At 27.4% G+C, this 57,671-nt stretch carries 50 protein-coding genes and 1 other annotated feature (1 of these 51 running past the window's edge); of the genes, 39 read left to right on the top strand and 11 right to left on the bottom strand.

The annotated features are described in order from the left end of the window. Together metK and hpf are read left to right on the top strand one after the other, a co-directional pair. Nucleotides 1-310 carry the end of a methionine adenosyltransferase gene (gene metK / locus BMW96_RS05130; protein ID WP_092353186.1) on the top strand. 833 nt of this gene lie to the left of the window's left edge, so only the last 310 of its 1,143 coding nucleotides appear in the window; its start codon lies beyond the left edge, outside the window; its stop codon occupies nt 308-310. A gap of 125 nt (nt 311-435) precedes the next feature. Beyond that, entirely contained in the window at nt 436-966 is a 531-nt protein-coding gene (gene hpf / locus BMW96_RS05125; RefSeq protein ID WP_092353184.1) for a ribosome hibernation-promoting factor, HPF/YfiA family, read from the top strand. Nucleotides 967-990: 24 nt separating this feature from the next. Here the strand turns inward: hpf and mnmL are convergent, their stop codons facing one another. Next, nucleotides 991-1,932 (bottom strand): tRNA modification radical SAM protein MnmL/YtqA, encoded by a 942-nt coding sequence (mnmL, locus tag BMW96_RS05120; RefSeq protein WP_092353182.1) that lies wholly within the window; start codon nt 1,930-1,932, stop codon nt 991-993. A 38-nt stretch (nt 1,933-1,970) separates the two neighbouring features. On the opposite strand from mnmL, the gene BMW96_RS05115 reads away from it, so the two are divergent. The 5 genes from BMW96_RS05115 to BMW96_RS14625 all read left to right on the top strand — a co-directional run bounded on the left by BMW96_RS05115 (nt 1,971) and on the right by BMW96_RS14625 (nt 10,757). Then, nucleotides 1,971-3,809 (top strand): ABC transporter ATP-binding protein/permease, encoded by a 1,839-nt coding sequence (locus BMW96_RS05115; RefSeq protein WP_092353180.1) that lies wholly within the window; start codon nt 1,971-1,973, stop codon nt 3,807-3,809. A 1-nt stretch (nt 3,810) separates the two neighbouring features. Beyond that, nucleotides 3,811-5,682 (top strand): ATP-binding cassette domain-containing protein, encoded by a 1,872-nt coding sequence (locus tag BMW96_RS05110; RefSeq protein WP_092353178.1) that lies wholly within the window; start codon nt 3,811-3,813, stop codon nt 5,680-5,682. 55 nt (nt 5,683-5,737) lie between these two features. Next, nucleotides 5,738-5,945: a binding site (T-box leader), on the top strand. 35 nt (nt 5,946-5,980) lie between these two features. After that, on the top strand, nt 5,981-8,377 hold the full coding sequence (gene leuS, locus BMW96_RS05105; RefSeq protein WP_092353176.1) for a leucine--tRNA ligase: 2,397 nt from the start codon (nt 5,981-5,983) through the stop codon (nt 8,375-8,377). 456 nt (nt 8,378-8,833) lie between these two features. Then, on the top strand, nt 8,834-10,393 hold the full coding sequence (locus BMW96_RS05100; RefSeq protein WP_092353174.1) for an AAA family ATPase: 1,560 nt from the start codon (nt 8,834-8,836) through the stop codon (nt 10,391-10,393). 196 nt (nt 10,394-10,589) lie between these two features. Next, on the top strand, nt 10,590-10,757 hold the full coding sequence (locus tag BMW96_RS14625) for a transposase (protein WP_257607918.1): 168 nt from the start codon (nt 10,590-10,592) through the stop codon (nt 10,755-10,757). 324 nt (nt 10,758-11,081) lie between these two features. Here the strand turns inward: BMW96_RS14625 and BMW96_RS05090 are convergent, their stop codons facing one another. Beyond that, complete coding sequence (locus tag BMW96_RS05090; protein WP_092353172.1) at nt 11,082-11,414, bottom strand: helix-turn-helix domain-containing protein; 333 nt, start codon at nt 11,412-11,414, stop codon at nt 11,082-11,084. Nucleotides 11,415-11,699: 285 nt separating this feature from the next. On the opposite strand from BMW96_RS05090, the gene BMW96_RS05085 reads away from it, so the two are divergent. The 18 genes from BMW96_RS05085 (at nt 11,700) to BMW96_RS05000 (ending at nt 36,411) form a co-directional block, all read left to right on the top strand. Then, nucleotides 11,700-12,758 carry an AAA family ATPase gene (locus tag BMW96_RS05085; RefSeq protein WP_092353170.1) on the top strand — a complete coding sequence of 353 codons (1,059 nt, stop codon included), beginning with the start codon at nt 11,700-11,702 and terminating at the stop codon, nt 12,756-12,758. A 4-nt stretch (nt 12,759-12,762) separates the two neighbouring features. Then, complete coding sequence (locus BMW96_RS05080) at nt 12,763-14,001, top strand: CpaF family protein (RefSeq protein ID WP_092353167.1); 1,239 nt, start codon at nt 12,763-12,765, stop codon at nt 13,999-14,001. Between the two features lie 12 nt (nt 14,002-14,013). After that, complete coding sequence (locus tag BMW96_RS05075; RefSeq protein ID WP_092353165.1) at nt 14,014-14,799, top strand: type II secretion system F family protein; 786 nt, start codon at nt 14,014-14,016, stop codon at nt 14,797-14,799. Between the two features lies 1 nt (nt 14,800). Further along, nucleotides 14,801-15,670, top strand: coding sequence for a type II secretion system F family protein (locus tag BMW96_RS05070; RefSeq protein ID WP_092353163.1), 870 nt, complete (start codon nt 14,801-14,803; stop codon nt 15,668-15,670). 17 nt (nt 15,671-15,687) lie between these two features. Next, on the top strand, nt 15,688-15,903 hold the full coding sequence (locus tag BMW96_RS05065) for a Flp1 family type IVb pilin (RefSeq protein WP_092353161.1): 216 nt from the start codon (nt 15,688-15,690) through the stop codon (nt 15,901-15,903). 39 nt (nt 15,904-15,942) lie between these two features. Further along, nucleotides 15,943-16,635, top strand: coding sequence for a TadE/TadG family type IV pilus assembly protein (locus BMW96_RS05060; protein ID WP_092353159.1), 693 nt, complete (start codon nt 15,943-15,945; stop codon nt 16,633-16,635). Nucleotides 16,636-16,651: 16 nt separating this feature from the next. Then, entirely contained in the window at nt 16,652-20,113 is a 3,462-nt protein-coding gene (locus BMW96_RS05055; protein WP_092353157.1) for a DUF5702 domain-containing protein, read from the top strand. 1 nt (nt 20,114) lies between these two features. Beyond that, nucleotides 20,115-20,774: a hypothetical protein gene (locus tag BMW96_RS05050; RefSeq protein ID WP_092353155.1), complete on the top strand. Its 660-nt coding sequence runs from the start codon at nt 20,115-20,117 to the stop codon at nt 20,772-20,774. Between the two features lie 19 nt (nt 20,775-20,793). Further along, complete coding sequence (locus BMW96_RS05045; protein ID WP_092353153.1) at nt 20,794-22,020, top strand: TadE/TadG family type IV pilus assembly protein; 1,227 nt, start codon at nt 20,794-20,796, stop codon at nt 22,018-22,020. Nucleotides 22,021-22,034: 14 nt separating this feature from the next. After that, complete coding sequence (locus tag BMW96_RS05040) at nt 22,035-22,697, top strand: prepilin peptidase (protein WP_157796061.1); 663 nt, start codon at nt 22,035-22,037, stop codon at nt 22,695-22,697. A 10-nt stretch (nt 22,698-22,707) separates the two neighbouring features. Further along, complete coding sequence (locus tag BMW96_RS05035; protein WP_092353149.1) at nt 22,708-24,015, top strand: WG repeat-containing protein; 1,308 nt, start codon at nt 22,708-22,710, stop codon at nt 24,013-24,015. 10 nt (nt 24,016-24,025) lie between these two features. Continuing rightward, nucleotides 24,026-25,381, top strand: coding sequence for a DUF6382 domain-containing protein (locus BMW96_RS05030; RefSeq protein WP_092353147.1), 1,356 nt, complete (start codon nt 24,026-24,028; stop codon nt 25,379-25,381). 12 nt (nt 25,382-25,393) lie between these two features. Continuing rightward, the gene (locus tag BMW96_RS05025; RefSeq protein WP_092353145.1) at nt 25,394-26,038 is read left to right on the top strand and encodes a hypothetical protein; all 645 of its coding nucleotides are present in this window, start codon (nt 25,394-25,396) and stop codon (nt 26,036-26,038) included. A gap of 66 nt (nt 26,039-26,104) precedes the next feature. Continuing rightward, entirely contained in the window at nt 26,105-26,884 is a 780-nt protein-coding gene (locus tag BMW96_RS05020; RefSeq protein WP_092353143.1) for a PP2C family protein-serine/threonine phosphatase, read from the top strand. Nucleotides 26,885-26,886: 2 nt separating this feature from the next. Further along, a complete protein-coding gene (locus tag BMW96_RS05015; RefSeq protein WP_092353141.1) occupies nt 26,887-28,590 on the top strand; it encodes a serine/threonine-protein kinase in 1,704 nt (567 codons plus the stop codon). Next, a complete protein-coding gene (locus tag BMW96_RS05010; protein WP_092353139.1) occupies nt 28,590-28,979 on the top strand; it encodes a hypothetical protein in 390 nt (129 codons plus the stop codon). Before BMW96_RS05015 ends, BMW96_RS05010 begins: the two co-directional genes overlap by 1 nt. Further along, on the top strand, nt 28,979-33,847 hold the full coding sequence (locus BMW96_RS05005; protein ID WP_092353137.1) for an Ig-like domain repeat protein: 4,869 nt from the start codon (nt 28,979-28,981) through the stop codon (nt 33,845-33,847). The genes BMW96_RS05010 and BMW96_RS05005 overlap by 1 nt, the downstream gene beginning before the upstream one ends. A gap of 428 nt (nt 33,848-34,275) precedes the next feature. After that, nucleotides 34,276-36,411 (top strand): right-handed parallel beta-helix repeat-containing protein, encoded by a 2,136-nt coding sequence (locus BMW96_RS05000; protein ID WP_092353135.1) that lies wholly within the window; start codon nt 34,276-34,278, stop codon nt 36,409-36,411. A 442-nt stretch (nt 36,412-36,853) separates the two neighbouring features. Here BMW96_RS05000 and BMW96_RS04995 read toward each other — a convergent pair whose 3' ends face one another. The 8 genes from BMW96_RS04995 to BMW96_RS04960 all read right to left on the bottom strand — a co-directional run bounded on the left by BMW96_RS04995 (nt 36,854) and on the right by BMW96_RS04960 (nt 43,008). Beyond that, nucleotides 36,854-37,645 carry an RnfABCDGE type electron transport complex subunit B gene (locus tag BMW96_RS04995; RefSeq protein ID WP_092353133.1) on the bottom strand — a complete coding sequence of 264 codons (792 nt, stop codon included), beginning with the start codon at nt 37,643-37,645 and terminating at the stop codon, nt 36,854-36,856. A gap of 15 nt (nt 37,646-37,660) precedes the next feature. Continuing rightward, on the bottom strand, nt 37,661-38,233 hold the full coding sequence (locus tag BMW96_RS04990) for an electron transport complex protein RnfA (RefSeq protein WP_092353131.1): 573 nt from the start codon (nt 38,231-38,233) through the stop codon (nt 37,661-37,663). Next, nucleotides 38,234-38,965: an electron transport complex subunit RsxE gene (gene rsxE / locus BMW96_RS04985; protein WP_092353128.1), complete on the bottom strand. Its 732-nt coding sequence runs from the start codon at nt 38,963-38,965 to the stop codon at nt 38,234-38,236. Then, nucleotides 38,958-39,590, bottom strand: a complete 633-nt coding sequence (locus BMW96_RS04980; RefSeq protein ID WP_092353126.1) for an RnfABCDGE type electron transport complex subunit G — start codon at nt 39,588-39,590, stop codon at nt 38,958-38,960. Before BMW96_RS04980 ends, rsxE begins: the two co-directional genes overlap by 8 nt. Before the next feature lie 2 nt (nt 39,591-39,592). Continuing rightward, nucleotides 39,593-40,516 (bottom strand): RnfABCDGE type electron transport complex subunit D, encoded by a 924-nt coding sequence (locus tag BMW96_RS04975; RefSeq protein WP_092353124.1) that lies wholly within the window; start codon nt 40,514-40,516, stop codon nt 39,593-39,595. Further along, nucleotides 40,509-41,840: an electron transport complex subunit RsxC gene (gene rsxC, locus BMW96_RS04970; RefSeq protein ID WP_092353122.1), complete on the bottom strand. Its 1,332-nt coding sequence runs from the start codon at nt 41,838-41,840 to the stop codon at nt 40,509-40,511. The genes BMW96_RS04975 and rsxC overlap by 8 nt, the downstream gene beginning before the upstream one ends. Nucleotides 41,841-41,951: 111 nt before the next feature. After that, nucleotides 41,952-42,536: a rubrerythrin family protein gene (locus tag BMW96_RS04965; RefSeq protein ID WP_092353120.1), complete on the bottom strand. Its 585-nt coding sequence runs from the start codon at nt 42,534-42,536 to the stop codon at nt 41,952-41,954. Between the two features lie 79 nt (nt 42,537-42,615). Next, nucleotides 42,616-43,008 carry a DUF3783 domain-containing protein gene (locus tag BMW96_RS04960; protein WP_092353118.1) on the bottom strand — a complete coding sequence of 131 codons (393 nt, stop codon included), beginning with the start codon at nt 43,006-43,008 and terminating at the stop codon, nt 42,616-42,618. 775 nt (nt 43,009-43,783) lie between these two features. Between BMW96_RS04960 and BMW96_RS04955 the strand changes: the two genes are divergently transcribed. Both BMW96_RS04955 and rpsD read left to right on the top strand, forming a co-directional pair. Continuing rightward, nucleotides 43,784-44,128, top strand: a complete 345-nt coding sequence (locus BMW96_RS04955; protein ID WP_092353116.1) for a hypothetical protein — start codon at nt 43,784-43,786, stop codon at nt 44,126-44,128. 562 nt (nt 44,129-44,690) lie between these two features. Beyond that, nucleotides 44,691-45,296, top strand: a complete 606-nt coding sequence (gene rpsD, locus BMW96_RS04950; RefSeq protein WP_092353114.1) for a 30S ribosomal protein S4 — start codon at nt 44,691-44,693, stop codon at nt 45,294-45,296. Nucleotides 45,297-45,491: 195 nt separating this feature from the next. Here rpsD and BMW96_RS04945 read toward each other — a convergent pair whose 3' ends face one another. Next, entirely contained in the window at nt 45,492-45,800 is a 309-nt protein-coding gene (locus tag BMW96_RS04945; protein ID WP_092353112.1) for a hypothetical protein, read from the bottom strand. Nucleotides 45,801-46,082: 282 nt separating this feature from the next. Here BMW96_RS04945 and pyrF point away from each other — a divergent pair, with 282 nt between their 5' ends. From pyrF to BMW96_RS04885, 12 genes are all read left to right on the top strand, one after another. Further along, complete coding sequence (gene pyrF, locus BMW96_RS04940) at nt 46,083-46,790, top strand: orotidine-5'-phosphate decarboxylase (RefSeq protein ID WP_092353110.1); 708 nt, start codon at nt 46,083-46,085, stop codon at nt 46,788-46,790. Nucleotides 46,791-46,801: 11 nt separating this feature from the next. Beyond that, nucleotides 46,802-47,434 (top strand): orotate phosphoribosyltransferase, encoded by a 633-nt coding sequence (gene pyrE / locus BMW96_RS04935; protein ID WP_092353108.1) that lies wholly within the window; start codon nt 46,802-46,804, stop codon nt 47,432-47,434. A 173-nt stretch (nt 47,435-47,607) separates the two neighbouring features. Continuing rightward, nucleotides 47,608-48,429, top strand: coding sequence for an ABC transporter permease (locus BMW96_RS04930; RefSeq protein WP_092353106.1), 822 nt, complete (start codon nt 47,608-47,610; stop codon nt 48,427-48,429). Nucleotides 48,430-48,438: 9 nt separating this feature from the next. Next, nucleotides 48,439-49,266: an ABC transporter ATP-binding protein gene (locus BMW96_RS04925; RefSeq protein WP_092353104.1), complete on the top strand. Its 828-nt coding sequence runs from the start codon at nt 48,439-48,441 to the stop codon at nt 49,264-49,266. 9 nt (nt 49,267-49,275) lie between these two features. Next, complete coding sequence (tagD, locus tag BMW96_RS04920; RefSeq protein ID WP_092353102.1) at nt 49,276-49,662, top strand: glycerol-3-phosphate cytidylyltransferase; 387 nt, start codon at nt 49,276-49,278, stop codon at nt 49,660-49,662. Continuing rightward, nucleotides 49,663-51,879: a bifunctional glycosyltransferase/CDP-glycerol:glycerophosphate glycerophosphotransferase gene (locus BMW96_RS04915; RefSeq protein WP_092353100.1), complete on the top strand. Its 2,217-nt coding sequence runs from the start codon at nt 49,663-49,665 to the stop codon at nt 51,877-51,879. It begins immediately after the preceding gene. Between the two features lie 38 nt (nt 51,880-51,917). After that, on the top strand, nt 51,918-53,096 hold the full coding sequence (locus BMW96_RS04910) for a CDP-glycerol glycerophosphotransferase family protein (protein WP_092353098.1): 1,179 nt from the start codon (nt 51,918-51,920) through the stop codon (nt 53,094-53,096). Nucleotides 53,097-53,104: 8 nt separating this feature from the next. Continuing rightward, a complete protein-coding gene (locus BMW96_RS04905; protein WP_092353096.1) occupies nt 53,105-54,208 on the top strand; it encodes a CDP-glycerol glycerophosphotransferase family protein in 1,104 nt (367 codons plus the stop codon). An 83-nt stretch (nt 54,209-54,291) separates the two neighbouring features. After that, nucleotides 54,292-54,600: a LysM peptidoglycan-binding domain-containing protein gene (locus tag BMW96_RS04900; protein ID WP_092353094.1), complete on the top strand. Its 309-nt coding sequence runs from the start codon at nt 54,292-54,294 to the stop codon at nt 54,598-54,600. A 63-nt stretch (nt 54,601-54,663) separates the two neighbouring features. Further along, nucleotides 54,664-56,124 (top strand): nicotinate phosphoribosyltransferase, encoded by a 1,461-nt coding sequence (locus tag BMW96_RS04895; protein ID WP_092353092.1) that lies wholly within the window; start codon nt 54,664-54,666, stop codon nt 56,122-56,124. Nucleotides 56,125-56,142: 18 nt separating this feature from the next. Beyond that, nucleotides 56,143-56,523: a hypothetical protein gene (locus tag BMW96_RS04890; RefSeq protein WP_092353090.1), complete on the top strand. Its 381-nt coding sequence runs from the start codon at nt 56,143-56,145 to the stop codon at nt 56,521-56,523. A 10-nt stretch (nt 56,524-56,533) separates the two neighbouring features. After that, nucleotides 56,534-57,364 (top strand): prephenate dehydrogenase, encoded by an 831-nt coding sequence (locus tag BMW96_RS04885; RefSeq protein ID WP_092353087.1) that lies wholly within the window; start codon nt 56,534-56,536, stop codon nt 57,362-57,364. Nucleotides 57,365-57,671: the final 307 nt, after the last annotated feature.

The following is a 57,671-nucleotide window of genomic DNA, read 5'->3' as shown; positions in this document are numbered from 1 at the left end:
TATTGCTAAAAATATTGTTGCTGCTAATTTATGTGATAAAATTGAAATTCAAGTTTCTTATGCAATCGGGGTAAAAGAACCTACGTCAATCTTTATTGAAACTTATGGCACTGAACATGTGGATCGTGATACTATTTTAAAAGCTATTAAAGAAAACTTTGATTTGACTCCAGCAGGAATTATAAAATCACTACAATTACGGCAACCGTTGTATCTAAAAACTGCAGCCCATGGTCATTTTGGACGTGGTGATATTAACTTGCCATGGGAAAAATTAGATAAGGTTGAAATTTTAAAAAAATATTTATAAAAAAAATACTCGATTAATTGAGTGTTTTTTTAATTGTGTTAAAATATTGCAAATTTTATCTATAATTTAAGTATTATTTTATGTATTTATATTGTATAATATTCATATACAAAGGAGGAATTCATATGAAAATCTCAGTAAGAGGAAAAAACATTGAAATCACAGAAGCTATTGAAGCAAAAGTATCAGAAAAGCTGTCTAAATTAGATAAATATTTTATCGTTAGTGACAATGTTGAAGCAAAAGTTTTATGTCGAGTTTATCCTTATGGACAAAAACTTGAAGTTACGATTCCTACTGAATATGTACTTTTAAGAGCCGAAGTAGTTGATGATGATCTATACACTGCAATGGATTTAGTAGTGGACAAATTAGAGGGACAAATTAGAAAGTACAAAACAAGATTAAGTCGTAAATCAAAAGATAATAAACTTGCGTTCAACCTATCTTCAATTGAAGATGTTGAATCTGAAGATGATGTATTAGTAAAAGTGAAGGCTATTACTCCTAAACCAATGGATATGGAAGAAGCAATTATGCAAATGGAGCTAATCGGTCATTCATTCTTCGTATATCGTGATGCTGAAAGTGATTCTATTAGTATTGTTTATCGTCGTAATGACGGTGATTATGGTTTAATTGAAACAGATGAATAATAGTAAAAAGCCCTAAAGGGCTTTTTATTTTGAATTAATATTACAACCTTGATAATAGTTTTTAGCAACCATTAGTTTGTCAATATCATTTAAGATCGTAACCTTTTTAATTGACCACAAGGGAGCAATTAAATCATTTACATTACCATCCCCAGTAAGACGTTCGATAATAATATTATCAGGTAAATAACTTAGCTGTTCAGTTACTAAATCGATATAATCTTCACGAGAAAGCATTTCAAAATCACTGTTTAAATAAAGTTGATATAATTTTGTGTTTTTTATTACATAGAGCATATGAATTTTTAAAGCCTGAATATCTAATTTACCAATTTCTTTAACAGTTTGAAGCATCATTTCTTTTGTTTCGAATGGTAAACCATTAATAATATGTACACAAACATTAATTTTATGTTGACGTAATTTTTTTAAGCCAGTTAAAAATTCTTTATAGGTATGACCACGATTAATTATTTTTCCAGTTTCATCATGAATTGTTTGTAATCCTAACTCAATCCATAAATCACATTTAGAATTAAGTGTAGATAGATACTGCAAAACATCATCTTCTAAACAATCAGGACGTGTAGCAATACTAATTGCAACAACGTCTTTTTTATTTAAAAAAGGTTCAATACAGCTTTTAATCTTTTCTATAGGACCATATGTATTAGTGTTAGCCTGAAAATAGGCAATATATTTACATCCTGGCCACTTGTTTTGAAGAATTTTACTAATATCACAAAATTGCTGCTCAAGTGATTTTTCAACATTTCCAGCAAAATCTCCTGAGCCGCTGTTGCTACAAAAAATGCATCCCCCTATACCTTTACTGCCATCACGATTAGGACATGTAAACCCAGCATTAAGACTAACTTTTGCAACTTTATTATGGTACTTGTTTTTTAAATAATAATTAAAAGTATGATAACGCTTATTATCATTACTATATTTAAATAAATTCATTTTTATCACCGCAAATATTATAACATAAGGAGAAAAATATGGTATTACAACTTTCGCATATTACAAAATTTTATAAATTTGGCAAACATAAACAATTAGTACTTAATGATCTTTCAATAAATTTTCCACGTTTTGGATTAGTAGCAGTTGTAGGTAAAAGTGGTAGTGGAAAATCAACATTACTAAATTTAATTGCAGGGATTGAAAAACCTAGTAATGGTAAAGTGTTGATTGATGGGCGTGAGCTGAATTATTCACAAATAGACAAGTATCAACAAAGTTATATAAGTTATGTTTATCAATTCTATAATTTGATTGAATCTCTAACAGTTTATGAAAACTTGATTTTATTATCAGAAATAAAGGGGAGAACAGTATCTTTAAATTATTTAAAAACAATTACAGAAAGATTAAAGATAACTCCGTTATTGGATTGTTTTCCAAGTGAACTTTCTGGAGGACAGAAACAAAGGGTAGGATTGGCTAGAGCTTTTCTTTGTAATACCCCAATATTATTAGCTGATGAACCAACTGGAGCATTGAATGAATTATTGGCTAGTGAAGTAATGGAATTTTTGAGGTTTTATGCCAAAAAGCATTTAGTTATTGTTATTTCTCACAATTATCAATTAATAACCAAATACTCTAAAATGATTATAGATCTTGATAGTCATCAAAATAATTATAACTTTGATCAAGAAACTAGATATCATAAATATTTATATCAACAAGTAAGTAGTCCACTAATTAAAATAAAATTTTATTTAAAAAGGCAATTATTATATCAAAAAAAGAAAATTGTAATGATGTTTTGTTCTCAGTTATTCACGATTATTGCTTTTGTACTGCTTTTAAGTGGAATTAATGGAGGCTGGAATTATATTAATACATGTTTAAAAAGTAATCCAATTAAAGAAATAATTGAAATTAGTAAAAAGGATTATAATGAAATAAATTTTACTGATAAGCAGATTAATGTTTTGAAAAATGATAGCTTAGTAACTTCTTTAAATTATAAATTGGATTTTAGCTTTGGAATTTTTAAAACTGATCAGGAATTACAATTAGAAAGTTATCAGGTACATGATAGTGATTATATTGAATATTTAAATGGTAAGTTCCCAAGTCAAAATAATCAAATCATGATTAATCAAGAAACTGCTCATAAATATAGTTTAGATATCAATGATAAACTATATTTTATCATTGATGAAAATACTTATTATTTAAGTGTAAGTGCAATTATAAAGGATTATATAAATAATGGAACCAATATTTATTTTAGTGATAAATTTATTGATTTGGATTTAAAAGATAAGATAACAAATAAAAGTATTTTGATTATAAAGAGTAAATATTTTAAACAGTTATCAAAAAAATATGAACATGATTATTTTATAATTAATGTTCATCAAGATTATTTAGATAGTTATCAAACTTTATTTGAGATGGCGTTAATGGTTGTAATTTGTTTTTTGATAATTAGTTTTATTATTTCTTTAATTTTGATTTCTATAATTTTAAAAACAATCTTAATTGAGCGTAAAAGAGATATTTCTTTAATGTTATCAAATGGATTACCTTTAAATAAAGCAAGAAAACTATTTAGCCAAGAAACTAGTTTGATTGGAAGTATAATTGGTTTTTTAGGTTCTGTTTTAGCTGAACTATTATTAAGAATTATAAATATGTTAAATATTAGTGATAAATTATTTAACCTGCCAAATCTTTTTATTTTACCTAAACTTATGATTTCATCATACGATATATATATAATTATGATTTTTGTTTATACAAGTGCATGTTTTGGAGTAGGAGTTTTATCAAGCTTACAAATCAGTAAGATGAATACTAGTATCTTGTTAAAGGAGGATTAAGATGTTAGAGATAAAAAATCTATATAAGCGATATGATGAGTTGATTATTGATAATTTATCAATTATTTTTCCAAGTCATGGTATGGTAGTAATATCAGGTGAGTCAGGATGTGGGAAAACAACTTTATTAAATATCTTGGGTGGTATAGATCAGGATTATGATGGAGAGATATTGTTTGATCACCAAAATATTAAAACAATAAAACATTATTGTCGAAAACATATTGGATTTATTTTTCAAAATTTTAATTTAGTTAATTGGTTAAATGTTAGGCAGAATTATTTTTTGCCTAAGTTTTTTTGTCAAATTATATTTAAGAGGGAAATAGATGATCGTGAAGAAAAATTAGATTTAATTAATGTTTCAAAAAAGAAAGTAAATGTATTATCAGGAGGACAAAAACAACGAATAGCAGCATTGAGAGCGATGATCAAAAATGTTGATATCCTACTTTGTGATGAACCTACAGGTTCATTAGATGAAAATAATGCTAAAATAATTTTTGATATTTTAAAACGGGAAGCTAAGGAACGATTAGTAATTGTGATTACACATGATGAACAATTGGCTAGTCAGTATGGGGATTATATATATTCTTTCCAAAATGGTAAATTAATTGGTAAATATCATAATATAGAGGATAATAATTTTTATTATCGTTTAAAAGAAAAAAAGTCATCTTTAAATCTTTTTAAATTATCTTTGTTGCAATATCGTGCTAATTTTAGAAGAAATACTAAAATTGTTATTGGTCTCATGATGGCACTAATATGTATAATGATAACCTTTACATTAAGTGGTTCATTACAACAGCAAATTCAAAAACAACTTAATAATATTTTTCCTAACCAATTAGTATCGTTACAAAGTATTAGTAGAAAAGGTTTAAATTATAAAGATTTAGTAGAATTAACAAATAATCAGGATATTACATATTTATATGGTGAAATGAGAGATTTTGAATTTATTGGAATTTCTGTACAGAAAGACTATAATATTGATAGAACGATATATATAAGTGATATGACTAAAGAATTAAAGAATAATCAATTGGAAATAGGAAGAAACATTAAAAGTGATTATGAAATCATTTTATCAAAAACAACAGCTGTTCATTTGAAGCAAGATTATAAAAAACTTTTAAATCGGTATGTTTATGGTTATTATTTACAAGGAGATAGTGTCAAAAAAGTAAGATTAAAAGTAGTTGGAATTAGTGGAGAAAATACGATTTTTGATACTATTTATATTAATGAGCTGGCAAATGTAAAACATGTAAGTGAATGTTTTAATATTAATCTTGATCAGATATATTTTTCGATTGGAATGATTAATATTGATAATAAAGTAAATGTAAATAGTTGTTTAAAGAAATTAAAAAAGAAATATTTTAATTTAGAATTTAAAGTTGCAGGAGAAAATATTAGTAATAAAATAAATGATTTTTTATTACAGACTCAACGTATTTTAATTTTATTTTCTTCTTTAGCGGTTGTTGCAGCTTGTTTTTTAATTGGAGAAGTATTATATTTGTCAGCAGTTCAAAAAACAAAAGATATTGGTATATTTAAGTGTTTAGGAGCAAGTAAATTACAACTTAAGTTATTAGTTTTATTTGAAAGCTTTATTTTGATTAATATTGCTTTTTTAGTTTCATATTTGTCTTTTTGTCAATTAATTGGTTTTATTAACCAGTTTATTGAAGAAGGATTACAGTTAGATTTATCTCAATCATTTATCCAGGTAGATAATTATTTATTAGGCTTAATATATTTTGGAGCATTATTTTTTGGGGTTATCAGTAGTTATTTTCCAGCACGTTTTGCAAGTAATTTAGATCCTGTAAAAGCATTAAAGTATCAAAGATATTAAAAAGCTGAATTTTGTTGCATCTAGTTAGTTTTGTGATATAATATTTAGGTATTAAAGAAAATCAATGAATAGGACTAGTAGTAATTTATGTTTTTCATAGAGAGTCAGTGGGTGGTGGAAACTGATGAAACAGATTATGAACTCACCTAGGAGATGCAGTGGTGAATCAAGTAGTCACTGTCGTTAACTGCGTTAAAGTTTTGAGTGCATAGTCTTTTTGACTTTGAACTAAGGTGGTAACGCGATATTAAGTCGTCCTTAGATGGAGGACTTTTTTATTTTAAGGAGGAATTATAAAATGCCGTTTAATCACAAAGAAATCGAGCCGAAATGGCAAAAATATTGGGATGAACATAAGACATTTAAAACAGATTGCTATGATGATAGCAAACCTAAATATTATTGTGTTGATATGTTCCCATATCCATCAGGAAATGGTCTTCATGTTGGGCATCCTGAAGGATATACTGCAACAGATATTGTTTCAAGAATGAAAAGAATGCAAGGATATAATGTTTTACATCCAATGGGGTTTGATTCATTTGGCTTACCAGCAGAACAATTTGCAATCCAAACTGGACATCACCCTGCAGAATTTACGAAAAAAAATATTGAAGTATTTAAGGGACAAATTAAATCATTGGGATTTTCTTATGATTGGGATCGTGAGATTGCGACTAGTGATCCTGAATATTATAAATGGACACAATGGATATTTACTAAGTTATATGATGCTGGATTAGCTTATGTTGATGAAATTCCAGTAAACTGGTGTCCTGAACTTAAGGCAGTTCTTGCAAATGAAGAAGTTATTGATGGTAAAAGTGAACGTGGAGGGTATCCTGTTATTCGTAAACCAATGCGTCAATGGGTTCTAAAAATTACGGAATATGCTGAAAGGTTATTAGAGGATCTTGATGATTTGGATTGGCCTGAAGCAACAAAACAAATGCAACGTAATTGGATTGGAAAATCTATTGGAGCTAATGTTGATTTTAAAATAGATGGAACTGATAAAATATTTACTGTATTTACAACTCGTTGTGATACTTTATTTGGGGCAACTTATTGTGTCATGGCTCCAGAACATCCATATGTAGTAGAAATCACTAGCCCTGAACAAAAAGAAGCAATTGAAGCTTATAAAAAAAGCTGTGCTAGTAAATCTGATTTAGAAAGAACAGAATTAAATAAAGATAAAACTGGAGTTTTTACAGGGGCATATGCTATTAATCCTGTTAATGGAAAGAAAATTCCAATTTGGATTTCAGATTATGTTCTAGCTAGTTATGGAACAGGAGCTATCATGGCAGTACCTGCTCATGATGAAAGAGATTGGGAATTTGCAAAAAAATTTGGAATTGATATTATTCCAGTATTAGAAGGTGGAAATGTTGAAGAGGCTGCTTACATTGAAGATGGTTTACACATTAACTCTGATTGGTTAGATGGTCTTGAAAAACAAGAAGCTATTGATAAAATGATTGTCTGGTTAGAAGAACATAACTGTGGTGGAAAGAAAATTTCTTATAAATTAAGAGATTGGTTATTTTCAAGACAACGTTACTGGGGGGAACCAATTCCTATTGTACATATGGAAGATGGTACAATGAAGACTGTTCCTGTTGAAGAATTACCATTAGAACTTCCTGCAACTAAAAACTTCCAACCACATGATAGTGGTGAATCACCGTTAGCTAATTGTGAAGATTGGTTAGAAGTAGAGATTGATGGTCAAAAAGGACGACGTGAAACTAATACAATGCCACAATGGGCTGGCTCATGCTGGTATTATATTCGTTATATTGATCCACATAATAATGAAGCAATATGTGATTCTAAATTGTTAGAAAAATGGTTACCAGTTGATTTATATGTAGGTGGGGCAGAACATGCAGTATTGCACTTATTATATTCTCGTTTTTGGCATAAAGTATTATATGATGCTGGAGTAGTTAAATGCAAAGAACCATGGCAGCGATTATTCCATCAAGGAATGATTCTTGGTGATAATAATGAAAAAATGTCTAAATCACGTGGAAATGTTGTTAATCCGGATGATATTGTTGCATCACATGGAGCTGATTCACTAAGATTATACGAAATGTTCATGGGACCTTTAGAAGCAGCGCTTCCTTGGTCTACAAATGGATTAGATGGTTCACGTAAATGGCTGGATCGAGTATATCGTTTATTTATTGAACAAGATAAATTAAGTGATGAAAATGATCATAGTCTAGATCGTGTTTATCATCAGACTGTAAAAAAAGTAACTGATGATTTTGAAACATTAGGATTTAATACTGCTATTTCACAAATGATGATCTTTATTAATGAATGTTATAAAGCACCATCTGTATACAAAGAATATGCATTTAATTTTATTAAGATGCTTTCTTGTATTGCACCACATATTTGTGAAGAAATGTGGCAGATGTTAGGTAATGAAAATACTCTTGCATATGAATCATGGCCTACATATGATGAAAATATGCTTGTAAGTGAAACTGTTGAAATGGGTGTCCAGGTAAATGGTAAACTTAGAGCTAAAATTCAGGTAGCTAAAGATGCGGATGATGAAGCGGTTAAAGCTATTGCTTTTGAACAAGAAAATGTTAAAGCTCATATTGATGGTAAAAATATTGTAAAAGTGATAGTTGTTAAAAATAAAATCGTCAATATTGTCGTTAAATAAAATAAGATATGTAGACTTACATAAAGAAAAGTAGAAAAAATATTGAATACATCAATGTTTTTCTGCTTTTTTTGCCACACCATTTATCTTAGTGAAATTCACGTGATTTATAATAAATTATTATATTTTGATGCAAAAAATGGTGTAGTTGCGATTTGCTAAAAAAAGAGATTCGTATGTATGTTTTTAAAGAATGATTTATATTTTGACTTTGGAATGTTTATAAAGATATTCCTTTTTTTCATCTGATGAGAGACCTACTCTCCTCTGCGTACTCTGTAGTATACCGCATCTTTTATCGAATACTACAAAAATAATTGGAGAGAAATCATTTTTAATAAAATATTTGTGTCCGACTAACAAAGGCGGGCGGAAATGAATGTGGTGATAAGCATAAAATAAAGATGATTAATAAACAAAAAAATGGTATAATAATCTAAGGAAAGGATGATATGTATGGCAATTTATTTAAATCCAGCAAACAATGAATATATAGAAACAAAAAATGGACAGATATTTGTAGATAAATCATTATTGATAGATTATACAAATAAAATAATGAAAACACCACAAAAATACATATGTATATCTCGTCCAAGACGCTTTGGAAAGAGTACAGATGCAAATATGCTAGTTGCATATTATTCTAAAGGGTGTGATTCATTAGAATTATTTGATAATTTGAAAATTAGTGAAACTGAGTTATATCAAAAACATTTAAATCAGCATAATGTTATTCATTTAAATATGCAAAGCTTTTTAAGTAAAACAAAAAGTGTTGAAAAGATGATAGAACTATTGATTAGACTACTGGTTCGTGAAATAAAGATGGCATATTTAAATTTAGATTTGTTTGATGAAACAGATTTATCATTAACTTTAGATGATGTATATGTGCAGACAAATCAATCATTTATTTTTATTATTGATGAATGGGATTGTATTTTTAGAGAATACGAGGAAGATAGAAGTGCTCAAGAAAAATATCTGGATTTTCTTAGAGATTTATTAAAGGATAAACCATATGTATCATTATGTTATATGACAGGGATCTTGCCAATTAAAAAGTATGGTACACATAGTGCTTTAAATATGTTTAAAGAAGTATCTATGCTCAATCCTACACCATTAGAAGATTTTATGGGTTTTACAGAAAAAGAAGTTCAAGATTTATGTCAAAAATATAATATGGACTATAATATAATGAAAGAATGGTATGATGGTTATCAAATGACAGAAGAATTATCGGTTTATAATCATCGTTCAGTTGTTTTTTCATTGATTGATAGAAAATATGAAAACTACTGGAGTGTAACAGAAACATATGAAGCTTTACAGATTTATATTGATATGAATTTTGATGGATTAAAAGATGATGTTGTAAAGTTACTGGCAGGAGAATATGTTTATCTTAATGTAAATAAGTTTCAAAATGATATGACTACATTTAAATCAAAGGATGATGTTTTAACATTGCTTATTCATCTTGGATATCTAGGATATAACAGTTTAAATCAGACATGCTATATTCCAAATAAAGAAGTCACAAGTTCATTTACTGCTTCGATTGAAGATTCATCATGGAATGAAACAACAAAAGCATTATTAAATAGTCAGGCATTGTTAGAAGCGACATGGAACAAAGATGAAGAAGCAGTTGCAAAATATATAGAAGAGGCCCATCTTGATACATCAATATTAACATATAATAATGAAAATGCGTTATCATATACCATATCAATTGCATATATGAATGCCAGAAACTATTATACAATTGTAAGAGAAATGCCAAGTGGGAAAGGATTTGCAGATATGGTGTTTATTCCTAAAGGAGATAAACCAGCAATGATTATTGAATTAAAATGGGAACAGGATGTTGAAACCGCCATCAGTCAAATTAAAGAAAAGAAATATCCAAAGGGATTAGAGAATTATAAAGATAATTTATTAATAATAGGAATAGCTTATGATATGCAAACAAAGAAACACACATGTAAGATAGAGGAATTGGTTTAGGATTATAAATCACAGATAACTGGTTAGTTTCCATAACTTACATTAGTTTATGTTAAAACTGGTCCATGTGCGATTTTACAAATCAATAAAAGTATTAATGGGGGCAGTAACGAAATAAAATAAAGGAAAAGGTGAAAACAAAACAGTAAGCAGAAATGCAGTTTTAGACGAGTTTTATGCAGTTGTCGATGAAAACCTGTCCAGTGAGTTTGGAGTAATAAAAGAAGATATGAAATTCACAAGATTCACGAGAAGAGGAATAGAGAACGTGAAAATGGAATTTTTACTGGTGTGTATAGGATATAATTTAAAGAAATATCACAAATACAGACTAAAGAAAGAGAAAAAACAGCCAGTAAATTAGTGAAAATCAATGATAACTCGATGAAATGTCACATTGAAAATAGGGGGGAGCTGACGATACCCTCATTGCGCTCAAAAACAGCCAAAAAGCAGTCAAAATAACATAAAATATTATTAAATATCGTAATAGATGCAATTATAGTTGGTAATTGCTTTTTATTTTGCAGAAAAAAAGCTGAACGAACAACTTTCCTTTTAAAAAGTTATTTCGTTACAGCCTCTTTTTTATATGTGAATTTATTATAACATGAATATTAAAAGAGTAATTCAAACTTTATTAAATTACCCTGCATCTAATTTATTATTATTCATTTTAATATATTATTTAATTTGTTTTGTTAATTAGAAAATCAATCATAACATTTAATAACTCTATGTATTCACTATTTTTTTGTGATAAGACAATAAGATTTTTATTTAGTGTATCTATAAATTGTTGGGGAACTTTTTTAAATTCATGCGATAAAATATCATCAGATGTAATTCCTAAAGCATTAGCAATTTTTATAAGTACTTCTAGACTTAATTTGCTTTGAGCTCTTTCAATTTTACCTAAATAATTGGGGGTAATATCAGCTTTATAGGCTAATTCTTCGATTGTTAGGTTTTGTTTTAGTCGTTCTTTTCTAATATTATTTCCAAGTTTAGTGTAGTCCATTTAATCATCTCCAAATTATATACATAATACCTATAAAATCATAAAATATAAAGTTACTGTATGTCTTGAAAGTGTTTAATAAGTCCTTTGGATAAAATAGTAAAAGGTTAATTTTTAATGTTTATCTATAATATAAATACATAATAATAGTCAAATATATTATATTATTCTCCAAAAAAATAATTTAAAACATAAAAATATAAAAGATGTTTTATATACCATAAGTCCTAAATATTGACAATATGTCCTTTTATTAGTAATATATAGGATATAAGGGGGGATTATGTGAAGATAAAAGTTGCATTATTAGATAATAACGTAGTATATCTCAATAAAATTTCAAATGCTTTAAAAAGTAATTATGGACAAAAATTAGATTTATATATTTTTACTTCTAAAGAAACTTTATTACAGTCAATTAATTTAAGTGATTTACATGTCTTGATTGTTAATAAACTAATGTTTGATTTTCAAGAAATAGCAGATATTAAAATTGCTAAAGGATATTTTAGTGAATCAAAAGAAATAAGTGAAATCAATAATTTTAAAGCTATTAATAAATTTCAAAAAATAAATGATTTTTTAGAGGAAATATTAAATTTGTATGAGGAATGTTTTGAAAGAATAAGTATAAATAAAACAAATTCCAATCAGGCTAAAATAATAAGTTATACATCATTTAGTGGGGGTACAGGAACTTCAACGATTGCTATTAGTGAAGCTATTTCTAAAACTAAAAAGGGATTTAAAGTCTTATATTTGAATTTAGAATATTTTGATAGTACTGATGTTTATTTTAAAAACCATCAAGATACAAGTTTTAGTAATGTCGTATTCTTATTAAAAAAAGATGATATGAATTTAGCTTCAAAACTAGAAAAAAATTTATCTAAAGATGATAATGGAGTGTTTTATTATTCTTCGCCGATTATTTTATTGGATAAATTAGAAATAAATAATATAGATGATATTAATAAATTGATTACTGCGCTTAAACAAATGGAGTTTGATTATATTATTATTGATCGAAATATTGATTTTTCTATAGTTGAAAAAACTATCTTTGATTTAAGCGATAGTTTAAGGTTTGTTGTAGATGGCACTAAAATAGGTAATTATAAGTTTTTAAAATTGATTAATTCATTATCTTTAGTAGACAAAAGAGAAAATAGTAGTATATGTCAAAAAATTGGGATTATTTATAATAAGATGAGTTCGTCTTTTAATAATACTATTCAAAATAAAGAAATACCAGTTCTAGCTATAGTAAATAAATATAATGCATCTGATGATAAGATGTTGATTGATGAAATAGTATCTAAAAATGTTTTAACTAATTTATAGATATATGGATGAAGAATATAAAAATGAAGTAATAGCAAGAACTAAAGATATTTTATTAAAAGAGTATTCACTTAATGAATTTACAGATGATTTATTACAAGAAAAGATTAGTGAGATTATCTTACAAATTACAAAGGGAGTATATATATCAATTAAAGAACAAGTAGATTTGATAAATCGTGTTTATAGTTCAATTAGGGGACTAGATATTTTAGACTCTATTATTAATGATGACAATATTACTGAAATAATGATAAATGGACATGAAAATATTTTTATCGAAAAAAGTGGGAAATTGACAAAGCTGGCAGAAAAGTTTGAATCAGAGGAACGGCTAGAAGATATAATTCAAAAAATTGTAGGATTAGCAGGAAGAGAGGTAAATCAGGCAAATCCGATTGTAGATACACGTTTACCTAATGGCTCACGTGTTAATGTTGTTTTACCACCAATCTCATTAAATGGCCCAATTGTTACAATTCGTAAATTTTCTAAAACACCAATGACAATGGAACAATTAATTAAATTTGGTTCAATTACACCTAAAATAGCAGAGATTTTAAAATGTTTAGTGAAAGCTAAATACAATATTTTTGTTTCTGGAGGAACAGGATCAGGGAAGACAACTTTTTTAAATGCTTTATCCAATTATATTCCCAAAGAAGAAAGAATTATAACTATTGAAGATTCAGCTGAATTACAGCTTGTAGGAATTGAAAATTTAGTCAGTTTGGAAACTAGAAATGCTAATACGACAGGCGCAGGAGCTATAAGTATTAGAGATTTAATAAAATCATCGTTAAGAATGCGTCCAGAAAGAATAATAGTTGGGGAAGTAAGAGGGGGTGAAGCATTAGATATGCTTCAAGCCATGAATACAGGTCATGATGGTTCTTTATCTACAGGTCATGCTAATTCCACTAAAGATATGTTAAGTCGTTTAGAAACAATGGTTTTAACAGGTTCAGAGGGATTGCCATTAGAGGCAGTAAGACAGCAAATTGCTTCATCTTTAGATATTATTATTCATTTATCAAGATTGCGAGATCATTCAAGAAAGACTATGGAAATAAGTGAAGTATTAGGATATGAAAATGGAGAAATAATTCTTAATCCAATTTATCAATTTATTGAAGATGAAAATACTACATTGGAAAAGGTATCAGGAAGCTTATCAAGAACCTCTAATGAATTTAAAAATACGTATAAATTAAAATTAGCAGGATTTAATATCGAAATTTAGAGGAAAAGAACAATGTTTAAAAAAGAAAAATATGAATTAATTGAGGGAATTTATACTGATGCAATAGATTATGATTATATCAATATTGGTATTAAAGAAAAGCTTATTGGTTTTTTTATTGGCTTTATAATTGCTTTTCTAGCAATTCAGATATTCTTTGGGATTGTTATTATCAGTTTTGTTATTGCAATATTTTTTGGCTTTAAAGCAATACCAGTATACAGAAAATATCTTATTGATAAAAGAAAGAAAAAATTGTTATTGGAATTTAGGGATTTATTGGATTCATTAAATAATTCATTAGCAGCAGGAGATAACGTTAATGATGCATTTAATAATGCTTTAGAAGATATGATTAGTCAACATGGTGAAAATGCGTATATAACTAAGGAAGTTAATATTATTATAGGTGGTTTATACAATAATATTGTAATTGAAAATTTATTAATGAATTTTGCTGATAGAAGTCATTTAGAGGATATAAAGGATTTTTGTGATACCTTTTGTACTTGTATTAGATTAGGTGGAAATTTAAAAGTAATTATTAATGATTGTAAAGAAATAATTACTCAAAAAATTGATATTGAATTAGAGATCAACACAATTATTGCTGGTAATAAAAATCAGTTAAATATAATTATTTTAATGCCGTTTATTATTATTGCAATGATGCAGACAATGGGGTTTGATGCTATTATGGCACTTAATTTTACAACTATTACTACTAAAATAATTGCACTGATAATTTTTATTCTTGCATATCGATTAGGATTAAAAATTATCAAGATAGAGGTATAAAATGACATTAAGAATAAAAATTGTAATATTAATAATAGGTTTGTTATTTACTTTATTTTGGCTTTATTTAATGATTGTTTCTAAAGAAAAATATGAAGAACAAATTGCAGATATTGATAGTGATGAATATTTTTTACCAGGATTGTTTCAAATCGGTTTTTGTGCAATTGAGAAATTTAATTTAGATTTACATAACTCTTATTTTCAAAAGAAATTAAAAAACTTAATTGAAATTAAAGGACAAGAAGATGCAGAATATTTTTTATATGTTAATGTTGCAGGGCAAATTTCATATGTTCTTACAATTATTCCAATAGGTATGATGTTTGCACTAATAGTAGATAGTATTGAGATTGTTGTTTTGTCTTTTGTATGTGGATTAATACTAGCATATTACATTGATTATACAGTTTTACAAGCAGTAAATAATCGTCATGAAAATTTATTAAAAGATTTACCTACAGTATTATCTAAGATGGCTTTATTAATCAATACTGGGCTTATTTTAAAAGAGGCATGGGCAAAAATAGCTTTTAATAGTAATCATGAACTTTATTTAGAAATGCAGAAAGCTGAAGACGAAATGAATAATGGATTTTCAACCCATGAAGCTTTGATGAATTTTTCAAAGCAATGTAATGTAAAGGAAATTAAAAAATTTATTTCTGTTATTGAACAAAATTTAGAAAAAGGAAGTGGCGAACTAGCGAAATCATTAAGAGAGTTATCAGAAGAAAGCTGGAATGAAAAAAAACAGCGCACTATTCAAAAAGGAGCAGCTGCTGATTCAAAATTACTGATTCCAACTGGAATAATTTTTATGGGAATTTTAATTGTAATTATAGTTCCATTGTTTACAAATATGTTTTAGAAAAGGAGAAAGAGAAAATGTTAGCATACTTACAAGTGAAAAAATTTTTATTAAAAGAAAGATTAAATGATTTTTTAAATGAAGAAAGAGGGGCAGCTGATATTGTAGCAGTAATTTTAATTGTTGTTATTGCAGTAGCAATAGCATGGTTATTTAAAGATAGGATTATGGAGTTGATTAATAATTTATTCGATCAAATTGGGGATACTAGTGGATTAGGTTCACACGGGTAGGTTCATGTTGGACAGGTAAATATTTATAGGTGAGCTTTTATGAAAGTAGTTGAACAATTAAAAAAAGAAAAAGGAGCAGCTACAATCGTAGAAGCTTCTATTATAATGCCGATTGTTTTTATTATTGTATGTTTTTTATTTATCATGGGCTATTATCAACTAGAATTGGCAACTCTACAATCTCGAGCAGATCGTGTAGCTGATGTTGCAAGTAGGATAATGATACAATCTGGTTATCCTAAATATGGAGAAATTGAAACTAATAAAATTGATTTTGAAGGGGTAAATAGTTTTGATGCTGGATTAATTAAAGAAATTTATCATGATTTAAATCCATATCGTTATTGGGGAATAGGAGAACGAAAATTTGATGGTGTGGCTAGTACCAAATTAAAAAGGGTAATGGATGTTAAAGCTTATTTTGATATTAATTCTAGTATAACAAATGTTGAAATTAAATCTAAATCAAACATATTATCTAATAAAGTTGAAGTTATTGTTAATAGCAAAGTTAAATTACCACGTTTCTTTAATTTTTTAGGTTTACCGACTGAGATAAATAAACAATTTAGTACAGTAGCTTTTGTTAGTGATAGTTCTGAATTTCTTAGAAATACTGATATTGTATTTGATTTAGGAGAATATTTAGCCAAAAAATGTAAAATATCAGATAATGCAAAAGATGTAATAAACAAAATCACAAAACAATTTTCATTTTTAAAATTTAAATAAGGGAGGTGAAAAATACGTGGATTTTTTACTCAAAAAATGTCGAGGTGGAGTAACTGTATTTTTAATTATTATCATGCTGCCCTCATTTGTATTTGGCGGTTATGTATTTGATGCTGCTAGATTAGATGCTGCTAAAACAATAGTTACTAGTTCAGGTGATCTAGTTTTTAATGCTTTATTATCTGAATTTCATGATGAACTTTATGATAATTATGGTTTGTTAGCTACTCAAGATGATCCAAATAGTTTTGTAAATCAGGCAGAAATGTATTTTAATAATAATTTAGAAAGTTCTTCAATGATTCAAGGTAGTGATGCCATATCACTAAATATTATTAATAGTTTTAAAAATTTTATGAATGATTCTAATACACAGCAATTTGATAATCTAGTAAAAATAAGTGCTATAAATAATTTAAGTATTGCTGGTGCAAACGAATCACAAATAACAAATCCTGATGTAATGAAAAATCAAATCATTGAATATATGAAATATCGGGGACCTGTTAGTCTTGCAACAGGATTAATTACTAAATTAAAAACATTAGGTGATGTTGATAAACAAGCTGAAGCAGTAAATAAAAAAATTGAATATGAAGACAAGATATCAGAGATAGGAAAGAAATGTCAAGAAGCATATGATACGATAAATGAATATAATGATTTACTTGGAACATCAATTGATGATATGTTGAATACTTTAAGAGATATAAATGGTTCTCAAATAGATTATATTTGTAAAGTTTTAAGTCTTCATAATAAAAAAGATAATATAGTTAATAAATATAAAAAAGCTAAATTAAGTGATAATGATAAAAAGAAATTAACGAAGTATTCTCAAGAGGATTTATATAGTTATATAGAAAAATATCTTGATGATTCAAATCAAAAAGAGAGTAGTGATTTAAAGAAAATTAAAAGTGCTTTAACAAATGCATTAGCATTAAAAAATGTAAATTCTGATGATTATCCAGAAACAATATATAATGCGGTTAAAGCTTTAGAAGAAAAATATCCTTCATATAATAAGTTATATTATTACTGTAAACAATATTGTGATAATTATGACAAAGAAATGAAAGAAAAATATAAAGATAAAAATTATGTAGAAAGTGAAGAGGACAAGAAATATAAGGAAAAGTATGAGAAGATAAAAAGTTTTAAGCAAAATTTTGAGGATAAAAATGCTATTATTTATCAAGTTCAAAATAATAATAAGATTACTGATTATTCATCTAAGATAAATGAAAAGTTTGAAGTTGTTTCAAAAGCTGTTAGGGCAATAGAAGGACAGCTTACTATTATTAAATCTAAATTAAATGGGATAGATAAAAAATTAAATGCTGTAAAAAAGGCAATTGATAAAGCTGAATCAGCAAAGAAAAATTATAAAAATGCTATTGATGATTTAGCTCAAAGTGAATACAAAGCATCAATGAAAGCAGAGTTTGAAAGTAGTGCTAGAGATTTAGATAAAAATAAATTAAAAACTTTGCAAAACACAGTAACTGAATATAAGGAATATATTGATAGTTTTATAAAATCATTTAGAGATGATAAGAATGTTGGAACACTTTATGGTAAAAAGCTATACAAGTCATTAAAGACTAAAAATTTTGACATTGAACCTAATACAGAAAAAGAAAAAATTAAAGAAAATTTTTCTGAATATAAAACAAGTGGTTTTTCTGGAACAAAACCAATAGTAATTGATGAAGAAGATAAATTCTATAAGTATTTAAAGAGTATTTGTAAAAATATTACTGGTGATGAAAGTAAGAAAGACAAGCTGGATCATGTTTTAAGCAGTGCTAAACCATCAGCAGAAAATAAGTCGCTTAGTAATGCTGATAGTTCAATCAGCTCTGCTAGTGGTTATATAGAAAAAACTGATAGTAGTGAAAAGGTTAATAATTTTGAATCAGGTAAATATGATAAAAATAAAACAGCTGAAAAATTTATGAATTATTTTAATAGTATGGGCTCATTTTTAAAATCAATTACAAATCTTAGATATATTTTTGATGGTGAAAATAGTCGAGATACTTTATATATATCAGAATACATGACAGAAATGTTTAGTCATTATACAAGTGAATCAGGTGAAAATGATGTTACTTTAGCTGGTAAAAGCACAAGTACTAATCCGTTTTATCAAAGTGAAGTTGAATATATTCTATGTGGAATGGATACCCCACAAGCAAATATTGAGGCAATGAAGTCTAAACTATATACAACGAGATTTGTACTTAATTTATTATATGCTATGACTGATACTCAAATTACTTCTACTGCAAGAACTACGGCAGCTAGTATTGCAGGCTCTATGCCTTTTATGATACCAGTGATAAAAACGATTATAGTTTGCGGCTTTGCATTAGGTGAAAGTACGATTGATGTTAAAGCATTAATGGATGGTAAAGATGTTGCTTTTATAAAAACCAAGGATACTTTTGTATTTAAACCTAATAGATTTATTGAAGAGGTCGTAAATTTTGCAGAAGAAGAAGTAACAAATGCAGTAGTTGGTGGAATAGATGGTATTACTGATAAAATTTTAGGAATCACTGATAATGCAATTAACAGTGTTAATGATAATTTAAATGAGTATATTAACAAAGTTAGTAGCGATATGGTTCAAAATATTGAAAGTATAATTTCTTCAGCTATATTTGAAAAGGCAGAACAAATTATTTGTAATGATCTGGAATTATCAGAAACAGATATAGAACAGGAATTAAAAAGTATTTTAAATAAAATTAAGAATAATAGTTTTGGTGGAAAAATCAGTGAACAGATTAAAAATAAAATTTTTGAGTTGATCCCTATTAAAAATATTGCAAAAGAAATATTAAATTTAAAAAATAAATATATTAATGAAAAAATTGGATTGACCAAAGTGTTAGAAGAAATGAATAAAAATTTAGAGTTGGAAATTATTGATATTCATGGGAAGATTAATTCTTTAGTTAATGAAAGTATATCAGGAGTAGGCAATGAATTAAAGAATAGTATACAAGAAATTGCTGGTAATTATAGTGAGGATTTGAAATCAGAAGCAACAGAAGAAATAAATAAAACTTTTGATAAATTTAATCAATCAATTTCATCAAATACTACTGATACATCAGAAAAAGGGAATAGTTCAGCTGGCGCAGGTTTTACAATGAATTATAAAGAATATTTGAAATTATTTGTTTTATTACAAAATTTTGATAATAGTAATAAGAACTCTCAACGTGATGCGATGTTACAACGAACTGCTAATTTAATTGGGATTAATCTGAAAAGTAAAGATAAAAATATTGATCTTTCAAAGATGTATACAATTATTACAATTAATGGGGATGTTGATGTAGAAACAACATTTTTAGATATACCAATTATTGAAAATGAAAAAGGACAAAAAGATTTTGATTTTAGAAGTATAAATAAAAAATCAAGAAAATTAAATTATGAAAGTGTACGAGGATATTAAGATGAAAAAGAGGTTTAAGTTATTAATTTGTTTAAGCTGTTTATTAATGTTTACAGCTTGTAGTAGTGATGATAAAGAAACTGCTGATAATAAAAATAATGAAACTGAGGAAATAAAAGATACTGATAAAAAAGATAGTACTAAAATTAGTAGTAAATATTTTAAAGGGTATGAAGAAGAATATGTGTTGAGGGCAAGTAGGTATAAGATGAAATTACCTATTGATTATGAAAACACTAATAGTAGTATACGCTCAAATTCTGTCAAAATGATTACTAAAGATGGCGAGAAATTAGGAACGTTAATTACAATAACAAAAATTAATGAGGAATTAAATCCTAATTTTATGATAACTGACATTCGTGAAGACTTAAAAAACGATCGAAGTTCAAATTTGCGATTAATATATCCAAATGGTGGAGATGTTGTTTATAATGATCAATTTGAAGAAACAACAGTGGGAGATAAAAAAGCATTACTAGATAAGGGAGTAGCTGTTGATTCAGGTGGTGAAGTATGTAAGTATGCTGTATATCACTTATTTTTAGATGATGAAAATAAGATACCATGTGAATTCTTTGTAGGTTCAACAGAAATAGAACCTGATGAATTAGCAAAAATAGCTGAAGAGATGATTGGAATGATCGAAGAGAATGATTAAATAAGTGGGGAAAAAGTGGATGAAGACTAGAAGGGAATTAGGTTCAGTTACAATTGAAGCAACTATTGCTTTAACAATCTTTATGTTTGCTTTTCTAGGAATTACTTCGCTTTCAACATTGGTTAGAGCAGAAAGTAAAGTTCAATATGCATTGAATCAAACCGCTAAAGAACTATCTCAATACATGTATATTTTTCATCGTGGAGATACCATAGAAAATCCAACTAAACCAGTTGATGAGTTGATTAAAGAAACTGGGGATTTTACAAATATGATAAAAAACGCATCTAAGGATGTAACTTCTAGTGGCAGTTTGTTTTCTAAAGACCAGACAGTTAGTGATTTAAAAGAAACAATTAGTACAGTTAAAGATGATGCTCAAAGTATTTTAGAAGCTGGAAAATCATTAGCTAATAAATATAAATCTGTAGCTGAAGATCCTACAGAAGTATTAAATGCAATTTATTCTATTATTAAAGGAGAAATTAAAAATACTGTTAACTCTAAAATAATTGCTCCTGTTGTAGCCAATATTCTGATGCCTAAATATTTAGAATCAGGTGATAAAAGTGCTGATGAGTTTTTAAGAGATATGGGTGTAGAAAATGGTATGAGTGGTTTAAATTTTTCCCTTTCAAGTATTATGGAAGATGGTAGAACTATTAATTTAACTGCAATTTATACTGTTGATTATAAAATACCTTTAATTGGTGATCGTAAGTTTACATTTAAACAAACAGCTAGTACAGCTGCCTGGTCAAAAGAAACAAAACTAGAAGAAGTAAAATCAAATATATGGGACAAACCACAATTACAAAGAGGAAAAGAAATAGTTAGAAAAATTAAAGACGAAAATTCAGCTTTAGCTGTAAATACAAATAAAACACATGGTTTTGATTTATATGATAAAAATACTAATACATTTACTCAAATTATTTCTATAAATACAAATGATCCTTCTTATGTTGTAAATGGTGAAGGAAATAGTATTTCATTAAATGAAGTTAATTTTAAAAAACGACTGAAAGATGAAGCAAAATCATTAGTTGATTATATGGAAAAAACCGAAACAGTAAATATGGAAAACGGGAAGGTTTTAAATATAGATAGTAAAAATAAAAATGGTGTAATTGATATTTATATTCCTAAAGATAGTAAATTTATCAAAGAAGCTCAAAAATATGCTAATGAAGTTGCAAAGGAATATGAAGGAATAACAATAAGAGTTAATTATTATGAAGAATAGGTAGGATAAAAATGATGAGATTGTTAATTTTTATATTAGTTATGTTGTTTTTATATATATTTTCTTCAAGTTATCTCCAATATGATGAATTAAAGGATAAATTTAATTTTAATATTAAAGATTGTTTTAAAATAAGTAAACAAAATATTTTGTTAGCTGTTCAAATATTGTTATTAGGGATATTTGGATATTGTATGTTTGTGGATTTAGACTTAGATTTTATCGGTTTATATAAATATTTGATTGTTATAACGATTATATTTGTTGCTGTTTGTATTGATGTTAAAAAGCAAATTATTCCTAATATGTTATGTATTATTCTATTAATAGTAGTTGCTTTATTTGATTGCTATCAAATACTTTTACAAATTGATAATGCAAAAGCATTTGCTTTATCATTTCTAATTGGTGGAGGAGCAGCATTTATTATTTTCTTTATCTCCATGCTCGTTTCTCGTGGGGGAATAGGAGCAGGTGATGTTAAATTAATTACAATTATTGGATTATGTGTGGGTAGTGCAAATATTTTAAATGTAATCTTTTATACATTATTAGCATCATTTGTATATTCTATTGTAATGTTGATACTAAGAAAGGTTAAGCTTAAGGATTTTATTGCGATGGCACCATTTATTTATATTGGAATGCTGGTAAATTTTATCATTAACTTAATGTAGGGGGAAAATCATGAATAAGGATATGAGATATATTACAATTTTAATAATTGGAATATCTTTAATTGGAACAATCAGTTTTGTAAACAACTTTGATAATATTGATACAGCATTTAATGAAAATGTAACTCTTGGCGATAAAGCATATAAAAAAGAAATATATATTGATGCAATAGAATACTATGGTGAAGCTTCAAAAAGTAATCCCTCTAATATAGATGTAAAAATAAAACTTGCTGATTCTTATCTTAAATTAGGAAATAATAGTCAGTTTGAATCAATTTTAAAAAATATTATAAATTCTAATGAAGAAAATGAAACAGCATATTTAAAGTTAGCTCAATATTATGAAAGAAACGGAAATTTTCAACAAGCATATAAAACAATTTTAGATGCTAAAGGAGTAATAAATAGCAAAAAAATAAATACTCTTTTTGAATCATATAAATCATTTTATCAAGTGGTTGGGGCATATGTAGAAGATGTAACTCAATGGCGTGGTGGTTATTTACCAATTAGAAAAGGAGAAACCTGGGGCTTGATGAATAATACTGGCAGCATAATAGTAGACAGTATTTATAAAGAGATAGGATGCTTTAGTTATGAAGAAAGAGTAACTCCTGTTTTTGATGGGAGTTTGTGGCATTACATAGATGAAAGTGGCTATAAAAAACTAGTAGGGGATCATGTATATAGTTATTTAGGTAATTTTACAAGTGGATATGCTCCTGCTTGTTATAACGATAAATATGGCTGGATAGACCGTAGTTTTAATGAATATAGGATGGAATATGATTATACCACACCATTTTGCAATGGTGTAGCAGCTGTTAAAAGAGGTGAAAAGTGGGCTTTGGTTAATGAAGAACTAAAGCAGATTACAAAGTTTAAGTTTGATGAAATAGTATTAGATGAAAATGGTTTTTGTGCTAATACAAAAAGTATTTTTGTAAAAGAAAAGGGAAAGTATTATTTGATTGGTATTGATGGTAAAAGAATTGGAAAATTAAAATTTGATGATGTTAGAGCATTTAATGGAAATCAATATGCAGCAGTGAAAAAAGGGGATAAATGGGGATATATTGATACTGCTGGGAAATTAGCAATTAAATATCAGTATGAAGATGCTCGTTCTTTTGCAAATGGTGTTGCAGGTTATAAAGATAATGGTGTTTGGGGAGTAATTGATCAAAATAATGATGTTATTTTAGAACCAATGTTTGATGATGTTAAAACAATGAATAGTAATGGCATTTTAATTATTAAAAATGGAGAAATTTGGCAGTGTATCCAATTGTATGCGTTTATGAATTATGACTAGGAGGGATTAGATGATTAATACAAGAAATAAGTTAAATGTTAATTGTAATTTTTTAGAATATGAAATTAATATTGATGATAGTATTGATTTCTTTTGTGAAGGGATGATAAAGAATAATCATATAAAAGGAATTTTACCAATTTCATTTCAACAAGTAGATACAAATAGATATTATAGTTTTGATGTTTCAGGATTGATTTCTTTAGATGAAATATTGAATAATCCTGTTGATAAAAAACAATTAATCAATATTTTAATTAGTATTATAGATACATTAGAAATTGCTGGTGAATACATGATTGAAGAAAAGTATTTTCTTTTAAACATCAATAATGTATATGTGGATAGAAAAAGTGATGAAGCATATTTAGTTTGTTTACCAATAGAAAATACAGAAGATATCATGAATTTCGATGAATTTCTAAAATATGTTTTAGTTATGGCTAAATATGTAAATGAAGCAGATACAGATTTTCAAATAAAAATATTTAATTTTTTAAATAGTAATTATAATTGTTCATTAAAAGATATCAAATCATTATTATTAAGCTTAAAAAATAATTATTACAACAAACCAAATCCAGTACCAAAAGAAATCAAGCTAAGTCAACCAATTAAAGAAATTAGACCTAGAGAAGTAACTATTCCTGCATATCAAGAAATATTACCAAAACCAAGTATTCCTATATATCAAGAAATACCAAGAAAAGAACAAAAACCAATTGCGGTTAAGAAAAATATGGAAGTAGAAACCTTTCAAAGTAAAAGAACTGATGGAATACCCACATTAAAAAGAAATAAAACTATAAATGTTGATAAAGATAGTATAAAGAAAAAAAAGAAAGAAAAATCTTTCTCAAAAAATAAATCTAAAAAAAGTTCTATACCAACTTTATCAAAACGAAAAGAAGCAAAAATTAATAATGATAAAACAAATAGAAATATAGATTTACCATATGAAAGAAATATTGAACCAGGGAATTTTGCAGGTACAACAGTTTTAGGACAAAATGATGGAACAACAGTATTGTCTGAAGGAACAACAGTTTTATCTGCTAATCAAGCAAATATCAAATATGCAACAATTACTAGGATGATAAATAATCAAAAAATGGAAATAAACAAAATGATTTTTAATATTGGTAAAGATGAGCAGTTTAATGATTTTGTAATTAATGACAACACAGCAGTAAGTAGAAAACACGCAGAAATTCATTATGAAAATGGCAAATATTTTATTTTAGACTTAAATTCTACTAATAAAACGATAGTAGATGGAACTATAGTTAGACCTGGATATAAATTAGAATTATTTTCAGGTAGTAGAATAAAGATTGCTGATGAAGATTTTATATTTGAAATATAAGGAGAAATAGTTATGGATAATTTTGTAAGAACAGGTTTTATGGAGGCGGTTAGCTATATTTTTTCACATTTTTTGGAATATTTTAAATTATTTTTAATGACAATACTAAATATATTTATTATTTATTTGCTTAGTAAAATTCCTTATCTTGGTTTTATTATAGCTTTTATATTAAATATTATAACGATTGCTTTTATACCTTATGGTGTTACATTAATTGTTTGTGATATTAAGATAGACTTTAGTATTTATCAAAAGTTTTTCAATTTTTTAAGGATTGCTTCAATGAAAGAAGTAATCAAACAATATCTCAAATTAATTTTAGTATTTGTATTAATAATTTTAGCAGTTGTTTTTGTATCAGGAACAATCATACATGAAAATGGTAATTCTTTAAGTAGTTTGTGGATTATAATGTTAATAGCAATATTAACAGTTCCTATATTTGGTATCGTGAGTGTAAAAATGATGACAACATTGCAGTTAAAACTAATAAGTACGATTTATGAAGATGATGATTTAGAATTTTATCATAATGAAGCAGGTAAATATAATTGTATATTTTTATGGAAGTTTGTGCCAATTATTAATCTTATTAGTTCATATGTAATATGTACAGTATTTGCAAGAGATATAAAAAGATATTTTGATTTATAGTATTTTTATTTAATTAAAATTAGGACTTGTGGTATATGCTTAGTTACGATTAGTCCTGGAGGGAATATGAAATTTATATATGATTATTATAGTGATGTAGGAATTGAAAAGCAAATAAATGAAGATAGTTTATTAATTAAATGTGCTAATACTACAAAAGGAAGAATTATTTTAGCATTAGTATGTGATGGAATGGGTGGTTTATCTAGTGGTGAGATAGCTAGTGCGACAGTAATTAAATTTTTTTCTAACTGGTTTGATAATGATTTACAAGTATTTTTAAAAGATAAACAGTTTACCTTGAAGAGTTTACAAAATGTTATCAATAGTGTTTTAAAAGAGCTTAATCAGCGAATTTTGTCATATGGTTATCAAAATAGGATAAACTTAGGAACAACAGCAACAGGAATAATTATTTTAAATAACCAATATTTTATTTTTCATGTCGGAGATACTAGAATTTATCAAATAAATAATGAAATAACACAAATAACAGAGGATCAAACATGGATTAATGAAGTTGTTAAAAAAAATGTTATTAGTGAAGAAGAAGCAAATAAAGATCCACGAAAAAATGCTTTGTTACAATGTATAGGAGCTTCTAAAACAGTAATTCCCGTTTTCTATTATGGTGAAACTAAACCTGGTGATATTTATTTAATTTGTTCAGATGGGTTTAGACATATGATTAGTAAAGATGAGTTATTTGAGCAATTTAATAGTTCATTTTTATTAACTAAAAAATATATTAAAGAAAAATTATTTGATTTTGTTGAATTAAATAAAAAAAGAAATGAAACAGATAATATTACAGCATTGTTACTTCAATGTTATAGGGAGGAATAACTTTGGCTAAAATAGGAAGTTTTATAGATAATAAATATGAAATATTAAAAAAGATTGGTCAAGGCGGGATGTCAGTTGTTTATTTAGCGATGGATAAACGTTTAAATAAACAATGGGCAGTAAAGGAATTACAGAAATATACAAAAAATGCTAATAATGAAGTTGTTATTCAAAGTGCTATTGCTGAAGCGAATATGATAAAAAAACTAGATCACCCAGCATTACCAAGGATTGTTGATATTATTGAAGAAGATAAAGTAATTTATGTTGTAATGGATTATATTGAAGGTGAAACATTAGAGTATGTAGTGAATAATCAGGGTGCTCAAAGTCAAGATTTAGTTATTGATTGGGCAAAACAGCTAACAGAGGTGCTTCATTATTTACATACAAGAACACCAGCAATAATTTATCGTGATATGAAGCCAAGTAATGTAATGTTAAAGCCAGATGGAAATATTAAAGTTATAGATTTTGGGATTGCTAGAGAATATAAAGAAAGTAACTTAAATGATACTACATATTTAGGAACTAGGGGTTATGCAGCTCCTGAACAATTTGGTGGTAAAGGACAAACTGATGCTCGTACTGATATATATTGTTTAGGGATGACTTTGTATCATCTGATTACTGGAAAAAATCCGATGGAACCACCTTATGAAATATATCCAATTAGATATTGGAATCCTTCATTATCAGGAGGGTTAGAAAATATTATTGAAAAATGTGTTCAATTAAATCCAAAAGATCGCTATCAGTCGTGTGCTGAATTATTATATGCCTTAGAACATTACGAAGAAGAGGATGATGCTTTTAAAACAGCTCAAAAGAAAAAACTAAATAAATTTATAATGGCTAGTATTTCTACAATGATATTTTTAAGTGCTGGCTTAGGAAGTATATTTGCTAAAAACAGCCTAAATAAATCAGATTATAACAATAATTTATTACAAGCAGAAAAAGCTACTAATGGTACAGATAAACGTAATCATTGTATTAAAGCAATAAGTATTTTACCACAAAATAGTGAAGCTTATGAAAAATTGATTGAAACATATAAAGATAATAATATTTTTAGTGTTGAAGAAGCAATAGAATTTAAAGAACAGGTTGTTCAATATTTACCAGATCTTCAAAAATCTCGTGATTATGGGCAAGTGGCTTATGATATAGGGCGGTTATATTGGTATTATTATGAATATGGTGATAATGATCCTGAAAATACCCAAATAACTAAAATGATTAATTCAATTACCTGGTTTAATGATGCTGTTAATAATAGTTCTAAAGACGATGATTATCATGATACAGCTTTGATTTATAAAAAGATTGGTACTTTTTATAAGGAGTTACAAACTAGAGTAAATGAAGGTGCTTCAGTAAAAGGATTATATAAATCGTATTTTGAAGATTTAGTGGAACTTGTTGAGATTGTTAGTGATAAAAAAGAAAGTGAAATTGTAAAATTAGAAACATATAAGTTAGTATTTAATTCTTTTGAAAATTATGGATATGATTTTAAAGCTGATGATATAAAAAAGGATCAAGTAATTGCTTTGTTTAATAATGTAAAAAAAGAAGTTGAAACAATAAAAACTTCTTCAACTAAAACTACAGCCATGAAAGATTATGTAAATAGTCGTAAAGAAGCAGTTGATAAAGCAATTGAAAATGCATATTTATTTAAAGAAATGGAGGTAGATTAATGCAAGCATCTACATTTCAAATCATTGCAATAATTTGTTTTGTTCTAGCAGCAATCTCATTTCTAATAACAATATATTTATTTTTTCATTATGATATAAAGAAGATCTATAACTTTTTAACAGGTAAAACTGCTTTAAATGAAATAAAACAAATTAGTAAAGAGAGTAATACTCATAAGAAAAATAATTTTACAGTTATAAAAGATAAAAATAAAACCAAAGAAATAACAGATGATTTTAATAATCATTCAATAAATGAAAATACTATGATTTTAACTGGAAATGAAACAACAGTTTTAGATAATTCAATAAATGAAGAAATTAATTTTGTTTTAGAAGATGAAATAATTGTAATTCATACTAATAAAATAATTAAGGAGGTAGTGTAATGAAAAATATAAAAAAATTTTTAGTGATCATGTTAGTAGTTACAAATATATTTTTTAGTACAGGATTTATTAATGTAATAAAACAAGAAACAGATTTAGAAATAGGTGATATTGAACCAAAAGTAAGTATTGAAGATAATAGGTTAATTGTAACTATTGGTGAAGAGATAAAAGATGTTGAATATGCATTAGTTTTAAAAGATAGTGAAGATGAAATCAATTATCAAGAAGCTAATGAATTTGATGTTGAAAAGGGTAAAGATTATATTTTATTTGTCAAGATAGCAGATAATGATCCGATCCAATTAGAGGTGGATACAATTTCTCCTAAGCTTGATAATTTAAAGATAAAATATGATAGATATAATGAAGAGAAAAGATATTATGAATATGTTAATGTATCATTTAATATTAGTGACGACACATGTAAATATGAAGTTTTAAATTCATTAGATAAGAGGATTATTGAAAGTAATATTACTAGTAATAGAGTAAGTTTTAATTTAGAGACTAATGATAACTATATTATAAAAATATTTGATAAATTTAATAATACTTCTAGTGTTGATATTAATATTTCAGGGATTAAACAAAGTATTCCTGAAATAGCATGTAATATTGAACCAGTTGGTAATTCATACAGTGAAAATTCTAGTGTATGGGCTAAAGAATTTAGGATTACATTAAATTGTGATAACTCAGAAGATTATGCATTTTCACTTGTTAAAAAAGATAGTCCTGATTTTTTTAACGAAGAAGAAAAATCCTTTACAATTACAGAAAATGGTACATATATTTATAAAATAATAAATAAGAAAAGTGGAGTTATGTCTATTAGTGAAGAATTGGTGATAGATAAAATTGACAATGAAATACCACAATTTGATAAAGATAATCCTTTTACATTTTCTGAAGACAGAAATACGATAACAATTAATGCAAGTGATGATGGTTGTGGTATTGGACATTATGAATTGACATATATTGATGATAATGGTGAAAATAAATCTATAATATCTGATGTTAATGTGTTTAATGATGTGCCTAGAAAAGAATTTAAAATAAAAGTAGTTGATCATTTAAATAATGAAAGCGAATTAATTATTGATAATGAACGACCAATTATTAGTGAAATAAATTTAAATTATTTAGAATCTGTTACTAATTCAGAAAATAAGGAATATGGTAAAAGTGCAAAGGTAGCAGTCAATGCTAGCGATAAACAAGGTGATAAATTGGTTTATGCTTGGTATGAAGAAGATAATATTGTAGATGATCCTAATGATTTAACATTTGTTGAAGATAATATTTTTGAGTTTGAAAGTAATGGCTTATATTATTTTTTTGCCAAAGATACAAATGGTAATATTAGTGAAGCTAAAGAATTAAATATAAATAATATAGATAAAGTTGTACCTGAGATTAATGGTATTGAAATAATTAATAATTATAAAGAAAATGAAAAATACTCTAATGCAACTGTTGGTTTTACAATAAAGGTAAAAGCAAGTGATGCTGGTGTTGGAGATATGAGCTTTGCTATATATAAAGAAGGTGAAACACCAATTTATACAAATATAAAGGGCGAAGAATCAGAATTTGGAAAAACAGTTACAGAAAATGGGATATATCATATTGCAGTAATAGATGCATTAGGAAATGCAACTACTAAGGATGTGGAAATTAATTATATTGATGATCATAAACCAACTGTAAAGGATGCAGTTTTAGAAACAGATGGAGTTTATTTTGATAAATTTGGTACATATACAAATTCAAATATTACTATTTCAATTCCAATAACAGATGATGTAACTGATTTAAGTGCTGTGTCTATAAATGATGCTTCTGGAATTAAAGATGCAATTTTAGAAATTAAAGATGGTAATAATGTAATTTCTAGTGTTGAAGGTGAAAAATCAAAAGATGAAGATATTTATACATTTGAAATTAATAAAAGAGATGTTTTTTTCACAATGTCTTTAAGTGTAACTGATCAAGTAGGTAATATTGAAGAGATAGAAGCTTTAGAATATTTATGTGGTGAAGAAAAATTAAAACTACCAATATTAATTGAATCTAATGAGCCTAAATGTGAATTAAGTGTCAATGAAAATGATATTATTAAATATGATGGTAAAATGTGGTTTACTGATGATATAGATATAAATTATAGTGTAAGTGATTTGATTGAGAAAAAAGGCGAAAATGTAGCTGGAATAAAAGAAATTTGTATTGAGGTAAATGGTAAAGAATATCAAAAATGGGCATATTTTGATGAAAAGGTTAATGAAATTAATGAGATTATAAGTACTATTATGTTGTCAAGATGTCATAATGCAAATTCAGGTGAATTAGTAATTAAAATTAAAGCTATTGATAAGGCAGGAAATTCATCAGAATCAGAACCTTTAACATTATATCGGGATTCTCGTGCTCCTGAAATCAAAGATGTTAGAATTGAAACTGCTTCAAATTTATTAGATAAAATAGTATCATTTTTTGCACCAGATAAATTTTTTGGATCAAATGATGAAAAAATAAATTTAAAAGTTGAATTAAATGATACATATCAATGTAATTCAAGTTCAGGTATTAATAGTGATAAAACAAAGTTAAATATTGTTGTTGATGGAAAAAAAGAACGTATTATTAAACCTATGTCAGTAGAAGATAATATTTATACTTTTGAAATTAGTGATTTGGAAGATAAATTTTTTGAGGTATATATAGAAACTGAAGATAATTTAGGACAAAAGATTAGTTTGGATGAATTTGGTCAAAAGATTGTTAAGGCAAATGAAGAAGAATTTGAAAAAATAATTTTAGATATAAAAAATCCAGTAATCAGTGATATGGAAATTAATGGAGATACAAAAACGATTGATGATAAAATATGGATAAATAAAGATGTCCTAGTTAAATGGGAAATTAGTGATATTGTTGAAGATAAAGATTGTTCAGGATTATCATCTATTAGTGTTAAAGTAAATGATATAGAAATTGAAAATCAGGATTTTTCACAAAATAAAAAAGATGAAGTGAGTGTTGAATTTAATACTAATATATTACAAAGTAATGATGATGGAAGTATTGTTATTAGAATAATTGCTATAGATAATACTGGTAATAGAGATGAAAAAACACATGTGATTTATCGTGATTTGGATCGTCCAGAATTGACTGTAGAATATGATAATAATACACCAGATAGTGTTTTTAATGAGTTTTATAAAGAAGATAGGATATTAACATTAAAAATTAAAGAAATGAATTTTGATCCTAGTTTAATAAATGTAATGATTAGTAAAAATGGTTCATTTATGAATCCAAATTTACAATGGCAATTAGTTTCAGGAATTAGTGGAACAATTAATGCTGTTTATCAAACAAAATTAATGTTTAATGAAGATGCTGATTATGAAATATATGTTAGTGGTAAAGATATGTTAGATTTTGATTTAAATAATTTTTATGATAAATTTGTATTAGATAAAACAAAACCAACTTTAAATGTTTCATATGATAATAATAATGCAAAAAATAATAATTATTTCAATCAATCAAGAACAGCAACAATTACAATAGATGAACATAATTTTGATTCTAGTCGAGTTAAAATCATTGGTAGTGCTATAGATGGAGGAACTACTAAAACATTCCCAGCTAATAATGGTTGGACTAGAAATGGTGATAGTAATATAACTGTTATTAAATATAATGAAGATGCATTGTATACTTTTGATATTGAATATGTTGATAAAGCAGGAAATATTATGGATAATTACAATAAAGAAGAATTCTTTATTGATAAAACAGTACCAGAACTTATTATAAGTGGTGTTGAAGCATATTCAGCAAATGCTAAAAAAGTTATGCCAGTTGTTTCAGCAAAGGATACAAATTATGATGCTAATGAATTAAGTATTAGTCTGACTGGAGATCATCGAGGATCTATTGATATTGAAGGAACAAAATCACCCCAATCAAATGGTGAGGTGTTTGCTTTTAATGACATGAAATATGAAAAAGAAAATGATGATGTTTATACTATTCATGCTATGTTAAATGACAAAGCTGGTAATAAGTCAGAAGCTAATATTGTGTATTCTGTTAATCGTTTTGGATCAACATATATGTTTTCAGATTCATTGTCTAAAATGGTAAACAAACAGTATAATAAAAAAGGTCAAGAAGTAATATTTAATGAATTAAATGTAAATCAATTAGTTGAATCATTTGTTAAATTAAGTATTAATGGTCAAATTAGAGAATTAAGAAAAGATATTGATTATTCAGTTACAGAAACAAGAGAAAAAGCATGGTACAATTATACATATAAATTAAAATCATCACTTTTTGAAAAAGATGGAATTTATAGAATAATAATAACTTCTAAAGATGCTGCTGGAAATATTAATGAAAATATTATTGAAGATAAACAAGCAAGTATTAATTTTGTTATTGATAAAACTGCACCAGCTATAGCAATAAATAATCTAAAATCTAATAATATTTATGATGAAGCTATAAAAAAGGTAGAAATATCAGTTGAAGATAATCTAATGTTAGATAGTACAGAAGTTTTATTAAATGATAAAAAGATTGAGGTACAAAGTATTGATGAAAATAATTTAGTATGTTCAGTTCCAGAAAAAAACACTGTACAAAACTTAAAAGTTATTGTCTTAGATAAAGCTGGAAATAAAAGTGTTAAAGAAGTTAATAATTTTACTGTTTCTAGTAATATTTTTGTACGTTGGTATTTGAATAAACCTTTATTTATTGGTAGTTTAGCAATAATTTGTTTTGTTATTTCGATTATTGTTTTGATGTATTTGAAAAGAAATAAAGTAACAGAAAATTAAAATAATCATGTGAAAATGTTTAGAATTGGTAAATGATTTTTACTTGATAATAAATAATTAAGAAGGGATTTAAAAAAAATCTCTTTTTATATGAATCTAAAATAAGTTGATTATTTATATTGATGATATGATTGATTTTGTTTATAAAAACATGAGTTGATATTTGAAAATAGAAGAAAATTAGTTTCATCTATAAAGCATTAAAAGGAATGATTTAGGGCTTAAAATTATAAAAAAACAGTAAAAATATGCTTATAATCAATGTTTTTTTTAGTTTTTTATATTGACATAAATCGGGTTGAAATGTATTATTATTACATAAGGATTGTTACTATTCAATTAGGCGAGACCGATAATACTTTTGTATTTTCGAGCTCGCTTTTTTATGTTATGAAAGAATAGTAAAACTTATAGAAAGGAAGAGAAAGATGAAAAAAGCATTAAAGGTATTGATGTGTATGATGATGGTCATATCATTATTCACAATTGCGAGTGCTTCTGTTATGGCAAAAGAAAGTTCTATGATTTTTGTCGATGGGAAAAATGGAAATGACAATAATCCTGGAACCCTTGACAAACCAGTTCAAACACTTGCAAAAGCACAAGAACTTGCTAGAGCAAAAACAAATAATATGAATGAAGATTTAAAGGTGTATTTGCGTGAAGGAACATATGTGTTAGATGAAACACTTGTTTTTGATAGTCGAGATAGTGGTCAAAATGGACACAATGTTGTATGGAGTGCTTACGAAGATGAAAAAGTGACTATCTCAGGAGGAACAACTCTTAGTGAATGGACAAAAGTTGATGAAGAGAAAAATATTTGGAAAGCTCCTGCTAAGGGTATAGAAAGCCGTGAATTATATGTTAATGGCAAACGTGCGATTTTGGCTCGTGAAAGAGCTGAAGCACTTGATGACACAAGTATTAATAAAGAAGTGTATATTAAGCGTGATAATTTACCTGAAAGTTTTGCAAAAGTTGAAGATTTAGAGGTTGTTTTTGGGCGTAAATGGAAATGGGCGATTTTACGTGTAAGTGGTATAAAAACATTGACTGATGATGAGGATTATGGCAATTCATTTAGATTGAGATATACAAGTGAATCTAAAGCTGCTTTTAAAGCTAATCTTACAGGTGCTGCTATAGAAAATGATTCTGTAGCAATGAAAGAAGCTATTCTTTATATACAAAATGCTTATGAACTATTAAATGAACCTGGAGAATTTTATTTAAATGCTGAAGAAGATCAAGTATATTATATTCCTCAAGATGGTGAGGATATGAATAATATCAATGCTGTACTAGGAAGATTAGAAAACTTAATTGTATTTGACGGAACAGCAGATAATGTTGTCAAAAATATAACGATTCAAGGATTGAATTTTAAATATTCTACTTTCCTTAGACCAAATCTTCCAGATGGACTACAGACATTCCAAGCAAGTGCAATGACAAATCCAGAAGATGAATGGAATCGTGAATGGATTCCTACAACTGGAAGTGCTATCTATGGGGAATATTTAGATAACATTAATATCATGAAAAATCATTTTGAATTACTTGCTAATACAGGGGTTCACTTAGGTATTGCTACAAAAAATTCTTCTATTACATATAATGAATTTGAAAAATTAGGTGGTGCTGGAATTATTCTTGGCGGTACTGAGTCACAGCATCATAAACCAGAAAAAGCAGATTTAACAGAAAATAATGCTGTTACAGATAACTATGTTACAAATGTTGCTAATACATACAAAGGATGCACAGGAATTCTTATTGGTTATACATATGGTACTAACGTTTCATATAATACTGTAACAAATCTTCCATATACTGGAATCAGTGTAGGATGGGGATGGGGTTATGGAGAAAATACAAGACCAGATGAAGGTAAAACAGATCAATTTGTTCTTGGGGATTTTGTTCTTGGTAAAAATACGATCTCATATAACCGTGTTGAAAATGTATTGACTGAACCTGCTTTGATTGATGGTGGTGGTATCTATACACTTGGTAGACAAGATGGTTCTGTTATGACAGATAACTATATTGATGGTGTTCATAATGAATATGGTGGTATTTATTTAGATGAAGGTTCTGTAGGTTTTGATATTACAAATAATGTTATTACAAATTGTGTACGTAACTGGTTATTTAAAGGAGATTATAATTATATTTACGATAATTACGCAACAGAAGCTAAAGAGCCTAATCGTGATGAACGTATGCCAATTGGTGATGTTCTGCAATATAGATTTGATAATAATGATTTATGGGATGATGAAGCTGTTGCAAAAATTAAAGCTGCTTCAGGTGTAAGAACTGTTGTTTTACCTGAAGAACCAGGTAAAGATGATCCTAAAGATCCGCCAATCGTTGATGTTCCAGATCCAGATCCAGATCCAGAACCAGAAACACCTAATGTTTCTGATAATCCTCCTGTTAATTCAATTCCAAAAACATCTGATAATAGTATGATTGGAACATGGATAATTATTACTGGATTATCTGCAGTGAATTTGTTTGTTATTTCAAAAAGAAGAAAAAATATTTCTAATTAGTAAATAAAGAGGCCATAATGAAATAAAATAATGTATTAATTAAATATCATATTTATTAAAATAATTGGTTAAAAATATTGAGAGTTGAAAATGTTTCCTGTTCAATAATAGGCAATTAAAAAGAGATTTCAAAGATTACTAATAAAATAAGAAATCTCTTTTTATATTTACTTAAAGTAAGATAGAGTAAATTTTTAATTTAATGGCATTAAATGTAAAGTGTTTTTAATATTTTAGTAAGGGATGCATGAATATGGATAAGATTAATATTAATGATTTTCCTAAGTTAGATAGTGTATCGCTAATTACTATAAAAACATTATAACTTATTATATTATTTAGTTAGTAATGATAATATACGAGATTAAAAATTATTATTTAAAATTAATATAAAAAACAGTAAAACTTTGATATGATAGTTATTACTGCTTTTTATCTATGATTACATCATTATAATACATTTACGAGGACATTTTTCTTTACAAATACCACAATTAGTACATTTGCTATAATCTATATGTGCTAATGAGTTTTCAATTATAATTGCATTATTAGGACAATTACGAGCACATAAACCACAGCCAATACAACTTACATTACAATCTTTTCGAGCCCTTAATGCAGGTGTTTTAGAGTTACATTTAACGATAGCTTGTTTTTGATAAGGAACTAAACTAATAACGTTATTTGGACAGACTTTAATACATTTACCACAAGCTTGACATAAGTCAGTATCAATAACAGCTACTCCATCAACAATTTTAATAGCATTATACTCACATTCACGAACGCAGCTGCCATAACCCATACAACCATTAGAACATTGTTTTTCACCGCCACCTGGAATAATAGACACATTGTTACAATCTTTAATTCCATGATATATATATTGAGTCGTAACATTTTTACAAGTTCCATTACAATGAACAAAAGCAACTTTGCGGGTTGTTTTTTCATTTTCAACACCCATAATTTCAGCAATAGCATCAGCAACTATTTGTCCCCCAACAGGACATTGATTTACTTTAGCCTCATTTTCAGCAATAGCTTTTGCTAAACCATCACATCCAGGATAACCACAACCACCACAATTATTTCCAGGTAATTGTTCACGGATTTGGATTTCTTTTTCATTAACAGCAACAGATAGTTTTTCACTTGCAATAGTGAGGAGAATTCCAATTATTAAACCGATTGCACCAACAATTATTGTAGCAATTATTATTTCATTCATCTTATTAACTCCTTTCTATATTAACCCTGAAAAACCAATAAAAGCAATAGCCATTAATCCTGCAGTAATAAGAACAATAGGAGAACCCTGGAATGATACTGGAATATCATTGTTGGCAATTTTTTCTCTAATTCCAGCCATTATCACAATTGCAATTGTAAATCCTAAAGCAGTTCCTAAACTACAAATAAGACTTGTTAAAACATCATAACTATTTTGAACATTAGTAATAGCTACTCCTAAAACAGCACAATTAGTAGTTATTAACGGAAGATATACACCTAAAGAATTATATAATCCAGAACTATATTTTTTTAAAAACATTTCAACTAATTGAACAAGAGCAGCAATTACAAGAATGAAAGTAACAGTATTTAAATATTCAAGATGAAAAATTACTAATACTTTATAAAGTAGGCTTGTTGCTATTGAAGCAATTGACATAACAAAGATGACAGCACCACCCATACCAGCAGCTGTTTCAATTTTTTTAGAAACTCCTAAAAAAGGACATAATCCAAGAAATTGACTTAAAACAACATTATTTACTAAAGCTACACTGATTAATAATAAAATCATTCCTGTCATCTATTTTTCCTCCTTTAATTCACATGATTTTTCACTAACATGATTATGACAATGAAGACAATCATGATCACAGTCACTATTTTTAGAGGTATTAGTAGCACTTGGTAGTTTTAAACGATTTTGAATTGCAGTTAATCCTGCCAAAACAAAGAATGCACCTGGTGCCATAACAAAAATAGTAGCTGGTTCTAATTGACTAAAGAAACCATAGATGTTAGATCCTACTAAATCTTTAAATAGTGGCGCAAATTCAATTCCAAAGAAAGTACCACTACCTAGTATTTCTCTAACTAAACCAATACATGTTAATGCTAAAGTGAAACCTAATCCCATCCCAATTCCATCAAATAATGAAAGAATGCAATTATGTTTAGAAGCATATGCCTCAGCCCGTCCTAAAATAATACAATTCACTACTATTAAAGGAATATAAATTCCTAAAGTATTATATAGAGAAGGAAGATATGCCTGAAGTAATAATTGAACGATTGTAACCATTGAAGCAACAATAACAATATATGAAGGAATACGCATTCTATTAGGGATAATTTTTCTTAATAAAGATATTATAAAGTTGGATGCCATAAGAACAATAGTCGTTGTTAATCCCATTCCTAAACCATTAATGGAAGATGTTGTTACAGCTAAAGTAGGGCACATTCCTAACATTAAAATCAAGGTTGGGTTTTCTTTGAAAATTCCATTATAAAGGCGTTCTACATATTTATTCATAAGCAATCTCCTTGATTTCCTGATTAATAGCTAAAGCACTATTAACAGCATTATTAAAAGCAGTTGACGTTATTGTTGCACCGCTAAGAGCGTCAATTTCCTGATCTTTTTGTTTACCAGTTTTAGTAATAGTAAAATTGTTAATTTGTTTATTATAATACTGTTCTTTAAAATTTTCATTTTTAGCATTCATTCCTAAACCAACTGTTTCATCAATTGAAAGAACTTCGATCCCAGTAATCGTATCTTTTGTATCAATTCCTATAACTAATGTGATATCTCCACCATAACCATCTTTAGTAGTAACTTTGATTATATGACCAATTAAATTATCGGTTTTATCAGTGACCATTAATATATCATCAATTACTATTCCATTTTCTCCAAAATTATAGTTTTTATTTTTTATGGTTTCAGGAAATTTATCAACAATTTCATCAATTTCTTTATTGTTTGCAAATACTTTTCCTTGTTTAAAAACACTACGATAAGAATCTTGAATGATTTTTTCATTTTGAATGGCAATAGGTTCTTTAGTAAGTGAATTAACAAGAGCTAATGATAAACCAGCTGCTAATGTAATAATTGCAAAGATGATAATGTCTTTAAAGATATTTTTTTTCATTATTATTTCCCCCCTTTGCCTTTTATTTTAGGAATAGTTACTTTTTCAATTAGTGGAACTAACAAGTTAGAGATGATAATTGCAAATGACATTCCTTCAGGTGTATTACCATACAGTCTAAAAACTGCAGCTAAAATTCCAATAATTAAACCATAAATTATTTTACCATTAGGTGTAATAGGGCTAGTTACATAATCAGTAGCCATAAAGAAAGCTCCAATAATCAGACCACCACCACATATTTGTTTTAATAAATAATCTAAACTAAAATCCCCACTAATAAAGATAATTACACTAAATGAAACAAAAACAGCTAGAGGAATTTTAGGACTAATAACTTTTTTATAAATAAGATATAAAGCACCTATTAGTAAAGCAATTGTTGAGGTTTCTCCAATTGTACCACTAATATTTCCCATAAACATATTAAATAAATTTACATCTTCACCATTTCTTAATAGAGCCAAAGCAGTAGCACTACTTGTAGCATCAATATTAACAAATGAATTCATTTTTCCTGCAAATGATATTAATAAAAAACATCTAGCTGCCAAAGCAGGATTCATAAAATTTTGACCAAGACCGCCAAATAATTGTTTAACAACAATAATAGCAAAGACACTTCCAAGTGCAACCATCCATAATGGCATTGAACTAGATAGACATAAAGCTAATAATAGACCAGTAAGGATAGCAGAACCATCATATATAGTTATAGGAAGCTTCATGAAACGCTGATATAAATATTCACTTAATAAAGAAGTGATAATTGCAACGCTAATAACAAGAAAAGCATCTATTCCAAATTGATAAATACCAAATATTGTAGCTGGTATTAAAGCAAGAATTACATCATACATGATGTTTTTAGTAGTGATTGAATCTCGGATATGGGGAGCTGTAGATACGTGAAATAAATTATCCATTATTTGCTCCTTTCTTGCGATTATTAATCGCTCTTTTTATTTTTTTAAATGATTGCGTTAAATTTTGTTTAGCAGGACACGAATAAGTGCAGCAGCCACATTCCATACAATCCATACCATGTACTTTTATAAAATTTTCTTGATCATTAATTTTTGCATAGTGGTATAAAAGCTGAGGAACTAATCCAATTGGACAAGCATTTACACATCGACCACAATGGATACAAGGGGTCGGAGTGTTTTTTGAAACAGCATCTTCACTTAGGCAAACAAGAGCTGAAGAAGTTTTGGTAACGGGAATATCAAGATTGAATAAAGCTGTTCCCATCATTGGACCACCAGAAATAATTTTTTTAGGTGGTACTTTAAATCCACCACAGGCATCAACTAAAGTTTGATATTTAGTTCCTATTCTAACTTTAAAATTGTTAGGTTCATTAATAGCATCACCTGTGACAGTGACTATTTTTTCAATTAAAGGAATATTAAGGGCTACTGCTTCATAAATAGCAATAACAGAAGCCACGTTATTAACAATACAGCCAACATCGGCAGGTAACATACCACTAGTAACTACTTGATTAGTTAAAACTTTGATTAATACCCGTTCACTTCCTTGAGGATATTTTGTTTGTAGTGGAGCTATTTCAATCTTAGACTCATTTATAGTCGCTTTTTTTAAATGATTTAAAGCATCTGGTTTATTGTCTTCAATAGCAATAATTGCTTTAGCATTTTTAAATAATTGCAGTTGTATTTTTATGCCTGCAATCAGTTCATCACTTTTTTCTAACATTAAACGATAATCTGAGGTTAAATAGGGTTCACACTCAGCTCCATTGATTATAATATATTTAATAGAATCAGGATCTTTAGGAGTGTTTTTTACAGCACTAGGAAATCCAGCTCCTCCTAATCCTACGATTCCAGCTTGACTAATCAGCTCACGAATTTTTTCATCAGTATAATTTTGATAATCATTTATACTATTATATTCATTAACGGTTTGATATTGATGATCATTAGCTATAACAATACAATCAACATAAGCACCTGTTGCATCAAGGCGAGAATCAATAGCTTTTACAGTACCAGAAACTGAACTAATAACGTTAGCTGAAATCATTGCCTTTTTACATGCAATAATTTGTCCAGCTAGGACATGCTCTCCTTTACTCACAACTGGCTTGGCTGGAGCTCCAATATGTTGGGATAAAGGGAAAATTAATTCATCTCCAGGTAAAATAGTTTTAATCGAACAATTTTCGGAGATGAATTTATTATCATGGGGGTGAATTCCCCCTTTAAAACTAAATTTTTTCATTTTATAATGACTCCTTTGAAGTTTATAAATTAATTATAGTATTTTTTGTCTAAATATGAAATAGAAAAATATTGAAAATAACAACAAAAAAGCAATAGTTTTAACTATTGCCTAAAGATGGAATTGAGTTTCATCTAAACGAAGTGCATATCCTTGTGGATGTTTACAAACTGGACACACAGAAACTGCTTCATTGCCTTCATAAATAAATCCACAATTTAAACACATCCATTTAATACTACTATTTTCTTTAAATAATTTACCACTAGTTAATAAATCGTGATATTTTTTAAACCGTTCATGATGATAATGTTCTATTTCACTAATCATGAAAAATGAGGTTGCTATTTCAATATAACCCTCTTCTTTAGCTTCTTCACCAAATTGTTTATAAATTGAAGTAGCTTCATCATATTCGTGTTTTGAAGCAGCTTCTAATAATGAACTTAAATCTTGTTGTAAATCAACAGGATAATTTGCCATCATTGAAACGTTTTCATCTTTAAATACATCTTTTAAATAATTATAGAAAATTATAGCATGTTCCTTTTCTTGATTAGCAGTAAAATATAGCATATCTTGAAGAATTGCTAGACCACTATTTCCTGCTACTTTAGCAGCCATTTCATAACGCATTCGAGCTTGGCACTCACCAGCAAAAGCTCGAAGTAAATTTGTTTTTGTTTTTGCATCCATATAAATTACCTCCAGCCTTATTTTTAACAAAATAAAAGAAGATTAAACTCAATCTTCTAATATTTTAATTCTTTTGTTATTAGTTTATTTTATCTTTATTCATACCAGTTAATTCAAAATATTCATTCTTAACATTATTTAATAATTGCATAAAAGTCCAATTTACATTAGTTTGAGTTACTATTGCTTTTAGAGGAATAAAGGGAATATTAGCTTCTTTAAATATTTGTAATAAAATATCAATTTGTTTATCTTCAAATCCTGCCATTACTAACATATCATCATTAGGAATTGTAGTTAAAGCTTCAGTTCCTCTTTCAAATCCTTTTTCACCTAAAATATAACCAATCGGATTCATTAAATCACTTGATTTAACAATGATTATTTTAACATTTAATTTTTCTAAAATAGAAATAATTGCTTTACCAGCTTCACTTTTATCAATATTATACAACAATACAGTTTCTTGCATAAATTTGCCTCACTTTCCATTAATAGATTATCATATTTACTTTTGCCAATCAACTAACTTGCTAATTAAATAATCTAGGTATTATTATGCTACTGCTTACAGTTTCTAAAAAATTAATAACATTTTTATCAGTAAATTAAATGTATAATATAATTTATGTTTAAGTGTGAATACTAATATTATTGTTATAAATTATAATTTTATAACAATATTTTCATAGAATATCCGCATACGCATAAATGAAAAGTAATTTAATTGAAATAATTCGTGTGATTTGGCAGTTATTTTTGATATTTGATGTTGTATTAATTATTAATAAAGATGACAATATAAATAGAAATAAGAGTAGAATATAATACTTAAAGTTACTATCCACAGTATAAGAAGAAAAAAGATATTCACAAATTTTAAAAAGTAAAATACCTAATAATAGTAATATAAGAGCTGTTTATCATAATAGTTCTTTTTTGTGACATTTGTTTGACATAGGGACGATTGATGTTAGAATTAAAGATGAGCAAATTGATTATATATCAATGACAGCAGTTTAAACTAAAAGTTTCAATTATTTGTGCTTGAAAGAATGACAATAATTTATAATTATATAGAAGATGCTTAAGTCAAAAGGATAAAAACTATTAACTCACTCTTACATATTTTGGAGTAAAATGCTTTTATATTACAACAATGATGTAAAGGGAAATATTGGATAAAATCTACTATCTTTCAAGAAATATTTGTGTCACATAGCGAAGTGTGGAGAATGGAGAAAATTATGAAAAATAAAGTATTTAAATTAATTTTTGGCGGTATTGCAATTATAATAATTATCGTGATACTATTTTTTATTTTTCTAGTTCATAATGAAGTAGATTCAATAGTTGCTACTATCAAAGAAAATAATGATAATATTGAAATAACTTGTGATTGTATTGATAGTGCACAGAAATATTATTCACACTCAATTTCAAACGAAGATGGGATTATTTCTATTAAAATTAAAGTTTCTTCAGTTTTAGGTAAAAGTTGGCCGCAAAAAATAATAATTGATGAAAAACCTGAAGATATTAAAGCAATTGAAATAATTGATGGTTCAAATTCAAAAGTTATCTATCCATAAGATAATATAATAGACCAAATATATTTTATTTGAATTGGTTCTTATATTTTATAAAAATAGTCATTATTTAGTCAGATTATGAATTATTTGATTTATATAAGATGAACCAGATATTAGTAATAAGTGTGAAATTTTAAAAATTCATACTTATTTTTTAAGTTTTATTGGCATGTTGTTATTTAAATAGTATGAAATAGATTTCTAGATCTTGATAAATCATTATATTTATAGTTAGTACTAAACTTTTAAATAGTGAAATTTAATTTTTTTAAAGTGTCTTACAAAAGATCAGTTTTTATATATAGAAAATTTTAATTGTTTACATATACTTGGATGAAAAAATGAAATTCAAATAATAAAAATATTGACGTAAAGGAAAAAAAAGTGTATATTTAATAGGCAATGAATGATAGCAGCACATAGAGTTTTGAAACGAGCGTTTATAACTTATGTTTGTAGAGTAGCTGGCTGCAAAGTGAAATACTTAATATAAACACAATTCAAATAATCTATGCAATGTTATTGTTTTATGCAAATAAAACAATAAATGGAGGAAAAACAAATGTCACGTTATACTGGACCACAATGGAAACTTTCTCGTCGTTTAGGATTCTCAATTCTAGAAAACGGTAAAGAATTAAACAGAAGAGCATATGCTCCTGGTCAACATGGTCAAAAAAGAAAAAAACAAACAGAATATGGATTACAATTAGCTGAAAAGCAAAAAGTAAGACATATGTATGGAGTTAATGAAAAACAATTCCACAACACATTCAAACAAGCAGGTAAAATGAGTGGGATTCATGGTTATAACTTTTTCTGCTTATTAGAACAAAGATTAGACAATGTAGTTTATAGATTAGGATTTGCACCTACAAGAAGAGCTGCAAGACAATTAGTAAACCATGGTCATTTCTTAGTAAATGGTGTTAAGACTGATATCCCATCATTCCGTGTTAAAGTTGGGGATGTTATTGAAGTTAAAGAAAAATCTAAAAATTTAGCAATTATCAAATCTTCTTTAGAAAATAGAGTACATACTCCTGCATTCGTAGAAGTTGATGATACTAAATTAACTGGAAAATTTACTCGTTTACCAGAAAGATCTGAATTAAATCAAGAAATTAATGAATCATTAATCGTTGAATATTATAACCGTATGGGTTAGTAAATTAATTAAATTTAGGTATATCATAACTATATTGCAGCTATGGTATACCTTTTTTCTTTGTTTCATAAAAAAACACTAACTATGCAATAGGTGTGTCATAGTTATGTATTTGTTTGACTGCTAAATTCCTGCTAAAAATTTATTAGTTAATATATATTGGTGTGCTTTGCTAGATTAATTGTGCCAAAATAATTATTCGTCATCAGGAGAAAAATTTTTCATCCCCAAAATATAGTTGGAATCCACAAATTTATCAACAATTTCATCCATATCTCCTTTTTCATAAAGCTCTCTATTTTCTTCAAGAAATGAATCTGTAACATTTTCACCCTCTTCAGTGTAAATACTAACACCATATTCGTTTTCGTTAAAAGCATTATTGAGGTATGAATGAAGTTTAGGATAAGAAGTTGGTTCTCCTTCTTTGATGGCGCTAACTATAATTAATAGTATTGATAGTGCAAAAATTATTGTAATAATGGCTCCTTTTGATATTTTCATTAATAGTTACCGTCCTATGGATTAAAATTTGATATTTTATATTTAAATGATGATTGATAAAATAAAGAGTTCTTCAATATTAAGGTAGCAAGATAGTGTATAGATGTCAAGATGCATAGTTGTTTAGTATAAAATATTAGATGAGGATCTCAGGTAATACAAAGCGAGTAAGATAAAACCGAATTATTATCATAAGAAATCTATATTTTTTTAAGAGTTTGATTAAAATATCATGGACTATAAATAATTATTTGATATAATTAAGACAATATGGAGGTAAGTATGACAGATAGTAGAATTTGTATTGCTTTAGATTTTAAAAGTAAAGTAGAGGTAAAAGAATTTTTAGAAAAATTTAATGATGAAAAATTATATGTTAAAGTTGGAATGGAACTATTTTATGGTGAAGGAATTGAAATAGTTAAAATGATCAAAGAAATGGGTCATAATATTTTCTTGGATTTAAAATTACATGATATTCCTAATACAGTAAAGAGTGCAATGAAACAGTTAGCAAAATTAGATGTTGATATGATCAATGTTCATGCCTCTGGTAGTAAAGCGATGATGAAAGCTGCTCTTGAAGGATTAGAAGAGGGAAAAATTGGAGATAAAAGACCTTTATGTATTGCTGTAACATGTTTAACTTCACTTGATCAAGTGATTTTAGATGATGAATTATTGATTCATGAACCATTAGAAGAAGTTGTTTTAAAATGGGCAAGTAATGCTAAAGATGCTGGATTAGATGGGGTTGTATGTTCTCCACTTGAATCAAAAATTATTCATGATAATTTAGGACAAGACTTCTTGACTGTAACACCTGGAATACGTTTGGCAGATGATAATGTAAATGATCAAAAACGAGTTACTACTCCAGCGATGGCTCGAGAACTAACATCAAGTTATATCGTTGTAGGAAGAACAATTACTGGTTCAAATGATCCATATACAACATATAAAAAGGTATATCAAGATTTTCAAGGATAAGGAGAAAGATGATGAAAGAATTAATTGCAAAAGATTTATTAGATATTCAAGCTGTTTTTTTAAGACCAAATGAACCATTTACATGGGCAAGTGGAATTAAATCACCAATCTATTGTGATAATCGTTTAACACTATCATATCCAAATGTTCGTAAAGATGTTGAAACTGGTTTAGCTAAGTTGGTTAAAGAAAGTTTTCCAGAAGCTGACTGTTTAATGGGAACAGCAACAGCAGGGATAGCTCATGCTGCTTTAGTTGCAGATATTTTAGAGTTACCAATGGGATATGTTCGTGGCGGTGCTAAAAGTCATGGTCGTAATAACCGAATTGAGGGTAAAGTAGAGCCAGGAATGAAAGTGGTAGTAGTAGAGGATTTGATTTCAACAGGAGGAAGTTCTTTAGAATGTGTTGAAGCTTTAAGGGAAGCTGGTTGTGAAGTAATTGGATTAATTGCTATCTTTACATATGGTCTACCTAAAGCAACTGTTAATTTTGAAGGGGCTGATTGTAAGTTTGCGACTTTAACTGATTATGATACTTTAATTCAAGTGGCTAAAGAAAATAATTATATCAAAGAAGAGGATATGGAAAAATTAAAAGCTTGGAAAAAAGATCCAAGTGATGAATCTTGGATGACTAAGTAATAGATATTGAGCTGATTAATCAGCTCTTTTTTAAGCCAAAATTATTAAAAATATTGAGAATAAGACATAAATTAGAGATAATTGATAAAAAATATAGATATTTTAATTGCAATATGATTGTGGTATAATTATAATGCTATTGTTGTAAATAAAAGTAGCTTTGGAGGTAGAAAATGCTAAAAAGTATTAAATATGTTCTAAAAGAAAATTTTTCTAATCTGTTTAGAATATATTCAATTTCTAAATATGAATTATTATCTGATATGCGTGATTCACGATTAGGAATCTTTTGGAATTTTGCTAATCCAGCAATTCAAATTTTGACATATTATTTTGTTTTTGGGGTTGTTATGGATCGTAAAGCAGTTAATGGAATACCATTTATTCAATGGATGTTAGCAGGGATGGTTGTTTGGTTTTTTATTAATCCATGTATTACACAAGGGGCTAATGCTATTTTTTCGAAAACTAGTGTAATTACAAAAATGAAATTTCCTGTTAGTGTCTTGCCGGCTACTGTAGTTTTAAAAGAGTTGTTTAATCATGTTTGTATTTTATTGTTGATGATTATTTTTTATTGTACTCAAGGTGTTTATCCTGCAATTGAGTGGCTGGGAATAATTTATTATTGTTTTGCTGCCTGTTGTTTTGCAGTAAGTTTAGCGATGATAACATCAGTATTAAATATGATTGCTCGAGATACTCGGAAGTTGATTTTAGCATGTATGCGATTGATTTTGTATTTAACACCAATTTTATGGCCGATTTCAACGCTAGCTAAAGATGGGGCATTTTTTACTTTTATTCGTTTTATTATGAAAGTTAATCCTATTTATTATATTGTTTGTGGATATCGTGACTGCTTTTTATATCATTATGGATTTATGCATTATTGGAAACAAATGTTAGCATTTTGGGGAATAACAGGAGTGTTGTTTGTTGTTGGATGTTATATGATGTATAAATTTAAACATAAATTTATTGATATGATCTAGGTGGTAAAGATGGAAAATTATGCTATTAAATTTGAAAATGTTTCAAAAATATATAAACTAAAAAAGAAAAATGATGGTAAAAATAAAAGTAGTGTAACAAAAAGGTTTTATGCTTTAAAAGATATTAGTTTTGAAATTCCTAAGGGTGAGGTTGTTGGAATATTAGGTACTAATGGTTCAGGAAAGTCTACTTTATCACTTATTTTAGCAGGGATTAGTGAGATAGATGAAGGAACTATGTTTGTTAATGGAGAACAGTCATTAGTAGCTATTAATACAGGATTAAATAAACAATTAACAGGTTTAGAAAATATTAATGTTAAAGGTGCTTTGTTGGGTTTATCAAAAAAGCGAATTCAGGAAATTGTTGATGGGGTAATTGAGTTTGCTGAACTAGGAGACTTTTTATATCAGCCAGTTAAAAAGTATTCTAGTGGGATGAAGTCGCGTTTAGGTTTTTCTATTTCTCTTTATTTAAATCCAGATATTATTATTGTTGATGAGGCTTTATCAGTAGGGGATAAAGGTTTTGCTCAAAAATGTCTTAATAAGATGAATGAATTGAAAGATGAAGGCAAAACAATTATTTTTATTTCACATTCATTACCACAAGTGCGTAAATTTTGTCAGACTGCAATGTGGATTGAAGGTGGGATGTTAAAAGAATATGGGGATGTTAATGAGGTATGTGATCATTATGGTGAATATGTAGATTACTATAATAGTCTTTCAGGTAAAGAGAAGACGAAGATTAGGGAACGGAAGTTTGAAAAAAGAATTGTTCAAAATCCTCAAATTGGTTTTTGGGAAAAAGTAATAGATCGCATAAAAGGATAGGTGAAATTAATGAAGAAGGTTATTACATATGGAACATTTGACTTATTTCATGTAGGTCATTTGAATATTATTAAAAGAGCAAAAGCATTGGGTGACTATTTAATTGTTGCGGTTAGTAGTGATGCCTTTAATGCTCAAAAAGGTAAAAAAGCGTATCATAGTGATCAAGATCGTAAAATGATTCTTGAAGCTATTAAATATGTTGATGAAGTAATTTTTGAAGAGTCATGGGATCAAAAGATTAAAGATGTAAAAGAGCATGATATTGATGTTTTTGTTATGGGCGATGATTGGGAAGGTAAATTTGATTTTCTAAAAGATTATTGTGAAGTAGTGTATTTACCACGCACAGAGGGTATTTCAACTACAAAAATTAAAGACGATTTACATAATTAAATGAAACTTAGTATAATAATCCCTTATGATCGCTATAAAAATTATTTACATGACTGTTTGGAAAGTATTAGTCAGCAGCAAATAACGGACTATGAAACTTTATTGATCGTTAATGATGAAAATGATCTTGATGAAGATTTAAAAGCATATGATATAAATATGAAAGTAATTTCAGCAGGATTAAATTCTAATGTTGCTAAAAAGAGAAATATTGGAATTAATAATGCAAGAGGTGAATATATATATTTTATTGATTGTGATGATTATTTAATGAATCATACTTTGCTTTTATTAATTGAAAAAGCAGACCAGGAAAATTTAGATTTAGTTACAGGGATACGGAAATTCACATGGTTTAAAAAGAAAGTATTTGAAACTATGGGTGATGAAAAAAATGATGAATTAAATTTAAAGGACAAAGATCATGATCGTGATAATAAGTTTATCAATAAAATTTATGATGAAAACAATTTTGATGAATATAAAACTGATATATTAATTAGAACTCGTCATGCACTTAGAAATATTTCAGTTTTAAACATTTTAATTAGAAGTAAGCTGATAAAAGAACATGAGATTAGATTTAATGAAGAATTCTTTTATTATACTGATGCACCATTTGTAGTTCAATTATTAAATTATGCAAAGAGTTTTGATCGTATAGATGAAGCTGTTTTTGTAAAAAGGAAACACAATGATCCAATCAATAGTCCTGCTTTGTCACAAATAAAAGATCCTGATAATAAATTTAACGAATTTATTAAGGCGCATAATTATTGTACAATGTTAGTAGCACCAGATAGTTATATCCGTTACTATTTGGATGCTAAGATTGTTTCTTATTATACTAAATTTTTTGTTAAAAAACTTCGTCGCAGTAAGGATGATATTTGGCGTGAAGAACGTTTTAAAGTAATGTCTAATGTACTTCAAAATATTCGACCTGAATTATTAAATAAAAGTTCACGTTATAGATGCAAGTTAATTAAAGCAGCAATTAATAATGATATCGAATTAGCTAAAAAAACTGTTAGTCGACATTTAGCAAAAATAAAATTAAAAAAGATTTTAAAGAATAAAAACGAGATGAATAAATATTTATATCGTCATAGATATATAAATGAGCCTATTAAAGAAAATACGATCATGTTTGAAACTTTTATGGGTAAAAGTTATGCTGATTCACCAAAGTATATTTATGAATATTTAGCTAAAAATTATCCTGATAAATATCAGTTTATATGGGTTTTAAATGACCCGAAAGAAAAATTGCCATATGGTGGAATCGTTGTTAAAAGATTTACTCGTAAGTATGCTTATTATTTAGCTAGATCAAAATATTTTGTTTTCAATGTTCGTCAGCCGTTATGGTTTAGAAAACGTGAAGGACAGATTTTTCTAGAAACATGGCATGGAACACCATTAAAGCGCTTAGCATTTGATCAAGAAGAAGTTACAGCTGCTTCACCAACATATAAAGCCCAGTTTTATCGTCAAAAGCAAGAATGGGATTACTTGATTGCACCTAATAAGTTTTCAAGTGATATTTTTAAAAGTTGTTTTATGTATGATGGAAATATGTTAGAAACAGGGTATCCACGAAATGATTTATTATCTGCTTCTAATCGTGATGAAATTGCAATTAAATTGAAGCAAAAATTAAATATTCCATTAGATAAAAAAACAATTTTATATGCACCAACCTGGCGTGATGATGAGTATTATGGTAATGGTAAATATAAATTTAAATTAAAATTAGATCTTGAACTTTTAAAAAGAGAACTAGGTGAAGAGTATATTGTTTTATTAAGAACACATCACTATATTGCAGATGCATTGGATGTTACGGGATTAGAAGATTTTGCATATAATTTAAGTAAATATGATGATATTACTGAAATATATTTAATTAGTGATATTTGTATTACTGATTATTCAAGTGTTTTCTTTGATTTTGCGAATCTAAAAAGACCAATGTTATTTTATACCTATGATCTTGATAAATACCGAGATGTTCTAAGAGGTTTTTATATTGACATGGAAACGGAACTACCAGGACCTTTGGTTTATACGACTGAAGAAGTTATTGATAAGATTAAAAATCTTGATTTATTAAATGAGCAATACCATGAACGTTATGAACAATTTTATCAAAGATTTTGTTCATGGGAAGATGGTAATGCTTCAAAACGTGTTATTGAAAAAGTGTTTAAATAAGGGGATTCATCCCTTTATTTTTATAAGGGGGTTAAACAGTGAAATTGATTAAAAAGTTTTTAGGAAAACTAATTAGATTTCTATATCGTTTAGTATATCGTTTTATTCCTTGTCAAAAAGAAACAATCTTATTTATTTCTTTTCATGGTCGAGGTTATTCTGATAATCCTATGGCATTACACCAGTATATAACAACGCACTCTAGATATCATAATTATCGTTGTATTTATGCAATTAAGAATCATAAACAGAAAAATTTAAAGATCGATAATGCTAAGATTATTGAGTATTTTAGTATTCCTTATTTTTTTTATTTAGCTAGATCCAAGTATTGGATTTCTAACTGTAAATTACCTAAATATGTTTTAAAAAAACCAACTCAAGTTTATCTGCAAACATGGCATGGAACACCATTAAAAAAATTAGCTCATGATATTGAAGTACCTGATGGAACTACTTTTTATCGTAGTGGAATGTCAATTGAAGAAATGCGTTCAACCTATGATAATGATGTTAGTAAATATAATTATATGATTTCACCAAGTAGTTTTACAACTGAAGTGTTTCAAAGTGCTTTTGCTATTAATAAAGAGCGTTTGATTGAAACTGGATATCCACGTAATGATATTTTATCTAATTATCAAGATGAAGATATTGATAGAATCAAAGCAGAACTTAAATTACCTAAAGATAAAAAAATTATTTTATATGCTCCAACCTGGCGTGATAATTCATTTAATTTGAAGGGTTATACATTTAAATTAGAAGTTGATTTTAAAAAATGGCAAAATGAGCTAGGTGATGAATATATTGTGCTTTTTAAACCGCATTATTTAATAATTAATGATTTTGATTTAGAAAGTGTAAAGGATTTTGTATATTTTATTGATCCTAAAGAAGATATCAGCAGACTATATTTAATTGGGGATATTTTGATAACTGATTATTCTAGTGTGTTTTTTGACTATGCAATATTAAAAAGACCAATATATTTTTATATGTATGATCTAGAAAGTTATCGTGATGAACTAAGAGGTTTTTATTTGGATGTATATAAAGATTTACCAGGACAAATAATTGAAGATGAAAACTTATTGCTTGAAGAAATTAAACAAAATAATTTTGATTATGATAAATTAGAATTATTTAATCTTCGTTTTAATAATCATGAAGATGGTAGGGCGAGTAAGAGAGTTTTAGAAATATTATTGAAGTAGGTGAGATAATGGGATTAAAGAAAATAGTCATTAATCTTATTTTAAGATTTGTAAATGTCTTTGTACGTTTCTGTTCAATAAAGAGTAATCAAGTTGCATTTGTTTCTTTAGAATCAAATCGATTAGAAAGTGATTTGAAATTAATTTATGATGAGTTAAATAAGAATGGAAATTACACTTTAAAAACTGTATTGATAAATTATAATAAAAAAAGTTTACTTAATAATTTTTTATATATGCTTAATTGTATTAAGCAAATCTATATTATTAATACCTCAAAAATAGTTTTAATAACTGATAATAACTATGTTATTAGTAATTTTAAACGTGATGGAGTAAAAGTAATTCAGGTTTGGCATGCAACTGGAGCAATTAAAAAGTTTGGTAATGCAATTAAAAGAGAATATCCAATTAAAAATTATGATTATGTTCTAGCAAATAGTGATTATTGGAAGGAACCTTATCAAGAGGCTTTTAATGTTTCTAAAGATAATGTGATTATCACAGGAATGCCACGAGTAGATCATTTAGTTGATCATGATTATTTAATAAAAACTAAAACAAGGCTGCAAGATAAATACCCAGTTCTAAAAAATAAAAAAGTTATTTTATATGCTCCGACATTTAGAGGAAATATTTATCAAGGTTTTAAAAGGATTGGTTTTAATGGGAAAAAACTGCTTGATAGTTTAGGTGAAGATTATGTTTTAATATATAAATTTCATCCACTATTATTAAATGATTCAATTGTTGATTGTGATCGGATTTTAAATTTAAATAATGAGGAGACTCATGATTTATTTACTGTTAGTGATATGTTAGTGTCTGATTTTTCATCCATTATTTTTGATTATGCCTTTTTAAATAAACCATTATATTTTTTTGTTCCTGATTTAAATGAATATTTAGAAACATTGGGATGTTTTGTAGATTATCGTGAAATTATGCCAGGTGCAATATGTTTAGATGAAGAAGAATTATCAAAAGCAATTTTAAAAAATAAAAACTATGATATTAATTGTTTTTTACAAACTTTTTTTAAATACCAGGATGGTAATAACACTAAAAGAGTTATTGAATTTATTAAAAGCTTTAACAAGCATCAAGAATAATCTTGATGTTTTTGTATTATTTTTAATATATTTGCCTAGAAATAAGATAACAGCTTGAATAGGTTAAAGTAGGAGGGATGTACATGTACGAAGATTACATGGATAATTTATTTGATCGCCGCCCTATGCCAGTTGTAGCGCCTAAGGTTGGAGATATATTCTTATATACGGTAAATCGTGGAGATAACGTATATGCAATAGCTAGAAGATTTAATACACGAGTAGATTATATTAAAAATATGAATGAATTGGATAATCGAATGATGATTTATCCAGGACAACAATTATTGATTCCGGTACTATTTGAAAAAATACCCCCAGTAAAACCACACCCTTTACCACAGCCAGTACCACGGCCACAACCTCGGCAGTCATATGAACTATATTTTTAAAATAACTAGATTTTTTAGATGAAAGAGTTTATTATATTGTTAAATATGTACAAGGAGAAAGATATGAAATTGCATGCAGGAAGTAAGCGTAATTTAACATTGGTAATGGACTTATATGAATTAACAATGTCATATAATTATTTTAAGCAAGGGAATAAAGATCAATATGTTTATTTTGACATGTATTATCGTAAAAACCCTGATAATGGAGGATACTCTATTTTTGCAGGATTACAGCAGTTGATTGAATGTATTGATCATTTGCATTTTAGTGAGGGAGATATTGAATATCTCCGCTCACTAAACAAATTTGATGAAGAGTTTTTTGATTATTTAAGAGATTTTCATTTTACTGGTTCAATTTATTCAGTTAAAGAAGGAACGCCAGTGTTTCCTAATGAACCTTTAATTACAGTACGAGCGAAGTTTATTGAAGCTCAGTTAATTGAAACATTATTATTAGTTACAGTAAATCATCAGTCATTGATTGCTACTAAAGCTAATCGAATAGTAAAAGAAGCCAAAGGACGGCCAGTTTTGGAGTTTGGGGCTAGAAGAGCTCAAGGTTATGATAGCGCTACATATGGAGCACGAGCAGCTTATATTGGAGGGGTTACAGGAACTGCTACTGTGTCAGCAGGGATGATGTTTAATATTCCAGTAGTAGGAACAATGGCACATTCATTTGTACAGTCATTTGATAGCGAGTATGAAGCGTTTAAGGCTTATGCTCTTACTTATCCTGATGATTGTGTTTTGTTAGTTGATACATATGATACTTTAAAGAGTGGTGTGCCTAATGCTATTAGAATCGCTCAAGAGATATTAGCACCATTAGGTAAAAAATTAAAAGGAATTCGTTTAGATAGTGGAGATATCGCTTATTTATCAAAAAGAGCCAGGGTCATGTTAGATGTTGCAGGTTTACTTGATACTCAGATTACAGCATCTAATTCTTTAGATGAATATTTGATTCGTTCTTTGTTAGATCAAGGGGCAAAGCTAGATTCTTTTGGTGTTGGTGAAAATTTAATCGTTTCTAAAAATGCTCCAGTTTTTGGTGGGGTATACAAACTAGTTGCAATTGAAAAAAATAATGAGATTATTCCTAAAATCAAGATATCAGAAAATACTGAAAAAATAACTAATCCTGGATATAAAAAAGTTTATCGTATCTTTGAAAACGAAACAGGTAAAGCAATTGGTGATGTAATTGCATTTCATGATGAAAAAGTCTCTAGTGATCATGATTTAACTATTTATCATCAATCTAATATTTGGAAATTTAAAACACTTTTAGCAAATACTTATACTATTGAAGAATTACAAGTACCAATTTTTATTGATGGTAAAAAAGTGTATCCAGATTTGACAGTTGATGAAATTCGTGAATATTCAAAACAAGAAAAAAATCGTATTTGGGATGAAGTATTTCGTTTAGAATATCCTCATGATTATTATGTTGATTTAACGAAAGAATTATTGGATTACAAAATTAAGATGTTGGAAGAAAAAAGAAAGTAGTAAGTTGAGGATGTAAAAATGTCAAGATTTGATCGTAAAGTTGAAAGACAAAAAAGTGAGTTTATATTTTCTAAGAAAGTAATACCAGAAAAAACTAAAGGGGAAATGATTAAGGAGAATTTTAGTTTTAAATGGATAAAGATAAATTTTAAAACAGTTATTTATTTGATTATTGATTTTATATTTGTAAGTATTGTTTTTATTCCTTTTTTAATGCAGTTTTATAATGCTAAATTATCATTTATTCTTGGACATGCTTTATTGACTGGTTTTTTAGTAGTATTAACGTTTTATTTTATTGATAAAGAGAAACCTTCATTATTTGAGTTATTAGTTAGGTATTGTTTTATGGCAGTGATATTAGCGATAACTTCATTCATTGCAGGGTTATTAGTATAAAGGTGCAATTATGATAATAACAGTAGTTGGTCTTGGGGTAGTGGGTGGAAGCTTTGTTAAAGCTTTAAAAGGACACGGACATCAGGTATATGGGATTGATATTGATGAAAATACGTTAAAAAGAGCTGAAGATGAAGGTTGTATTATAAAGGGTTACCAGGATGGTAGAGAGATTATATCTAAGTCGGATTTAACGATCATATGTTTGTATCCTTCACTGGTCTTAGATTTTATTAAAAATAATCAATTTAAAAAAGGAAGTATTATAACTGATGCAGTAGGAATTAAATCATACTTTTTACAAGAGGCAATGAATATAATTGATCCAGATGTTGAGTTTGTAAGTGGTCATCCAATGGCTGGAAGAGAGAAAAAAGGTTTTGAATATGCTAGTAAGGATGTATTTAAAAATGCGAATTATATATTAATCGAACATCCTGTCAATAAAAAAGAATGTATTGAATTTATGGAGAAATTTGTAGGAACTCTAGGATTTAAAAGTGTTAAAATTATGTCACCACAGGCTCATGATGAGATAATTTCTTTTACTTCACAGCTTCCTCATGCAATTGCTGTAGCTTTGATAAATAGTGATAATGAAAAATATGACACTGGAAAATACATTGGTGATTCTTATCGTGATTTAACAAGAATTGCTAATATTAATGAAGCTTTGTGGTCAGAGTTATTTTTAAGGAATCGTGAAAATTTGTTAAAATCTATTGAGGCTTTTGAATTACAGCTGGATTTAATTAAACAGGGATTAGTTGAAAATGATGAGCAGATATTAAAAAAATTATTTATTAATTCATCAAAAAGAAGAGAAAATTTAGAGAAGTAACAGGTTGAAAACCAATGTCATTAAGTTAAGAAGATAAGAAAGAAGTCATAAGTATAGAATATAAAAAATCTATGCTTATGGCTTTATTTTATGTACACAAAAAAGTACAGTCTTGAAACTGCTTTTCCAAAGGTATATAATAGTCGTGTGTTAGTCAAACCTATAGTTGAAACATACGACTTTTTTGGCAGAAACATGACGTGTGCTTGTTCTTCCTGGTCGGACAGGAAGTATTTCTTTGGCTATCAGGTTCTCAACGGGTGATTTTTTACCCGTTTTTTTGTTTAGAAACCTTCTTATGATATGC

The organism is Thomasclavelia cocleata, from assembly GCF_900102365.1.
GTDB classification, from domain to species: Bacteria; Bacillota_I; Bacilli_A; order Erysipelotrichales; family Coprobacillaceae; genus Thomasclavelia; species Thomasclavelia cocleata.
Note: the sequence above shows the minus strand (reverse complement) of the source record. Positions and strands in the feature narration are given on the sequence as shown.

What these genes read in the sequence shown, in the direction of transcription:
- hpf (WP_092353184.1), top strand. Translation starts at nt 436, where the DNA reads ATGAAAATCTCAGTAAGAGGAAAAAACATTGAAATCACAGAAGCTATT.
- mnmL (WP_092353182.1), bottom strand. Translation starts at nt 1,932, where the DNA reads ATGAATTTATTTAAATATAGTAATGATAATAAGCGTTATCATACTTTT.
- BMW96_RS05115 (WP_092353180.1), top strand. Translation starts at nt 1,971, where the DNA reads ATGGTATTACAACTTTCGCATATTACAAAATTTTATAAATTTGGCAAA.
- BMW96_RS05110 (WP_092353178.1), top strand. Translation starts at nt 3,811, where the DNA reads ATGTTAGAGATAAAAAATCTATATAAGCGATATGATGAGTTGATTATT.
- leuS (WP_092353176.1), top strand. Translation starts at nt 5,981, where the DNA reads ATGCCGTTTAATCACAAAGAAATCGAGCCGAAATGGCAAAAATATTGG.
- BMW96_RS05100 (WP_092353174.1), top strand. Translation starts at nt 8,834, where the DNA reads ATGGCAATTTATTTAAATCCAGCAAACAATGAATATATAGAAACAAAA.
- BMW96_RS05090 (WP_092353172.1), bottom strand. Translation starts at nt 11,414, where the DNA reads ATGGACTACACTAAACTTGGAAATAATATTAGAAAAGAACGACTAAAA.
- BMW96_RS05080 (WP_092353167.1), top strand. Translation starts at nt 12,763, where the DNA reads ATGGATGAAGAATATAAAAATGAAGTAATAGCAAGAACTAAAGATATT.
- BMW96_RS05075 (WP_092353165.1), top strand. Translation starts at nt 14,014, where the DNA reads ATGTTTAAAAAAGAAAAATATGAATTAATTGAGGGAATTTATACTGAT.
- BMW96_RS05070 (WP_092353163.1), top strand. Translation starts at nt 14,801, where the DNA reads ATGACATTAAGAATAAAAATTGTAATATTAATAATAGGTTTGTTATTT.
- BMW96_RS05065 (WP_092353161.1), top strand. Translation starts at nt 15,688, where the DNA reads ATGTTAGCATACTTACAAGTGAAAAAATTTTTATTAAAAGAAAGATTA.
- BMW96_RS05060 (WP_092353159.1), top strand. Translation starts at nt 15,943, where the DNA reads ATGAAAGTAGTTGAACAATTAAAAAAAGAAAAAGGAGCAGCTACAATC.
- BMW96_RS05050 (WP_092353155.1), top strand. Translation starts at nt 20,115, where the DNA reads ATGAAAAAGAGGTTTAAGTTATTAATTTGTTTAAGCTGTTTATTAATG.
- BMW96_RS05045 (WP_092353153.1), top strand. Translation starts at nt 20,794, where the DNA reads ATGAAGACTAGAAGGGAATTAGGTTCAGTTACAATTGAAGCAACTATT.
- BMW96_RS05040 (WP_157796061.1), top strand. Translation starts at nt 22,035, where the DNA reads ATGAGATTGTTAATTTTTATATTAGTTATGTTGTTTTTATATATATTT.
- BMW96_RS05035 (WP_092353149.1), top strand. Translation starts at nt 22,708, where the DNA reads ATGAATAAGGATATGAGATATATTACAATTTTAATAATTGGAATATCT.
- BMW96_RS05030 (WP_092353147.1), top strand. Translation starts at nt 24,026, where the DNA reads ATGATTAATACAAGAAATAAGTTAAATGTTAATTGTAATTTTTTAGAA.
- BMW96_RS05025 (WP_092353145.1), top strand. Translation starts at nt 25,394, where the DNA reads ATGGATAATTTTGTAAGAACAGGTTTTATGGAGGCGGTTAGCTATATT.
- BMW96_RS05020 (WP_092353143.1), top strand. Translation starts at nt 26,105, where the DNA reads ATGAAATTTATATATGATTATTATAGTGATGTAGGAATTGAAAAGCAA.
- BMW96_RS05010 (WP_092353139.1), top strand. Translation starts at nt 28,590, where the DNA reads ATGCAAGCATCTACATTTCAAATCATTGCAATAATTTGTTTTGTTCTA.
- BMW96_RS05005 (WP_092353137.1), top strand. Translation starts at nt 28,979, where the DNA reads ATGAAAAATATAAAAAAATTTTTAGTGATCATGTTAGTAGTTACAAAT.
- BMW96_RS05000 (WP_092353135.1), top strand. Translation starts at nt 34,276, where the DNA reads ATGAAAAAAGCATTAAAGGTATTGATGTGTATGATGATGGTCATATCA.
- BMW96_RS04995 (WP_092353133.1), bottom strand. Translation starts at nt 37,645, where the DNA reads ATGAATGAAATAATAATTGCTACAATAATTGTTGGTGCAATCGGTTTA.
- BMW96_RS04990 (WP_092353131.1), bottom strand. Translation starts at nt 38,233, where the DNA reads ATGACAGGAATGATTTTATTATTAATCAGTGTAGCTTTAGTAAATAAT.
- rsxE (WP_092353128.1), bottom strand. Translation starts at nt 38,965, where the DNA reads ATGAATAAATATGTAGAACGCCTTTATAATGGAATTTTCAAAGAAAAC.
- BMW96_RS04980 (WP_092353126.1), bottom strand. Translation starts at nt 39,590, where the DNA reads ATGAAAAAAAATATCTTTAAAGACATTATCATCTTTGCAATTATTACA.
- BMW96_RS04975 (WP_092353124.1), bottom strand. Translation starts at nt 40,516, where the DNA reads ATGGATAATTTATTTCACGTATCTACAGCTCCCCATATCCGAGATTCA.
- rsxC (WP_092353122.1), bottom strand. Translation starts at nt 41,840, where the DNA reads ATGAAAAAATTTAGTTTTAAAGGGGGAATTCACCCCCATGATAATAAA.
- BMW96_RS04965 (WP_092353120.1), bottom strand. Translation starts at nt 42,536, where the DNA reads ATGGATGCAAAAACAAAAACAAATTTACTTCGAGCTTTTGCTGGTGAG.
- BMW96_RS04960 (WP_092353118.1), bottom strand. Translation starts at nt 43,008, where the DNA reads ATGCAAGAAACTGTATTGTTGTATAATATTGATAAAAGTGAAGCTGGT.
- BMW96_RS04955 (WP_092353116.1), top strand. Translation starts at nt 43,784, where the DNA reads ATGAAAAATAAAGTATTTAAATTAATTTTTGGCGGTATTGCAATTATA.
- rpsD (WP_092353114.1), top strand. Translation starts at nt 44,691, where the DNA reads ATGTCACGTTATACTGGACCACAATGGAAACTTTCTCGTCGTTTAGGA.
- BMW96_RS04945 (WP_092353112.1), bottom strand. Translation starts at nt 45,800, where the DNA reads ATGAAAATATCAAAAGGAGCCATTATTACAATAATTTTTGCACTATCA.
- pyrF (WP_092353110.1), top strand. Translation starts at nt 46,083, where the DNA reads ATGACAGATAGTAGAATTTGTATTGCTTTAGATTTTAAAAGTAAAGTA.
- pyrE (WP_092353108.1), top strand. Translation starts at nt 46,802, where the DNA reads ATGAAAGAATTAATTGCAAAAGATTTATTAGATATTCAAGCTGTTTTT.
- BMW96_RS04930 (WP_092353106.1), top strand. Translation starts at nt 47,608, where the DNA reads ATGCTAAAAAGTATTAAATATGTTCTAAAAGAAAATTTTTCTAATCTG.
- BMW96_RS04925 (WP_092353104.1), top strand. Translation starts at nt 48,439, where the DNA reads ATGGAAAATTATGCTATTAAATTTGAAAATGTTTCAAAAATATATAAA.
- tagD (WP_092353102.1), top strand. Translation starts at nt 49,276, where the DNA reads ATGAAGAAGGTTATTACATATGGAACATTTGACTTATTTCATGTAGGT.
- BMW96_RS04915 (WP_092353100.1), top strand. Translation starts at nt 49,663, where the DNA reads ATGAAACTTAGTATAATAATCCCTTATGATCGCTATAAAAATTATTTA.
- BMW96_RS04905 (WP_092353096.1), top strand. Translation starts at nt 53,105, where the DNA reads ATGGGATTAAAGAAAATAGTCATTAATCTTATTTTAAGATTTGTAAAT.
- BMW96_RS04900 (WP_092353094.1), top strand. Translation starts at nt 54,292, where the DNA reads ATGTACGAAGATTACATGGATAATTTATTTGATCGCCGCCCTATGCCA.
- BMW96_RS04895 (WP_092353092.1), top strand. Translation starts at nt 54,664, where the DNA reads ATGAAATTGCATGCAGGAAGTAAGCGTAATTTAACATTGGTAATGGAC.
- BMW96_RS04890 (WP_092353090.1), top strand. Translation starts at nt 56,143, where the DNA reads ATGTCAAGATTTGATCGTAAAGTTGAAAGACAAAAAAGTGAGTTTATA.
- BMW96_RS04885 (WP_092353087.1), top strand. Translation starts at nt 56,534, where the DNA reads ATGATAATAACAGTAGTTGGTCTTGGGGTAGTGGGTGGAAGCTTTGTT.